A 55,381-nucleotide genomic window follows, 5' to 3' on the forward strand; every position below is an offset into this window, starting at 1 on the left:
CAGCATGTTGACCAGACCCAGCACCAACGCCGCGATCAGCGCTGAACCGAAACTGGCCACGACGATGCCGGGCAAGAGGTAGGCGACGGCCAGCAGGGCCACCGCGTTCAGGATCCAGACGAGTATCAATGCCACCATGTTCGAACTCCTGTGTTGACGCGCCGCGGCCTGGTTTTAACTGGGTGAAAACCAGGTTCGCCCGCGGCTCGGAAACCCGCGCCAACATGGCGCGGCATTTCCTATTGTGCTTTCAACCTATCAATAACGGTAGTGCTCGGGCTTGAAGGGGCCTTCGACCGGCACGTTGATGTAGTCGGCCTGATCCTTGCGCAGCGTCGTCAGCTTCACACCCAGCTTCTTCAGGTGCAGGCGGGCAACCTTTTCGTCCAGGTGCTTGGGCAGCACATAGACTTCGCCCGACTTGTAGGCGTCGTTGCGCGTGAACAGTTCGATCTGGGCGATGGTCTGGTTGGCGAACGACGACGACATCACGAACGACGGGTGGCCGGTGGCGCAACCCAGGTTCACCAGGCGGCCTTGAGCCAGCAGGATGATGCGCTTGCCGTCCGGGAAGATCACGTGATCAACCTGCGGCTTGATTTCTTCCCACTGGCAATCGGCCAGGCCGGCGACGTCGATTTCGTTGTCGAAGTGGCCGATGTTGCAGACGATCGCCTGGTCCTTCATGGCGTTCATGTGCTCGCGCGTGATGACGTGGTAGTTGCCGGTGGCGGTAACGAAGATGTCGCCATGGGCGGCGGCCTCTTCCATCGTCACGACCTTGAAGCCTTCCATCGCGGCTTGCAGGGCGCAGATCGGGTCGATTTCGGTAACCCAGACTTGCGCGCGCAAGGCGACCAGCGCCTGCGCGCAGCCCTTGCCCACGTCGCCGTAGCCGGCCACGACGGCGATCTTGCCGGCCACCATCACGTCGGTGGCGCGCTTGATGCCGTCCACCAGCGATTCGCGGCAGCCGTACAGATTGTCGAACTTGGACTTGGTGACCGAGTCGTTGACGTTGATGGCGGCAAAGGCCAGCTCGCCCTTTTGCGACATCTGGTACAGGCGATGCACGCCGGTCGTGGTTTCTTCCGTCACGCCCTTGATCTGCGCCAGGCGGGTGGAATACCACTTCGGATCGCGCTTGAGCGTTTCCTTGATGGCGGCGAACAGGATGCGCTCTTCGTCGCTGCCCGGGTTGGCCAGCACCGAGATGTCTTTCTCGGCCTTGGTGCCCAGGTGCAGCATCAACGTGGCGTCGCCGCCGTCGTCGAGGATCATGTTGGCGTGCTGGCCATTGGGCCATTCGAAAATCTTGTGGGTGTACTGCCAGTACTCTTCCAGCGTTTCGCCCTTGACGGCGAAGACCGGCGTGCCGGACGCGGCGATGGCGGCGGCGGCGTGGTCTTGCGTGGAGAAGATGTTGCACGAGGCCCAGCGCACTTCGGCGCCCAGGGCCACCAGCGTTTCGATCAGCACGCCGGTCTGGATGGTCATGTGCAGGCTGCCGGCAATGCGCGCGCCCTTGAGCGGCTGCGCGGCGGCGAATTCTTCGCGGATGGCCATCAGGCCGGGCATTTCGGTTTCGGCAATGGCCAGTTCGCGACGGCCCCAGCCAGCCAGCGACAGATCGGCAACCAGGTAGTCGGAGAAGGATTTATCAGTAACAGCGTTCATGGTGTGTAGGCTCCACGTGAATTTCGAACGGCGCACGATATGGCCGGACAACGCGAATACACCACGACAGTCGAGTGCTCGCCTTTCCCGCCATATGCGACAAAGGTGAGCGCCGTTGCTGTAGCGACGCGCAAGGCGCGGCGCTTGAACAAGGATTCCTGAGCCTGGCGAGCCGGGTTCCGCGTGCTGTTGCACATTGCGTTGCACGTTACCGTGCAAGGCGGGAACCGCTGGGTCGTCGCAACGCTCCTCAGGATTGCCGGGCATTGTACCGGTTCGGCACGGTGCGCGGAATTCCGTCCCTGAAAAAAACCAGGGAAAGATCAGTTCATCATCCCGCCCGCACCGGCGCGGTCCGGGAAGGGGATGCCGGCGCTTGCGGCGGCACGGCCACCAGCGGCACCAGCGCATCCAGCAAGCTCGTCGCCACCGAGTCCCAGCTACGGGTCAGCGCATGCGCCCGCACCGCTTCACGGTCCAGCGGCAGCGCGGCGCGGCAGGCTTGGGCCAGATCGTCGTCCAGGCACCCAGTGACGCCCTGGTTCACCACCGCCAGCGGCGCCTCGCTGCGAAAAGCCGCCACCGGCGTGCCGCAAGCCATCGCCTCCAGCATCACCAGGCCGAACGTGTCGGTCAGGCTGGGAAACACGAACACATCGGCCGCGGCGTAGAACGATGGCAGCGCGTCATCCTGCTGCATGCCCAGGAAGACCGCATCGGGAAAGCGCTTTTTCAAGCGCGCCTCGTCCGGGCCCGCGCCCACCACCACCTTGCTGCCCGGCAGGTCCAGCGACAGAAAGGCATCCAGGTTCTTTTCGCGCGCCACGCGGCCCACACTCAGGAAAACGGGACGCGGCAGCTGCGCGAATGCCTGACTTCGCGCCGGCTGGAATTTGCGCGGGTCCACCCCACGCGACCAGACCTGCAAGTTGCCCAGGCCACGGCGCACCAGCACGTCGCGCACCGTGGGCGTGGGCACCAGCACGCATTGCGAAGGCCGGTGGAACCAACGCAGGTAGCGCCACGGCAAGGCGGCGGGAATGCCCATCCGCGCTTGCAGGTAGTCGGGGAACATGGTGTGAAATGACGTCGTGAATTGCCAGCCGCGCGACAGCGCCATGCGGCGCGCCGCCAGCCCCAGCGGGCCTTCGGTGGCAATGTGTAGGGCGTCGGGAATGGTGTCGCCCAGGATGCGGCGCAATTGCCGCCCGGGCTGCAGGCACAGACGCAGATCGGGTTCGGACGGCGCCGGCACGGTTCGGCTGCCCTCCGGGCTGACCACGATCAGCTCGTGGCCCCATTCATTCAAAATTTGCCGCATGGTCGTCCAGGTGCGGACGACGCCATTGACTTGCGGATGCCAGGCATCCGTAACCAGGACGATGCGCATGATAGGGCCGGAAGTGGGCAATACTGCGATTTAGCCCGTGCCATGTGACAAGGCCAAGACCGCGCCCGGCTCAGTTGTTGCGCCGGGGATACCCTTGCGCCTTGATGCGCACCCAGACGTCGCGCTTTTCCTCTTCCGACATGAACACCCAGTTCGCGACTTCCATGGCCGTGCGACCGCAGCCACGGCAGATGTCGTCGAACAGGGTCGAGCACACGGCCACGCAGGGGGAGTCGGTTGCCTTGAAGACGCGCTGGGCGTCTTCAGGGTCGGGCAGTTCGGAAAGATCAGCGAAGTAACGATTCATGGGCCGAAGGTTACCACCAGGGTTGTGTCCCTTTATGGATAGCCCTATCGCCCGCGAAGGCTAGCTTGACGGCCGCCGTTCAGCGCCATCCGAAGAACGCGCCGGCCTCTTGCAGCAAGGCATCCGGGCATTCTTCGGCCAGGTAATGCGCCCCCGGCAAGGGCCCGCCCGAGACCTCGTCGGCAATCGCCCGCCATAGCGCCAGCACATCGAAATTCTTGCCCACCGCCCCGCGCTCGCCCCAAAGCGCCCGCACCGGCATGCGCAGCCGCTCGCCCGAGGCGCGGCCGGTGCGGTCGTGGTCCAGGTCTATCGTGGCCGACGCGCGATAGTCTTCGCACAAGCCCGTGGCCCACCCGGGCAAGCGCGCCGCGCGTTCGTATTCGGCCATCGCCTCGGCCGAAAAATGCGCCAGGCCGCCGGGCCGTCCACCCATGACCGAACGCAGGTAGAAAACGGGGTCGTGCTCGATCATGGTTTCCGGGCCGGGCGCGGGCTGGATCAGCCAGAACCAGTGGAAGTAGGCCTGGGCGAAGGCGCGCGTAGTGCCTTCGTACATGTCCAGCGTCGGTGCGATATCCAGCAGCATCATGCGCGACACGGCGCCGGCATGGTCCAGCGCCAGCCGATGCGCCACGCGCGCGCCACGGTCATGCGCCAGCACCTCGAAACGCTCGTGGCCCAGCGCGCGCATCAGCCCAAGCATGTCGGCGGCCATTTCGCGCTTGGAATGCGCGGCGTGGTCCGGCGAGGCCGCGGGCTTGGTGCTGTCGCCATAGCCGCGCAGGTCGGCCGCCACGCAGGTGCGATGCCGGGTCAGCTCCGGCCACACGCGGTGCCAGATGGCGCTGGTTTGAGGATGGCCGTGTAGCAGCAGCAAAGGCGGGCCCGACCCGTCGATGCGCGCGGCGATCTCAATGCCATTGGCCGGGATGCGGCGCACGGGCAGGTCGAAAAATGCGGTCATGGGGGGGGTCTCCTTGTGCGTTTATTGTCGGGCGGAATCCAGGCGGTCGCGTACCGTGCGGGCCACATCCTTCATCCACGGATGCCGCGCCCAGTGGGCGGCCTCGAAGCGCTCCACATCAGGCAATTGCAAGAGCGACGCGCCCACCAGGTCCTGCCCTTGGGCGAACATGCGGCGATGCCGCTCCGGCAAGCTAAAGCCCGCCGTCCAGCCATCGGCGGCGCGCACCTGGCCCGCCATCACGTCGATAGCCAGGCGGTTGTTCCCGGATGCCTTCTCTTGCGTATTGGACACCCGCGCAAGCAAGGCGTCGACATCAGCGGGCGGCAGGCTGACCAGCAGCAGACCGTTGTTGACCGCATTGAAGTAGAAGATTTCACCAAAGCTGGGCGCAATCACGGCGCGGATGCCGAACTGCTGCAAGCCCCACACCGCGTGTTCGCGGCTGGACCCGCAGCCGAAGTTCGGGCCGGCCACCAGCACGGACGTGCCCGCGTAGGCGTCCTGATTCAGCACAAAGTCCGCGCGCGGCGCGCCATGCTCGTCAAAGCGCAGGTCATACAGCAGGCCTCGGTCCAGCCCCGCCTTGTCGATGATGCGCAAGAACTGCTTGGGCATGATCTGGTCGGTGTCCAGGTTGGAGAAAGGCAGCGGCGCGGCAATGCCTTCGATCAGCGGATTCATTGGGTTTGGCTCCAGTCACGGACGTCAACGATGCGGCCGGCCAGCGCGGCGGCGGCGGCCATCGCCGGGCTCATCAGGTGCGTGCGCCCTGCCCGCCCCTGGCGTCCTTCGAAATTTCGGTTGGTGGTGGACGCGCAACGCTCGCCCGGGCGCAGCACGTCGTCGTTCATCGCCAGGCACATCGAACAGCCCGGTTGGCGCCATTCGAAACCCGCCGCGATCAACTGCGCCGCCAGGCCTTCGGCTTCGGCCTGCGCGCGCACCGCGCCAGAGCCCGGCACGACCATCGCGCGCACGCCCGCCGCCACCTTTCTGCCGCGCACCAGGCCGGCCACCACGCGCAAGTCTTCAATACGCCCGTTGGTACAGGACCCAATGAACACGCGGTCCACCGGCACACCGGCTATCGGCGCGCCGGCTGCCAGGCCGATGTAGTCCATGGCCTTTTCCAGCGCCAGTCGGGCCAGTTGATCGGGTTCGGCTTGCGGGTCGGGCACACAGCCCGTGACCGGCACCGCCTGATCGGGGCTTGTGCCCCAGGTGACGAAAGGCGCAATGTCAGCGGCATGGAACACGTATTCGGCATCAAACACCGCGTCGGCATCCGTGCGCAGCGTGGCCCAGTACGCGCGCGCCTGTGTCAGCATGTCGCCCTGCAATTGCGGCGCGTGCGCGGTGACGTAGGCATCGGTCGTGGCGTCCGGCGCGATCAGCGCGGCGCGCGCACCGGCTTCCACCGTCATGTTGCACAGGGTCATGCGGGCTTCGGCCGACAAGGCGTCGATGGCCTTGCCGCAGAACTCCACCGCATGGCCGCGCGCGCCTTGCGCGCCGATGCGATGCACCAGGTAGATCACCAGGTCCTTGGCGGACACGCCCGTGCCCAGCACCCCGTCAACCCGCACACGCATGTTGCGCGCCACGCGGTACACCAGCGTCTGCGTGGCCAGAATGTGTTCGACTTCCGACGTGCCAATGCCAAAGCCCAACGCGCCCAAGGCGCCGTACGTGGTGGTGTGGCTGTCGCCGCACAGCACCACCATGCCGGGCAGAATCATGCCGTGCTCGGGCGCGATCACGTGCTCAATGCCCTGCAACGGGTCGGTCGTGTCGAACAACGCGATGTGCTGCGCGTCGCAATTGCGCTTCAGGTTCACGGCCTGGCGCGACGATGCCTCATCGGCAATCACGCGCAGCGCCGACGGCACCGGATGCGTGGGAATGATGTGGTCCACCACCGCCATCTGCTGCCCCGGCCGCAGCACGCCACGGCCGCGCGCGGCGAGTCCGCTGAAGGCTTGCGGGCTGGTGTATTCGTTCATGATGTGCAGATCCACGTACAGCAGAATGTGCTCGTCGTCGATGCGGGCCACCTCATGGCTGGCCACCAGTTTGTCGTACAGCGTCATGCGGGGCATGTCTTGCTTCCTTGAATTTGAGCGCCCGCGGCGGGCGCGGGCGCGTCTTGCAATGGCTTCAATCAGGCGTTCAGTTGGCCCGAACGGAATTGGCCCGAACGTCAGTTGGCCTGAATACCGGCGTCCTTCACCACCTTGGCCCAGCGCGCCATCTCGGCGGCCACCATGTCGTCTGTCTTCGCGGGCGACGACACCAGCGGCTCGAAACCCTCTTTCTGCATGCGCGTGCTGAGCTCCTGCGATTGCAGGGCTTCGGCCAGCTTGGCGTTCAGCGTGTCGATCACCGCTTGCGGCGTGCCTGCCGGTGCGCTGACGACAAACCAGGTGTTGAATTCGTAGCCCGGCAGGCCGGACTCGGCGATGGTCGGCACGTCGGGCAGCAGCGGCGAACGCGTCGTGCCGGTCACGCCCAGGGCGCGCAGCTTCTTGCCGTCCACCTGGGGCTTGGCGGCGGACAGCACCGGAAAACTCATCTGCACCTGGCCACTGATGGTGTCCACCATGGCCGGACCGCCGCCCTTGTACGGCACATGCAGGATCTGCGTCTTGGACACGGACTTGAACAATTCCGCCGCCATGTGGAAGGTGCTGCCGGTGCCGGCGGAACCAAAGCTCAGTTCATTCGCGGGCCGCGCACGCACATAGGCCAGCAGTTCGCTGACGTTGGCCACGGGCAAGGCGTTCGTCACCGTCAGCACATGCTGCGACGTGCCCACGGTGCCCACCGAGCGCAGGTCTTTACGGGTGTCGAACGGCATGGTCTTGAACAGCGCCGGGTTGATGGCCAGCGACATGGTGTTGATGCCCAGCGTGTAGCCATTGGGCTGGGCGCGCGCCACGGCGGACATGCCGATGTTGCCGGACGCGCCGGCCCGGTTTTCGATGATCACGCTCTGCCCCAGCGCGCGGCCCCAGGCATCCGAGATCAAGCGCGCGGCGATATCCACGCTGCCGCCCGGCGCAAACGGCACAATCAGCGTGATCGCCCGATCAGGAAAAGCGTCGGCGGCGGCGGCCGGCGTCGTCCAACAGGCTGCAACGGCAAGGGCCGCGCACAAGGCGCGGGCAACGGGTTTGATGGTCATGCGGAAGTCTCCTCGGTTGGCCGCGTGGTGGCGCAGTGGCGTTGCGGCTCTATAGTGGAGCGGCCAGTTTATAGGCCGCCTGGGTCTTTATAATTCGCAGCAAAACTAAATCTTTATTAGATTTAATTTATAAATGGCCACCGCCTTGGGGGACTGCCATGGACGCCCTTTCCGATCTTGCTTTCTTTTCGCTGGTGGTCAAACACGGCAACCTGTCCGCCACGGCGCGCGAACTGGGCCTGACGCCGCCCGCCATCAGCGCCAGGCTGGCCCGGTTGGAGCAGCGCCTGGGCGTGCGGCTGCTGAACCGCACCACCCGGCGCGTCAGCGTTACCCAGGAAGGCGAGCTTTATCTCGCCGAAGGCGGGCGCATCCTGGCTGACCTCGAAGCGCTGGAGCGCTCGGTGTCCAGCGCCCGTGCACAACCCCAGGGGCTGCTGCGGCTGAACGCCACGTTCGGCTTCGGCCGCGCGCACATCGTGCCGGCCGTGTCGGATTTCGCGCGCCAGTATCCCGACGTCGAAGTGCAGATGCGGCTGACGGACAGGCCGCTGAACCTGATCGAAGAAGGCTTCGACGTGGCCGTGCGTTTTGGCGACCTGCCCGACGCCCGCCTGACGGCCCGCAAGATCGCGTCAAACCGGCGGCTGCTATGCGCGTCGCCCCGCTACCTGGACACCTATGGCGAACCCCGCACCCCGGGCGAACTGCAACGCCATCGCTGCATCGTGGTGCGCGAAAACGAGGTCGCCTACGGCACCTGGCGGCTGGAATCCGGCCAACGCGCCGAAACCGTGAAAGTGCGCGGCCCGGTCAGTTCCAACGACGGCCAAAGCGCGCTGGAATGGGCGCTGGACGGCCACGGCATCGTCATGCGCTCGGAATGGGAAACCGCCGCCTACCTGCGCGACGGCCGGCTGCGCGAAGTGCTGACCGACTGGCGCACGCCCGCCGCCGACATTCATGCGCTTTACCCCGAACGCCTGAACCTGCCGGCCAAGACGGTGGCATTCGTGGATTTTCTGACCCAGCGCTTCGCGCGGTATTTGAAAGGGCCGGGTGGTGGAAACGCGGGCTGGTGATTGATCTGTGCTGTAGCCTTGGGGCTACAAAATAGCTAGAATTAACCAATTCTGATGCCCAGGGGCTACAAAATGACCACACTTGGCGATGTCGCGGAAATGTTGCGTTCGGCCCGCAAGGAAAGCGGCTTGTCGCAAGAGGAAATGGCCCGGCGCGCGGATGTCGCCCGAACCACGCTGACGCGCATGGAAAACCTGGCACGCAACGACATGAGCGTATCAGCGCTGGTTCGGTTGCTGGACGCTGCCGGCTACGACCTTAAAGTTGTCAAAGCTGGCCACCAGCGGACCTTGGAAGACATTTTGGCCGAACAACGGCGCGGGGAATAAGCCATGAAACTGGACGTCCACCACCCGCGAGTACGTTCCTTCGGCATCGCTGCGTGCGCAAAACCTGCACTTTGCTTGGCATATGCTTACGAACTACGTGGTTCGCAACGCGGATTGCCATGCCAAGAACATCGCCTTGTATTACACCTCGCGCGCCGACGTCGCGTACACGCCCGTTTACGACATCGTCACAACCCAGGCCTACCCCGAATTCAGCAACAGTGCGCCCGCCCTGTCCGTTGACGGACGCAAGACATGGGTTCCCGGCAGCACGCTGGCCAAGTTCATGCTGGCCAGGCTTGGCATCAATTCAAAGCAGTATCAGGCGATGGTCGAACAGCTATGCGAATCGGCAGTCGAAGTGGGACGCGAGGTGATCGAGGCAGCGAAGAACGAACCGCAGTGGCGCTGGATTGCCAAGCAAATGGTGCATGCCTGGAACGACGGCATGTGCGGGCTGCGGAGTTCGAAACTCGATGCTCGGTACCGTAGCCTGGACGCCGCGATTTCCGAGGCAGGCTACGAAGCCGCCGACGCACCCTTGGACACATCCCGCGTCATCGGACGGTCCGAAGGGTTGGCCACGCGTTAGCCAGCCGAGCCTAAGCCGGCCGCGCCTGGCCGGCCGCGCCTAGCCGGCCGCGCCCAAGCACGCATAGCCGCGTCGATCCACAGCTAGCCCTCGTGCGTTAAATCTCATCAATCGCCGTACTCGCCGCCGTGCCCGCCGGCGCGTCGCCCGCGCCGATGGCGTAGCGGTCGCGCGTGGTGACGTAGAAGCTGGCGCCGAACCTGCCCACCGGGAAGTAATCCTGCAAGCGCACGCGCCAGGTTTCCGTGTCGATCAGGCCGTCGCGCGCGTGCAGCCAGCGCACTTGGCCGATGAAGATCTGGCGGCTGGCGGTTTCCATGGTTTCGTAGAGCGTGCATTCGAACGCCACGGGGGCCTGCACGATGCGCGGCGGCTTGACGTGGTGGCTGGGCGCGGCGTCCAGGCCCGCGTGGGCCAGTTCGCTGACGTCGGCGGGCAGGCGGTCGCCGCAGCGGTGCATTTTTTCGGCCATGGCTTCGTCGGTCAGGTGCACCACGAATTCCTTGTCGCGGGCGATGTTGCGCGCCGTGTCCTTCAAGCCGCCGTCTTCCAGGCGGTTGATGCTGACCATGACAATGGGCGGGTCTTCGCCCAGCATGTTGAACATGCTGAACGGCGCCGCGTTGACCACGCCGGCTTCGGACAAGGTGGTGATCAGAGCGATGGGCCGGGGCACGATCAGGCTGGCCATCAGCTTGTAGCGCTGGTATTCGGTGATTGCGTCGAAGTCGATTTCCATATCAGGCCAGTCCCAGCATCTGGGCAAGGGTTTGCGCGGGCTGCGGGCGCTCAAGGCTGATGCGCCGCTCCAGGTCCGCCAAGTGGTTGTCATTGATCTTCACGGCCTGGGCCACGTCGCCGCGTTCCATCAGGTCCACGATCAGCACGTGTTCGTCGTGTTCGCACGCGGCGTTGCCGGGCGGTTCGTACAGCGCCACGATGAGCGAGCAGCGCGACACCAGTTCGGCCAGATAGCCGTACAGGATGGCGTTGCCGGAAAGCTCGCCCAGCCGTACGTGAAACGCGCTGGCCTGGCGCGCCCACGCGGGCTGGCCGGCGCGATGCAGCAAGGCGTGCTCGTCGCGCAGCTGTTTGCGCAGCGACGCATAGTCGGCCTTGGTGGCGCGCGCCACGGCCAGGGGCAGCAGCGCGGCTTCCAGTGCGCGGCGCGCCTGGAAGATCTGGCGCGTGTCTTCGGGCGTGGGTTCGGCCACCACGGCGCCCCGGTTGTGGTGCAGGTCCACCACATGCTCATGCGCCAGGCGCTGCAAGGCTTTGCGCGCCACCGAGCGCGACACGCCGAAGAGCTCGCAGATCGCGGCCTCGGGCAGCTTCGTGCCGGGCGTCAGACGCTGGCTCATCACGCTTTCATATACCGCTTCGCAGATGCGGCGTTCCATGTCGCTGTCGGGCGAGGCTTCGCCCGCGCTGGCGGCGCCCGCCACGGCCGGTTCGACGGCAATCGGTTTGCGGGCAGCGGGCTTGGCGCGGGGTGTTGCGGGGTTTCGGGTTGGCATGCGGGACTCGGGGATAAACGTGCAAGACGGGCATTACGGGCATCGGCGCGGTTCGGACTGGCGGCTTGACCCGTCAGAGCGCGGCAATCACGCCGGGTGGCAGGCTGTCCACATGGCGGCAGATTTCGCCGGGCGTGGTGAACCAGATCTCGCCCCGGTCGCGCGCGGCGGCTAGTGGCGCCAGCGCGCGGCGCAGATGCCGCAGGCGATACGGTTGCCCAACAATATAGGGATGCAGCGCGATGCCCATGACCAGCGGCTGGCGCAGCGCCTGCGCGCGCATCTCCTCGAACTGGTCAAGAATCATATCGGCAAAGTCACGCGCGTCCATCTTGCGGCCCATGATCATCGGGATGTCGTTGAGCTCCTGCGGGTACGGGATGGCCCATAGCTCGCCTGCGCGGGTGCGCATGCGCATGGGCTGGTCGTCGTGGCACCAGTTCAGCGTGTAGCGGTAGCCGGCTTCGGCCAGCAGGTCGGGCGTGGCGCGGCTTTCCGATATCCAGGGCGACAGCCAGCCCGCGGGCGCCTGGCCGGCGTGCTGGGCAATGCGGTCGCGGCAATGCGCCAGCAGCGCGCTTTCCTCGGCTTCGGGCAAGCCCCCCTGCCGATGGGCGTTGCTGTAGCCGTGGCCGATCAGTTCGTCGCCGCGCGCCAGGAAGGCATCGACCAGGTCGGGGCAATGGTCATACAGGGCGGTATTGATCAGCACGCCGGCGGGCAAGCGCAGTTCGTCAAACAATTCCAGGCAGCGCCACGCGCCCACGCGGTTGCCGTATTCGCGCCAGGCGTAATTCAGCACGTCGGGATGCGGCGAGGCCGGCCCCAGTTCCGCCCCCAGCCCTTCGCCAAACGCGAAATGCTCAATATTGAAGCCCAGGTACACGGCCAGCCGCGCCCCGTTCGGCCAGGTGTAGTCCGGCCGTCCGGCAATCGATTGATAGGCGAAGCGGCCGTGGCAAGCCAGGGCGTCGGGGGTCCAGGCAGCGGCGTCGTCACGCCCCGGATTAGTGCCTGCAAGCAAGGTTGGGTTCATTTTGGTGCAAATCCTGATGCATGATTGTTAACAAAATTCCTGAATCTTTGGAAACAAAACTGCGTTATGACGCATACAAACCACGCCCAAAGACGCCACATCTCCCCTCGTGGCAGCGCGATCCTGGCATTCAGCGCCCCGATGGACGCAGGTGGCATGGATCTTGCATGGGGTAGGGAAGCAGCACTTATCCCCATGCAAGATCCGTTCCACTTTTTTCAGGAGTGCCTCGATGGTCCCGACCCGCCGTTCCTTCATGCTTCGCGCCACCGCCGCCGCCCTCTTCACGGCCGGCCTCGCCCTGCAACCGGCGCTTGCCGCCGACCCCATCAAGATCGGCCTGATCACCGCGCTGTCGGGTGAATCCGCCCGCGCGGGCGAAGCGCTGACGCGCGGCATGACCATCGCCATCGACGAGATCAACGCCAAGGGTGGCCTGCTGGGCGGCCGCAAGATCGAGCTGGTGCGCCGCGACGACGAAGGCAACCCCGCCAAGGGCATGGCCGCCGCGCGCGAGCTGATCTTCAAAGAGAAAGTGACGGTGCTGTTCGGCGGGCTGGACACCCCGGTGTCGATGGCCATCGTGCCCATCGTGAACCAGGAGAAAGTGCCGTTCATGGGTCCCTGGGCCGCCGGCACGGCCATCACGCACAACAAGGGCAACCCCAACTTCGTGTTCCGCGTGTCGGCCATGGACGAGATCGTCGACAGCGCCATGCTGCAGTACGCGCAAAAGACGTTTCAAACGACCAAGCCCGGGCTGATCCTGGTGAACAACCCCTGGGGCGAATCCAACGAAAAAGGGCTGAACGCGGCGATGGCCGCCGCCAAGGTCACGGCGGCCGGCACCGAAAAATTCCAGGCCAACGACCTGGACGTGGTGCCGCAACTGAGCCGGCTGAAGGCCGCGGGCGCGGACACGCTGTTCATGGTGGGCAACGTGGGCCCGTCGGCGCAAGTGGTGAAGTCGCTGGACCGCATGGGCTGGAAGGTGCCGATCGTGTCGCACTGGGGTCCTGCAGGCGGGCGCTTTACCGAATTGGCCGGCCCCAACGCCAAGAACGTGCACTTCGTGCAGACCTACAGCTTCTTCGGCAAGCAAGGGCCAGTGGGCGAAAAGGTATTGCAGGCGCTGAAGACCAAGTATTCCGACATCAAGGGCCCGCAAGACATCACGCCGGCAGTGGGCGTGGCCAACGCCTATGACGGCATGCAACTTGCCGCGCTGGCCATCGCGCAAGCCGGCTCGACCGATGGCGACGCCGTGCGCCAGGGCTTCTACAAGATCGGCAAGTACGACGGCCTGATCAAAACCTACGAACAGCCTTTCAGCCCCACGTCGCACGACGCGCTGCGCGAAGACGACTACGTGTGGACGCACTTCGTCGACAACCGCATCCTGCCCGTCAAGGGCGCGCAATAAGCCGATTGCATCACGCGGGAGACGCGCATGTTGTTGATGTCCGCCATTGTCAGCGGCCTGGGTCTGGGAAGCATGTACGGGCTGATGGCCCTGGGCTTTTATCTGACCTACGCCGTGTCGGGAACGGTGAATTTCGCCCAGGGCAGTTCCATGATGCTGGGCGCCGTACTGACCTATACGTTCGCCCAGACCCTGGGCTGGCCGCTGGCGCCCGCGCTGTTGGTGGCGCTGGCTCTCTGCGCCCTGTATGGGCTGGTGGTTGAGCGGCTGGCGGTGCGGCCGTTCGCCAGCCGGGGCTCCAACGCCTGGCTGATGTCGACGGTGGCGCTGGGCATCGTGCTGGACAACGTGGTGATGTTCACCTTCGGCAAGGAACCGCGCAGCCTGCCTTCGCCCTTGGCGCAAGCCCCGCTTGAAATCGGCGGCCTGGGGCTGGGCGTCTACCCGCTGCAACTGCTGATTCCGCTGGTTGGGCTGACGCTGGCCGCCGCGCTGCACACGCTGTCGCGCCGCACGCGCTGGGGCGTGGCGCTGCTGGCCGTGGTGCAGAACCCGAACGCCGCGCGGCTCATGGGCATCCCCGTGCGCCGCGCCATCATGGCCGCCTTCGCCGTGTCCACGCTGTTTGCGGGCGTGGCGGGCGCGCTGGTGGCGCCGCTGTTCAACGTGCAGGCGGACATGGGCACGCTGTTCGGCTTGAAGGCTTATGTGGTGGCCATTCTGGGCGGCATCACCAGCGCCTGGGGCGTGATGATCGCGGGCCTGCTGTTTGGCGTGGTCGAAGCGCTGATCACCGTGAACCTGGGCTCCGGGTACACCCACATCATCAGCTTCACGCTGGTGATCGTCATGTTGGCCGTGCGTCCGAACGGATTGTTCGGCCGCGCCGATGTCAGGAAGGTCTGATGAATAAGCGACTTGCATCGCGCCGGCTGTGGCTGGCGCTCTACGCGCTGCTGGCCGTGGCCGCCCTGGTTCTGGCGGCTACCGTCAACGGCTATTACGTGTTCGTGCTGGGCAACGTGGCGCTGCTGGCGTTGGCCGGCATCGGTTTGAACGTGCTGCTGGGGCTGACCGGGCAGATGTCGTTCGGCCACGCGGGCTTCTACGCCATCGGCGCGTACACCGTGGCCATCCTGACCGGCCAGGCGGGTTGGAGCTTCTGGCTGGCTTGGCCCGCGGCGGCCTTGATGGCGGGCGCCTTCGGCCTGCTGCTGGCCTTGCCCGCACTGCGCGTGAAGGGGCCGTACCTGGCGATGATCACCATCGCCTTTGGCTTCATCGTGGAGCACGCGCTGATCGAAGGCGGCGACGTCACGGGCGGGCAGAACGGCATCATGGGGATCGCACAGCCCTCGCTGGGCGGCATCGGCGGCGACCGGGGCGTGGCGATGCTGGCGATCGTGGCCGTGTTCGTGGCGCTGGCGGCATACGCGCTGCTGTCACGCGGCACCTGGGGCGCGGCCATGCGCGCGGTGAAAGACAGCGAAACCGCCAGCGAATCCATCGGCATCAACCCCTTGATGGTCAAGACGGTGGCGTTCATGGTGTCGGCGGCGGTGGTGGGTTTGGCGGGCGGGCTCTACGCGCCGCAGACCGGCATGATCACGCCGCACAACTTCAATTTCATGCAGTCGATTCTGTTCGTGCTGGCGGTGACGCTGGGCGGCGCGGGGTCCCTGGCCGGCCCCTTGCTGGGCGCGGTGGTGGTGGGGCTGCTGCCCGAACTGCTGTCCAGCCTGGAGGAATACCGCCTGCTGTTCTTCGGCGCGTTCCTGCTGGTGGTGTTGTGGGCGGCGCCGGATGGGGTGGCGGGCTTGCTGTCTCGCTGGCATCGCAACGCGGCGGGCCAATTGCTTGCCCCGCGTCATGGCGGCGGCATGTCGATGGGCGGACGCGCCGGACGCGTGCTGCGCGCCGATGCGCTGACCATGACGTTTGGCGGCGTGCGCGCCGTGCAGTCCGTATCGTTCAACGTGCCGCCCGCCGCCGTCACGGCGCTGATCGGCCCCAATGGCGCGGGCAAGTCCACCGTCATCAATATGCTTAGCGGCTACTACCAGCCGACCAGCGGCGCGGTATCGCTGGGTGACACCGCGCTTGCCGCCCTGCCCGCCTACCGCGTGGCGCGTAATGGCATTGCCCGCACCTATCAGACCTCGCAGTTGTTCGACACCTTGACCGTGGAAGACAACGTGGCGCTGGGCATGGTGCGTGGCCGCCTGGGCGGGCTGTTGGGGTCGCGCCGCTACCAGGCGCCGGACGTGCGCGAGCGTGCGCGTGCCCTGCTGGCGTTCTGCGGCTACGAAGGCGCGTTGAACGTTCCCGCCGCCGACCTGCCGCACGTGGACCGGCGGCTGGTGGAAATTGCCCGCGCGCTGGCCACCGATGCCGACATCCTGCTGATGGACGAACCGGCCGCCGGCCTGTCGCGTGAAGACAAGACCCGCCTGGCCGGCCTGTTGCGGCGCATTGCCGAAGCGGGCGCGGGCGTGCTGCTGGTCGAGCACGACATGGCGCTGGTGATGGGTGTATCGGATCACGTCGTGGCCATCGACGCGGGCCGCGAACTGGCCAAGGGCAACCCGGCCGAAATCCAGCAGTCGCCCGCAGTGCGCCAGGCGTATCTGGGCGACGACAGCGCACGGCGCGCGCCGGCCGCGCGGCAACGTCCGGCGGGCGCGCCCGAGGTGCTGGGCGTGGGCAATCTGGTGACGGGCTACGGGGCGAACCCCGTGCTGCACGGCATCGACCTGCAAGTGCGCCAGGGCGAGATGGTGGCGCTGTTGGGGGCCAATGGCGCGGGCAAGTCGACCTTGATGCGCACGCTGGCGGGGCTGCATCGGCCCGCGCAAGGCGGCATGCATTTGCAGGGGATGGAACTGAACAACCTGGCCGCCGACCGCATCGTGGCGCGCGGCCTGGTGCTGGTGCCCGAAGGCCGGCAGGTGTTTCCCGGCTTGAGCGTGCTGGACAACATCCGGCTGGGCGCCTTCCTGCATCCGCAAGACCGCGAGGCCCGCGTCGAGGAAATGCTGACGCGCTTTCCGCGCCTGCGTGAACGCCTGCATCAGCGCGCCGGCCTCTTGTCGGGCGGCGAACAGCAGATGCTGGCGATTGCGCGCGGGCTGATGTCCAAGCCGGTGATCCTGCTGCTGGACGAGCCGTCGCTGGGCCTGGCGCCCAAGATCATCGATGAACTGTTCGAGGCCCTGGACCGCCTGCGTGCGGAATCCATGACGATTCTTCTGGTGGACCAGATGGCGGCGTTGGCGCTGTCGTTGGCGGACCGGGCCTATGTGCTGGAGTCCGGACGCGTGGCTGCGCAGGGGTCGGCGGCAGAGATTGCGCAAGACGGCGCGTTGGCTCGGGCGTATCTGGGCGCATGAAGGGAGGCCCCCGTCGAGGTAACAACCGCCAAGCGATTCCTGGCAACTAAGCCCGCCCCGCAGCCATGGCTGCGGGCGGGCCGGCCTTGGGCGCTAGGCCGCGTCCGCTTCCAGGCGCGCCCCCGCGCGCACGATGCCGCAACGCTTGTGCGCGCGCATCACCACGCCGACTTCGCTGTTGAGCACACCGTCCAGCTCACCCAGCCTGCGCGTCACCACTTCCCATAGATGCAGGCTGTCGCGGCACAGCACGTGCCAGAACAGTTGCGATGCGCCGCTGGTGCCGAACAGGCAGCGGGTATGCGGATCCAGCGCCAGATGCGCGGCCAGCGCGTCAACCGCCTGCGGGCGCACCTGTACGGAGATCACCGCTTCCACCGGAAAACCCACCAATGCGGGTTCAACTTCCACCCGAAAGCTCAGCGCGCGACGCTCAACCATATGTTGCAGCAAGCGCTGCGCGGTGGGCTCGCTGACACCGGCGTGTTCGGCCAGTTCAGCCAGGCTGGCGCGCCCGTCACGCATCAGATGCACCATCATGCGCTGCTCGGGCTCGCTCAGCGCAACGGGCGGCTGCGCGGGCGGGGCCTCGGCGGTAGTCGCGGCGGGCTGCGCCTGGATGCGCCACTGGCCCGCGCGCCTGAACGGGCGCAGCACCAAGCGTGCTTCCACATGTTCGACACCGTCAATGGACGGCAACACCCGCGTCACCACGTCCGGCAGATCCGCCGCGTCGGCCAAGGTCAGTTCGGCCATGAGGTCGGCGGTGCCGGCAACCGTCACCACCAGTTGGCTGATGTCCAGCCGCGCCAGTTGCTCCGCCACTTCCGGCACCCGGCCCGATCGACAGCGCACCCAGGCATGCAGCACCACGCCCTGGCCCATGGCCAGCGGATCGGGCTCGGCAATGACGCGCAGCGCATCGGCGTCCATCAGGCGGCGGATGCGGCGCGCCACGGTCCGTTCGGCAATGCCGGTGGCGGCACCCAGCTCGCGCCAGGACGCACGGGGGTCTGCCTGCAACGCGATCAGGCAGGCCAGGTCGGTGTCATCCAGCACTGGCATTAAGGGCTTACCCTTACTTGACGTGACTATATTCATTAATCTAACGTTCGCGCATTGATAAAAACATAAATTTAAACGGTCTTTTTGACCAAAAATAAATTCTTATTCTGAGGACGTCATGAGCAGCCCATCCGCGACCTTGCGCAGCAAGCAAGGGGCAAGCGCCGCGCCCGCCAACGCGGCGCCCGTATCCCGCGCCCGCACCATCCTGGCCGGTAGTGTAGGCAATGCGGTCGAGTGGTTCGATTGGACCATCTACGCCTCGTTCGCCATCTTCTTTTCCAGCCAGTTCTTTCCGGAAGGCAATGAAACGACGGCGCTGCTCGCCACCTTCGGCATCTTCGCCGTGGGCTTCTTCATGCGCCCCGTGGGCGGCTGGGTGCTGGGCATCTTTTCCGACCGCTACGGCCGCAAAGCCGCGCTGGGCCTGACGATTCTGATGATGGCGGGCGGTTCCCTCATCATCGCCGTCACCCCCACTTACGCCACCATCGGCCTGGCCGCCCCCTTGCTGCTGACCGCCGCGCGCCTCTTGCAAGGTTTGTCGCTAGGCGGAGAGTATGCCTCGGCCACGACCTTTCTGGCTGAAATGGCGCCGCCGGAAAAGCGCGGCTTCTATTCCAGCTTTGTGTTCTTCAGCGCCGCGGTGGGCATCCTGGCCGCGTCGGCCGTGGGTTGGATCCTGACGTCCACCCTGACCAAGGCCGACATGGCCGCGTGGGGCTGGCGCATTCCGTTCTTGCTGGGCGCGTTCGGCGGCTTGGCGGGCATGTGGATCCGCCGTTCGATTCCCGAAACCGAAGCGTTTTCGCACGCCAAGCAAGCCGGCATCGAAAAGCAGCCGTTGCGCACGCTGCTGCGCGACCACCCGCGCGAAGTGCTGCGCATCGTGGGTTTTTCGGTGCTGACGACGTTTGCGTTCTACATCTTCGTGGCCTACGTGCCCACCTACGCCATCCGCCAGGTGGGCGCCGACCCCAAGACCGCGTTCGCGGCCAACACCGTGGCCTTGATTGTGTTCATGCTGGTGCAGCCGCTGTTCGGCATGCTGTCCGACCGCATCGGCCGCAAGCCGCAATTGATCTTCTTCGCGGCCGGCTACCTGGTGTTCTTCTATCCGCTGATGACCACGCTGGGCCCGTCATTTGGATCGATCCTGGCCGTGGAACTGTTCGGCCTGGTGCTGTACGCCATGTACACGGCCATTGCGCCGGCCATCATGTCGGAACAATTTCCCACCAGCGTGCGCGCCGTCGGTATCGGCACGCCGTATAACCTGGTGGTTGCGCTGCTGGGCGGCACCACGCCCTACCTGCTGACCTGGCTGCAAAGCAAGGGCATGGAACGCTGGTTCTTCTATTACGTGCTGGCCGGCGCCGTGATCACGTTGCTCACCTTCATCCGCATGCCCGAAACGCGCGGGCAGACGCTGAAGTAGCCACTGAAGGCATCATTGACGTTGCTGCTGAAGTCGCCGCCGAAAGCCATCTCTGAAATCGCTCCAGCGCGCGCCGTCTAAACGCTTTCCGGTCCCGTCGGGGCCGGAAGGCTTTTCCTTTTCTTGAAGAGAGCCATGCCAGCACAAGACCCCACCGACCTGCATTTTCGAGACGCCCGCGAACTGGCTCGCGCCATCCGTGACCGTGAACTGAGCTCGCGCCAGGTCACCGCCCACTTCCTGGACCGCATTGAACGCGCCGCGCCGCTAGCCGCCTTCAGCGAGGTCACCGCCGACCGCGCGCTGGCTCAGGCCGACGCGGCCGACCGGCTGCTAGATGCGGGCATGCTGCTGGGGCCCTTGCATGGCGTGCCGGTAGCCGTGAAGGACAGCATCCAGTGGCAGGGCACGCCCACCACCGGCGGCTCGCAGGCGCGGCGTGGCGTGATCAGCGACGAAACCTCGGCGGCGGTGCGCGCGCTGGCGGCGGGGGGCATGGTGATCTTGGGCAAGACGCGCATGACGGAATTCGCGTTTGGGCTGTCGGGCCAGAACCCCACCCAAGGCACGGCGCGCAATCCGTGGGACGCCAAGATCGCACGTGCACCCGGCGGATCGTCAAGCGGCGCGGGCGTGGCGGTGGCGGCCGGCCTGACGCCCATCGCGCTGGGTGGCGACACGGGCGGTTCCGTGCGCGCGCCCGCGGCGCTCAACGGCGTGGTGGGTTACAAGCCCTCATCCGGCCTGATCAGCCGCGCGGGCTGCCTGCCGCTGTCGGACACGCTGGATGTGCTGGGCCCCATAGCTCGCAGCGTGGCGGACGCCCGGCTGCTGGCGCAAGTGCTGGCCGGCCCCGACGTGGACGACGCCGCCACCTTGGCGCTGCCCGCGTCCTGCGTCACCGCGCTGCGCCATCCCATGGCGCGCCGAGTCGCCGCGGCATCTTCCTCCACCTCCGTTGCCACTGCCGCCGACGCCGTCGCCGCCAACGATGCCATCTCTATCGCCGTCTTGCCGCCGCAGGCGTGGCCCGCGCCCCTGTCCGACGCCGCCCTGCAGGTCTGGCATCAGACGCAAGAGCGCCTTGCACAAACCGGTCTGACGCCCACCGTCTGGCATCCGCCCGCGTCTTTGTCGTTTGCGCGCCTGGCGGACGACAACTCGCTGGTGCTGGCCTACGAAGCCTATCGCTATTTCGGCACACTGGCCGAAGACCCTGCCGCGCCCTTGTGGGAAGTGGTGCGCGCGCGCATCGCGGCGGGCGGCCGGATCGCGCAGGCGGATTACGAAGCCGCGCTGAACCGGAGGCAGGCCGACATGACGGCATTCGCCAGCGCCATGCAAGGGCTGGACGCCCTGCTGATGCCCGCCTGCGACCAGGCCGCGCAGCCGCTGGACGCCGAAGACGTGCGCCATGTGGGCCTGGGCAAGCTGCTGCGCCCCGCCAATTTCCTGGGCGCCGCCGCCATCGCGCTACCCGCGGGTTTCGACGCCGAAGGCATGCCCATCGGCGTGCAACTGCTGGCCCCCGCAGGCCACGACGCCCCGCTGCTGGACTGCGCCGCAGCGCTGGAACGCGTGCTGGCGCCAACAATACAGACGCCCGATATGTCACCGTGGGCCCTGTAGGATGGGTGCAGCGCGCAACGCAGGCCATTAGAAAACCGACAAAGTTCGCGCGAAACCCATCAAGCAACGGTGGAATTTTGAAGAGCGGCGGCAAGAACCCAAGGGTTCTGTAGCCGGGGCGTCGATAACGCGTTGGCTTTTAACCATTGCGGCGTCATGCCATCGGCGGGTGATGGGTTGCGCGCGATCGGCGGTGGCGCAGTGGTGGAGAGTTTTGCGCGCTTCACCCATCCTACGTGCTTCATGGAGAGCGCTGGATTTCATAAAAAACGCCCCTGCCGTTATTCACGGCAGGGGCGTTCTTCATGAAGATTCGCTGTTTTACAGCGCCTTCTTCAGTTCCTGAACCTTGTCCGTGGCTTCCCACGAGAATTCCGGCTCGGAACGGCCAAAGTGGCCGTAGGCGGCGGTTTTCGCGTAGATCGGGCGCAGCAGGTCCAGCATGTTCACGATGCCCTTCGGACGCAGGTCGAAGTGCTCGCGCACCAGCTTGGCGATCTGGTCGTCGGGAATGACGCCCGTGCCTTCGGTGTAGACCGTGATGTTGATCGGTTCGGCCACGCCGATGGCGTAGCTGACCTGCACCTGGCACTGGCGCGCCAGGCCGGCGGCCACGATGTTCTTGGCCACGTAGCGGGCCGCGTAAGCAGCCGAACGGTCAACCTTGGACGGATCCTTGCCCGAGAACGCGCCGCCGCCGTGGGGGCATGCGCCGCCGTAGGTGTCGACGATGATCTTGCGACCGGTCAGGCCGCAATCGCCTTGCGGGCCGCCGATGACAAAGCGGCCGGTCGGGTTGACCAGGAACTTCGTTTGCGGCGTGATCAGGCCTTCGGGGAAGCTCGGCTTGATGATGTCTTCGATCACCGCTTCGCGGATGGTCTCTTGCGTGACTTCCGGCGCGTGCTGGGTCGACAGCACCACGGTATCAACTTCCGCCGGGCGGCCGTCGATGTAGCGGAAGGTCACTTGCGACTTGGCGTCCGGGCGCAGCCACGGCAGGCGGCCATCCTTGCGCAGTTCGCTCTGGCGCTGCACCAGGCGGTGCGCGTACCAGATCGGGGCGGGCATCAGGTCGGGCGTTTCGTCGCAGGCGTAGCCGAACATCAGGCCTTGGTCGCCCGCACCCTGGTTCAGATAGTCTTCCGAGCTGCGGTCGACGCCTTGGGCGATGTCCGGCGATTGCTTGTCGTAAGCAACCAGCACCGCGCAGCCCTTGTAGTCGATGCCGTATTCGGTGTTGTCGTAGCCGATGCGGCGGATGGTGTCCCGCGCAACCTGGATGTAATCCACGTTGGCGGTGGTGGTGATTTCACCCGCCAGCACGACCAGGCCCGTGTTGCACAGCGTTTCGGCTGCAACGCGCGCGTTGGGATCTTGCGTGAAGATGGCGTCCAGGATCGAATCGGAGATCTGGTCGGCAACCTTATCAGGGTGCCCTTCGGAGACAGATTCGGAAGTGAAGAGAAAATCGTTATTGGCCACAGATGCGTCCTTAGTGTCCGGCCTGGCCGGCGCGTAGGTTCACGAGGCGCGTTGCACCCCGGACTGCATGACATACGCTATCTGGGCGCGACGCTTTAGCGGATTTGGCAAAGGCCGCGCAAAACGCTTTACCCTTGCCGTCGCCCCGCAAGTTGTCGGTTAACTCGGCGACTGGACGGATTTTAAGCGAAAATGCCGTTCTTATGCTGGCGGCGGGGGTATGAACATATTCCCGAACACCGGCATAACCCTGCCCGTCCTCTTCTATTTGCCGCATGCTGCTAGCCCTGTTCCGACTTTTCGCCGCCCTGCCGCTACCCGTTGCGCACGCCCTTGGCCGCGCGGCGGGCCTGGCCGTGTACGCCTGGCCCGGCAAGTATCGGCGGCGCCTTCAGGCCAATGCCGCACAAGCCGGCTACCCGGGCGCGGCCTTCGCGCGCCAGGCCGCGGCCGAAACCGGCGCCATGATTCTTGAGAACCCGCGCGTCTGGTTCAAGAACGAGCAAAGCCTGGCCCAAGTGGTGTCGGACGATAACGCAGTGGTCGACAAGGCCCGGGCCGAGGGCCGGGGCATCCTGTTCCTGACGCCGCACCTGGGCTGCTTTGAAATCACCGCCCGCTATCTGGCCCGCCAGATGCCCATGACGGTCATGTTCCGCCCCCCGCGCAAAGACGTGCTGGCCCCCTTGCTGGAGACGGCGCGCAACAGTTCCGCCGTCAACGCCGTGCCAGCCACCATGCAAGGCGTACGCGAATTCGTGCGCGCGCTGCGGCGCGGCGAATCCGTGGGCATGCTGCCCGACCAGGCGCCCAGCGTAGGCGATGGCGTGTGGGTTCCGTTCTTTGGCCGGCTGGCCTACACCATGACGCTGCCCGGCAAGCTGGCCACGCAAACCAACGTCCCCATCATCCTGACCGCGGGCGAACGCCTGCCGCGCGGCAAAGGCTGGCGCATCCACTACGTGCGCGTGCCTGAACCGCTGCCGGCCGAGCCCGAAGCCCAGGCGGCGCTCATCAACGCCGCGATGGAAACGCTGATCCGCCGCTGCCCCCAGCAGTACCTCTGGAGCTACAACCGCTACAAGACGCCGCGCGGGGCGCCCCCGGCCCCTGATGCCAACGCCGATTCCAACGTCGCCCCGGGTGCCGACAACGATGACGACACCATTCGGCAGCCCCGCTGACCGTTCCCGCCCAGCCCTTTCCCCAAAACAATGACAAATTCAAAGACGCGTACGCTGGTTACCCTGTTGAAGTGGTTCGGCCGCATCAAGCCATCAACCCGACTGCGCATCGGCGCCGTGCTGGGCTGGCTTGCGCCCCGGCTGGCAAGGTCCCGAGCGCACATCGTGCGGCGCAATCTTGAATTGTGCTTTCCCGACCAGCCGGAATCCGTGCGCGAGCAATGGGTGGCGGACCACTTCCGGGCCTTGGCACAGTCCATCGTGGACCGGGGCGTGCTCTGGTACGGCACCCCCGAGGCCGTCAAGGACATGGTCACGCAGACCGGCGCCGAACGCATCAACGAACTCACCGCCCAGGGCCGCTCCGTGATTTTGCTGGCGCCCCACTTCATTGCGATGGACGCCGCCGGCTCCCGCCTGACCATGGAAGTGCCCAGCGCCGCTTGCATGTACACGCCGCAAAGCGACCCCCACATCGACGCGGTCGTGGCCGCCGGCCGGGCCCGCTTCAACGAGGTGTTTCTGGTCAGCCGCAAGGACGGCGTGCGCGACCTGATCCGTCACCTGCGCGCGCCGCGCCCGGTCTATTACCTGCCCGACATGGACTTCGGCCCCCAGGGGTCCGTGTTCGTGCCCTTTTTCGGCGTGCTGGCCGCCACGCTGCTGGCCACCGCCCAGCTTGCCCAGAAATGGAACGCGGCCGTACTGCCCATCGTGGGCTTCTGGAACCCCGAGACCGGCCGCTATCACATAGACGTCCTGCCTCCGCTTGAGGATTTCCCCGGCGCGGCGTCCCTGGAAGACGCCACCGCCCGCCTGAACCGCGAGCTGGAATCCTGGGTGCGCCGCTGCCCCAGCCAGTACTACTGGGTCCACCGCCGCTTCAAGACCCGCCCGCCAGGCGAAGCCAAGCTCTATTGAGTCCGCTCTGGCTTCTCTCGCGCCCGAATAATGGGCGATAATCCAGCGATGAACTGGAACTTCACCAAAATGCATGGCGCGGGCAATGATTTCGTCGTGCTCGACGGGGTCCGCCAGACCATCGACATGACGCCCGAGCGCGCCCGCGCACTGGGCGACCGGCACTTCGGCATCGGCGCCGACCAGATCCTCCTGGTTGAACGCGCCACCCGCCCGGACGCTGATTTCCGCTACCGCATTTTCAATTCCGACGGCAGCGAAGTCGAACACTGCGGCAACGGCGCGCGCTGCTTCGTGCGCTTCGTGCACGAACAAGGCCTGTCCGACCGCAACCCGCTGCGCGCCGAAATCGCCACCGGCATCCTCGTGCTGGATGAAGGCGACGACGAACAAATCACGGTCGACATGGGTAGCACCCGTTTCGAGCCCGAAGCCCTGCCCTTTGACACCACCGGCCTGGCCTCGCAACGCGAAGGCGAAGACACGCTCTGGGAGCTGGACATCGACGCGCCCGCCGGCGTGCCCAGCAAGGTGCTGCTGTCCACCGTGGCCATCTCCAATCCGCATGCGGTGCAGGTGGTGGACAACGTCGACACCGCCCCCGTCGCCATCCAAGGCCCGCTGATCGAAACCCATCCGCGCTTTGCGCGCCGCGTCAACGCCGGCTTCCTGCAAGTGATGGATCGCCACAACGTCCGCCTGCGCGTCTTCGAACGCGGCGCGGGCGAAACGCTGGCTTGCGGCACGGGCGCCTGCGCCGCCGTCGCGGCCGGCATCCGCCGCGGCCTGCTGGAATCGCCCGTGCGTGTGCAAACCCGTGGCGGCGTGCTGACCGTTGCCTGGAATGGCGACCAACTGCGCATGACCGGCCCCGCCGAATCCGTGTTCACGGGGCAAGTCGACATCGACAAGCTCGTCTTCTCCATGGCGCTGAACCGCTGACCCTATGACTGATACCGCTTTCACCGCCCAAGACATCGCCGCCTTCCTGCAAGACCACCCCGGCTTCTTTGACGAGCACGCCGACGTGTTCGCCACCATGCAGGTGCCGCACCCGCATGGCTCGCGCGCCATTTCGCTGGGCGAACGCCAAATCCTGACGCTGCGCGAACGCAACCGCGAACTGGAATGGCGCTTGAACGAACTGGTGCGCAACGCCACCTCCAACGAGAGCATCGGCTCGCATCTGGCCAAGTGGTGCAGCCGCCTGCTGTCGGAAAATGACGCGCAGCGCGTGCCCGGCGAAATCGCGCTGGGCCTGGCCGAACAGTTTGAACTGAACCACGTGGCGCTGCGCTTGTGGAACCTGTCCGACCTGGCGCCCGCGGGCTACGGCGAACCCACCTCGCAAGACGTGCGCACGTTCACCGACAGCCTGAAGACGCCTTACTGCGGCACCGACACCGGGTTTGAAGCGGTGGGCTGGCTGGACAGCAAACCCAAGTCGCTGGCATTGGTGCCGCTGCGGCTTGAAGCCGATGGCCCTGCCGTGGGCTTGCTGGTGCTGGGATCCGACGACCCCGAACGTTTCACGCCTGAAATGGGCACGACGTTCCTGGAATCCATCGGTCAACTGGCTTCGGCGGCCTTGCATCGCCTGAATCCCGCGTCGCCGAAGGTCTAGCGCAAACCAGGGCGGGCGCACAATGACCCAGACCACGCAAGATGCGCCCCCGCCCGCCCCTGTCCAGCCCGCGCCTGGCGCCGAGGCCTTGCCCGACCCGATGCGCGCCTGGTTGCGCCATCTGGAAACCAACCGCCGCTATTCGCCCCACACGCTGGACGCCTACCGTCGCGAACTGCATTTCCTGAATCAGCTTGCCGACCGTGCCCGGCTGCCGCTGGACAAGATCGCCAACGGCCATATCCGCCAGTTTGTGGCCCGCTTGCATGCCGAAGGGCGAGGCCCACGCAGCCTGGCCCGCACCTTGGCGGCCTGGCGCGGCTTCTACCAATGGTGGGCCCCCGCGATCGACCTTGCCGGCAACCCCGTGGCCGGCGTGCGCGCGCCCAAGGCCCCGCGCGGCCTGCCCAAGGCCTTGTCCGTGGAACAGACCCAAGCCCTGCTTGACCGGCCCACCGCCAAGGTCGCGAACGAACCCGCCGCGCTACGCGACCAGGCCATGTTCGAATTGCTGTATTCCAGCGGGCTGCGCCTGTCGGAACTGGTGGGCTTGGACCTGCGCTACACGCGCACGGCCGATTACGAATCGCGCGGCTGGTTGAAGCTGGACGAAGCCGAGGTCGAAGTGCTGGGCAAGGGCGGCAAGCGCCGTTCCGTGCCGGTAGGCCAGGCCGCCGTTGCCGCCTTGCAGAAATGGATAGCCGCGCGCCCGCAATTGGCGCCGCCCGCCCCACGGCCGGAAGATGCGGCCGCGTTATTCCTGGGCGCGCGCGGCAAGCGCATCTCGCCCCGGATCGTGCAGTTGCAATTGGCGCAGGTTGCCCAAGCGGCGGGTTTGCCCACGCATGTGCATCCGCACGTGCTGCGCCACAGCTTCGCCAGCCATGTGTTGCAGTCGGCGCAGGACTTGCGCGCCGTTCAGGAAATGCTGGGCCACGCCAATATCTCGACTACCCAGGTCTATACCCGGCTGGATTTCCAGCATCTGGCCAAAGCCTATGACCAGGCGCATCCCCGCGCGGGGCGCAAGTCCTGAAGCGGGCTAGCCGCCTCCGGCCACCATGCCGCCCAGCAGCATGACGCCCAGCAACAGCACCACCACCGCCGCAAGCGCTTCCACCCCGTAGCGCACGCGCGCCGCGCCCGTACTCGACAGGCGTTGGCCGATGCGCGTGGCCGCGCCGCCAGCAGCCACGGCCAGGCAAGCCAGCGCCGCCACCGTCAATCCGGTGCCCAAGCCCATCGCCAATGCCGACGCCACGCCAGCCAGGAAGAAGCCCTGCGACAAAGCGAACACCAGCACGATCAGCGCGCCGCTGCACGGACGCAGCCCCACCGCCAGAATCGCCGACACGGCACGCCGCCAGTTCAACTGGCCGGCAACCTGGTCAGGCGCTGGCACATGCGCATGGCCGCAGCCGCAATCATCGTGGTGGTGATGATGATGGGGGCCGGGCTGATGCACATCGGCAGCGGCATGCGGCGCGGGCGCCGGCGCATGCACGGCGATGGCACGCAGCGCAGCCGCGCCCTTCAACGCTGACGCATGGGCCGCATTGGCCACGGCCGCCGCAACTGGCTCACGCCGACGCCGCAGCAATGGCCTGACCGCCTTGATCCACACCAGCCACGCACCCAGCAGGGTCACCAAGCCATAGGACGCCAGTTCCAACCATCGCGTCGCCTGGTTCATCGTGGCGGCGGTCGCGTTGAACACCAGCGCCAACACTGCCACCATCGCAATCGCCACCAACGCTTGAATCAGCGCGGACGCCAATGCAAGCAGCGCCCCATTGCGCGCCGTCTGCCGATTGGCCACCACATAAGAAGAGATCACCGCCTTGCCATGCCCGGGGCCCAGCGCGTGAAACACGCCGTAGGCAAACGACAGTCCAATCAAGGTCCACGCCGCACCGCCATCGGCCTGCCAGGCGCGCACCGCACCCGTCAATTGGCGGTAGAAATGGCTTTGCCAGACGGCCACTTGCCCGAAGAAACTGGCCAGCCAGCCCGGTCCGCCCATACCCGTGCCGCTTTCCGGCACGCCAAACGGATGCGCGCCCTGGGCCATGGCCACGCCCATGCCGCCCAGCAGCGGCAACAGCAGCAACGCCGCCGCCATCCACACCCCAAAGCGCCAAGAAGACAGCGTTACGGGCATCGCACCTCGATGCGGTGCGTCAGCCCCTTGGTGATGGCGAAAAGTTCGTCCGGCAATGCGTCCGGGTCGGCCGGGATCGCGGCCAGTTGCTGCATGGTCTTCCAATCCAATTCCTTGGGCTTGCGGTAGGCAGACGTACACGCCGCGGCGTTCGGGCCGCCCAGCGACACCGCGCCTTTCTCGTCAAAAGCGTACGCAACAAAATAAGTAGGGTCGTAAATATCCACCTGCGCGCCGTCGGCCCCCACCGGCAGGGGCGTGGCCAAGGGCAAGGTGAACGACAGCGTCAGGCGCGTGGTCTTGGGGTTCCAGTCGACCTTGGCATCGCGCGGCGCGGCGAACGCGGCGGTCTTGCCGCCCACGGTGACGCGGGTGAAGTAGTGCGAAATCGGTTCGCCCAGCGCCTTCATCCAGTCGTCCGCCATGCCCTTCAAGGTGGCGGCGGGCAAGGAACCGCCCTTGCCTTTCGGCAGGCCCTGCGTGGCATAGGCGCCAAACATTTCATCGAACAACCAGACCTGGCGAACCGCCGTGATGCGCTGCTGCGCGTCGACATCGATGACCGCGCGGGCGTCGATCCACATGTGCGGGTGCGCGCTGGCGGACCCTGCCGCCAGCAGTGCCGTCGCGGCGGTCAGGGCTGCAAGGCCGCGGCGAGCTGACGTACGTTCCATTCAAACATTTCCAGATAGGTAGCGCCGGGCTGTCCGGGCTTGGACAGCGCATCGGAATAAAGCGTACCACCCACCTTGGCGCCGGTCTCGCGCGCAATCTGCTGGACCAGCTTGGGGCTGGAAATGTTCTCGACGAACACCGCCGGCACCTTGTCGCGCCTGACCTGTTCAATGATGCTGGCGATTTCACGGGCCGAAGGTTCGGCGTCCGTGGATACGCCCATCGCCGAAATGAACGACACGCCGTAGGCATCACCGAAATAGCCAAAGGCGTCGTGCGACGTCACGACCTTGCGGCGCGCTTCCGGAATGGCGGCGAACGTCTTCCTGGCGGAAGCATCCACCGCTTCCAGGCGCGCGATATAGGCGCTTGCGCGCTGGCGATAGGCGTCGGCGTGCGCCGGGTCGGCGGCGGCCAGGCCCTCGGCCACATTGCGCGCATAGATCACGCCATTGGCCAGGCTCTGCCAGGCGTGGGGATCCGAATCGCCATGATGGTGATGACCTTCCTTGTGGCCGTGGTCATGATCGTGGTCGTGGTCGTGGTCGTGATCGTGCTCATCGTGCTTGCCATCGCCACCCGCTTGCGCGAACTTGCGCGGCGTCACGCCCTTGCTGGCCACCACCGTCTGGCCGGCAAAGCCGGACGCCTTCGTCAGCTTGGGCAACCAGGTCTCGAAGTCCAGGCCGTTCACGAACAGCACTTTCGCGGCGGACAGTTTCTTGGCGTCCCCCGGCGTGGGTTCATATTCGTGGGCGTCGCCGTCCGGCCCGACCAACGTCGTCAGGCTGACATCGTCGCCGCCCACTTCCCGCACGATGTCGCCCAGGATGGAGAAGCTGGCCACGGCCTTCAGCGGTTCGGCGGCATGCGACGCCCCGAACACGGCCGACAGGCACAGCCCGGTCATTGCCAACAAGGCGCGGCGACGCAGCGGCAGAATGGAACGCATAACGAATCTCCTTATGAAGTCAGGCTTGGCGCATGCGGCGCGGCGCCCGCAGCAACCCGCCTTGCGGGCCGCCGACGATGGAAAACAGGTAACAGGCGCCCGCCGCCAGAATGATCGAGGGCGACGCGGGTACGTTGAAGTGGTAGGACACCAGCAGGCCGCTCGCCGAAGCCAGCACGCCGAAGCCAGCCGCCAGCGGAATCTGCCTGGCGGCGGAGCGCACCCAGAAGCGCGCGGCGGCGGCGGGCAGCATCATGATCCCGACGACCATCAAGGTGCCCAGCACCTGGAAGCCCGCCACCAGGTTGACCACCACCAGCACCAGAAACCCCATGTGAACCCAGCCCCCGCCGCCGCCGCTGGCCCGCAGGAAACCCGGGTCCAGGCATTCGGCGACCAGCAAGCGGTAAATGGCGGCCAGCACCAACAAGGTCACGCTGGCCGTGATGGTCACCAGCAGTAGCGCCGCGTCATCCAGACCCAGCACCGTGCCGAACAGCACATGCAGCAGATCCATGTTCGAACCGCGCAAGGACACGAGCAGCACGCCCAGCCCCAGCGATATCAAATAGAAAGCGGCGAAGCTGGCGTCTTCACGCAGCGGCGTCAGCCGCGCCACCACCCCAGCCAGCAAGGCGACCGCCAAGCCGGTGGCGATACCACCCAGCATCATGGCGCCCAGCGACAGCCCGGACAGCAGGAACCCCGCCGCCACCCCGGGCAAGATCGCGTGCGACATCGCGTCGCCCATCAAGCTCATGCGCCGCAGCACCAGAAACACGCCCAACGGCGACGCGCCCAGCGACAAGGCGCAAGCTCCGGCCAGCGCGCGACGCATGAAGCCGTAGTCCAGGAAGGGCGAAACGAACCATTGCGCCAGCGTCATGCGTAGGCCCTCGCGTGCCATTGCCGCGCCACCTGCAGATGCGCGTCGCTCAAGGCGCTGGCGGTATCGCCCCACGCCACGACCGAGCCCGACAGCAGCAGGCATTCGGGAAAGTGGTCGCGCACCAGATCCAGGTCATGCAGCACAGCGATCACCGTGCGACCCTGACCGTGCAGCCCGCACAGCAACGCCATCAAATCATCAGCGGTATGGGTGTCGACCGCGGCAAAGGGCTCGTCCAGCAGCAGCACCGGCGCGTCTTGCACCAGCATCCGCGCAAACAAGGTCCGCTGCATCTGCCCGCCCGACAAGGTGTCCACACCCCGCCCGGCAGCGTCGGCCAGGCCCACGGTTTCCAGCGCATGCATGCAGCGTTCAAGTTCGTCGTTGCGAAAGCGGCGCCAGCCACCAATGCGGCGCCAGGCGCCCATGGCCACCAGGTCCAGCACCGTGACCGGAAACGAACGGTCCAGTTCGGCTGCCTGCGGCAGCCAGGCCAATTCGGAACGCCCCGCGCCGCTGATACGCACGCTGCCCGCCATGGGGCGCAGCACGCCCATGATGCCTTTGATCAAGGTCGACTTGCCCGCCCCATTCGGCCCAACCACTGCCGTCATGCCGCCGGCCGCAAAACGGCCCGACACGGACTTCAGCGCAGGGTGGCCATGCCAGCCAAAGGACGCGTCGGCCAACTCGATGGTGACGGGCGCCTTGCTCATCGCGGCCACCAGTCCAGCGCCCACCCCGTCAGCGCCCACAGCATGGCGGCCGCCACCAAGGCGACGGCCATGCGGCGCCAGGCGGAAACCAGAAAAGCAGAGCGGGGTATGGTGCCTTGCCGAAGCGCGGCGCCGGGCCGCGGGGGCAAAAGCGTGAAGTGAGACATGGAAAGCGGGCAGGCTGAAGACTAAGGATGTAAGGGCGGACGGGGGTGGAATCACGCACCGGCCAATGGCGCTGCAGCGATTCCGAATCACGGAAACCGCCCGAACGTGGCGTGATTGATTTTTACAATGTTATATCATAACTAAACTGACTTGAATCTGGCCGGAGGTGCCCGCATATCTGAGTTTTCTGCTACTTTCCTGGCATCTCGCGCGCGTCGCGCGCGTCTTTCATTCAGATAAAGCCCGCCATGCCCGTTCCGCCCCGTTCCCCCCGCAGCGACACCGTCGGCGCCCAGCTCAGCGTCGCCGAGACGCTGTGCGAACAGCGCGGCCGCCGCCTGACACCCATCCGCCGCAAGGTGCTGGAACTGCTGCTGCGCCACGGGCGTAGCCTGAAGGCGTATGAATTACTGGACGCCATGCGCGAAGTGCATCCCGGCGCAGCGCCCCCCACCGTGTACCGCGCGCTGGACTTCCTGATGGACGAAGGTCTCATCCATCGGCTGGACGCGGTCAACGCCTGGAGCGCCTGCCATGACGCCGGCGGCGCCCCGCATGATTTGTTGGTGGTCTGTACCGGCTGCGGCGCGGTAGCCGAAGTGTCCGACCCCGCCATGAGCCGCCAATTGGCCGAACGGGTCGCCCAAACGGGCTACGCCCTGGCCACGCACGAGACCGAGATCCGCGCGCTCTGTCCCCAATGCCAGAAAAAGCAGCCGGCTGATGCAGCGCATCACCACCACCATCACTGAAACGGCATGTGGCCGGACGCCCGTCATTTCCTGGCGAAAACCGGCCTCACTTGAAATCCGGCAAACCGCCCCAAAATAGTGATATCGCCGGATACCTGCCGGCCTACAGACGCGATCCGGACGGCTTCGGCCCCTGGGTTGATCCGGGGTTTGCCCCCTGCCCCCGACTGTGCTGTAATCCTGCGTCCGGCCGCTGTTGGCGGCCCACGCAGCCTGTGGCAAACATCATCCTGCACAGGGCAAAACACCCTGTCAGGGCCTTGTTGAATGCCAGGGCTTCAGCTTCGACTTCACAGTCTTGACTTCACGCTAGCAGCTTCGCCATGAACACCCCGCGCAGTTTGGACAAAATGGTTCCCGTCACCATCCTCACCGGCTTTCTCGGTGCGGGCAAGACCACCCTGCTCAAACGCATCCTGACTGAATTCCACGGCCGCCGCGTTGCGGTCATCGAAAATGAATTCGGACCGGAAAGCATCGACAACGACCTGCTCGTGCAAGACAGCGATGAAGAAATCATCGAACTGTCCAACGGCTGCGTCTGCTGCACGGTGCGTGGCGACCTCATGCGTACCCTGTCCGAGCTGCGCGCCAAGCGCGAAGCCGGCGAACTGACTTTCGAACGCGTCATCCTGGAAACCACGGGCATGGCCAACCCCGGCCCCGTCTGCCAGACGTTCTTCATGGATGACGACATCGCCGAATACTACCGCCTGGATGCGGTGGTGACCGTGGTCGATGCCAAGCACGGCATGTCCACGCTGGACGAACAACCCGAAGCCCAGAAGCAAGTCGGTTTCGCCGACCGCATCCTGATCTCCAAGCGCGACCTGGTCAATGAAGTTGACTACGAAGCGCTGCGCCACCGCCTGGTTCACATGAACCCGCGCGCGCCGATCACGCCGGTCAATTTTGGCGAAGTCGACCTGAAGTCCATCATCGACATCAGTGGCTTCAACCTGAATTCCATTCTGGACATCGACCCGGAGTTCCTGGCCGATGAGCACCCCGACGCCGCCCACAACCACGCCCACGACCATGGGCATGACCACGGGCACGATCATGGCCACGACCACGATCATGAGCACGAAGGCGAATGCGGGGCGCATTGTGATCACGCCCACCATCACCATCACCACCAGCACGACGACGAAATCGGTGCGTTCGTGTTCCGTTCCAACAAGCCGTTCGATCCCGCGCGCCTTGAAGAATTCCTGGGCGGTGTGGTGCAGGTTTATGGTCCCGACCTGATGCGCTACAAGGGCATCCTGTACATGAAGGGCATCAACCGCCGCATGTTGTTCCAGGGTGTGCACATGATGATGGGCGCCGAACCCGGCAAGCCGTGGACCGCGGCCGAGAAACCGTCCACCAAGATGGTATTCATCGGACGTAAGCTGCCCCAGGAAATTTTCACCCGGGGCTTGGAGCAGTGCCTGGCGGGGTAATCCCCCTTCCCGACGTGACGCAATGCGACGAAGGCAGTACTGTGAGGTACGAACAGCGTAGGCAGCAAGCAACACGAACCGGGAAAGGACGCCCGCGCCAGGATCGATTCATAGTGGAGTGTTTTCATGGCTACCAAGGCAGCAACTAAAAAATCAAGCAAGTCGACGAGCGATACGGCGATTGATCTGCCCAGCGAGAAGGAATTGCTGGCCATGCCCGAGTCCGACTATATGAATGAACGCCAACTGGCTTTCTTCAAGGAACGGCTCAAACAACTCGAACAGGACATCCTGGCCAACGCCGGCGAGACCACTGAGCACCTGCGCGAAACGCAGTTCGTGCCCGACCCCGCCGACCGCGCCACCATCGAGGAAGAACACGCCCTGGAGCTGCGCACCCGTGACCGCGAGCGCAAGCTGCTGAAAAAGGTGCAACAGTCCATCGCCCGCATCGACAGCGGCGAATACGGCTGGTGTGAAGAAACCGGCGAACCCATTGGCGTACCCCGCCTGTTGGCGCGCCCCACGGCCACCTTGTCGCTGGAAGCGCAAGAACGCCGTGAAATGCGCCAAAAGCTGTACGGCGACTGATCCGTCCCGTTTTCACGTCATCCCCTGAAAGGCTATGCTGGTTTCCAGCATGGCCTTTTTTATTGGCCGTCGCGCACCGCGCTTGATTTCCTTGGAACCGCCCCCAGCTAGTCCTTTCAAAGGAAGGAACGCATGGAACAATTTCACGCCACCACCATCGTGTGTGTGCGCCGCGGCAACCGCGTCGCGCTCGGCGGCGATGGCCAGGTCACCCTGGGCAACATCGTCGTCAAGGGCACGGCCCGCAAGATCCGCCGCCTGTACCACGACAAGATCCTCGCTGGCTTTGCCGGCGCCACTGCCGACGCGTTCACGCTGCAGGAACGCTTCGAGGCCAAGCTGGAAAAGCACCAGGGCAACCTGATGCGCGCCGCCGTCGAGCTTACCCGCGACTGGCGCACCGACCGCGTTCTGCGCCGTCTTGAAGCCATGCTGATCGTGGCCGACACCGAGCACACGCTGGTCTTGACCGGCAACGGCGACGTGCTTGAACCCGAGCACGGCCTGGCGGCCATCGGCTCGGGCGGCGCCTACGCGCAGTCCGCCGCGCTGGCCTTGCTGCGCAACACCGAGCTGTCGCCTGAAGCGGTCGTCAAGCAATCGCTGGAAATCGCCGGCGACCTCTGCATCTACACCAACCAGAACCACGTCATCGAAACGCTGGGTGACTGACATCCGCCACGCGGCGCACGGGAAACCTCCCTGCGCCGCGGCCGCTTCCCCAGCCCGCCGCTCTAGCTTTTAGGATTCGCCCTCATGTCCGCATCCAACATGACGCCCGGAGAGATCGTCTCCGAACTCGACAAATACATCGTTGGCCAGAACCGCGCCAAGCGCGCCGTGGCCGTCGCCCTGCGCAACCGCTGGCGCCGCCAGCAGGTTGCCGAGCCCCTGCGCCATGAAATCCACCCCAAGAACATCCTGATGATCGGCCCCACCGGCGTGGGCAAGACGGAAATCGCCCGCCGTCTGGCCAAGCTGGCCAACGCGCCCTTCATCAAGATCGAAGCCACCAAGTTCACGGAAGTGGGCTACGTTGGCCGCGACGTCGACACCATCATCCGCGACCTGACCGAATATTCGATCAAGCAAACCCGCGAACTGGAAATGCGCCGCGTGCGCACCCAGGCCGAAGACGCCGCCGAAGACCGCATCCTGGATGCCCTGGTGCCGCCCGCCCGCGGCGCCTCGGGCGAGCCGGAACGCGGTGAAGACAACAGCGCCCGCCAGACCTTCCGTAAGCGCCTGCGCGAAGGCAAGATCGACGATCTGGAAATCGAGATCGAAGTGTCGCAGGCCGCGCCGCAGATGGACGTCATGACGCCCCCCGGCATGGAAGAAATGGCCGAGCAACTGCGCGGCATGTTCGCCGGCATGGCTCGCGACAAAAAGAAGCCCAAGAAGATGAAGGTGCGCGAAGCCTTCAAGCTGATCGTCGACGAAGAAGCCGCCAAGCGCGTCAACGAAGAAGACCTGCGCACGGTTGCCATCAACAACGTTGAACAAAACGGCATCGTCTTCCTGGACGAAATCGACAAGATCGCCGCGCGCCAGGAATCCGGCGGCGCCGACGTCTCGCGCCAGGGCGTGCAGCGCGACCTGCTGCCGCTGGTGGAAGGCACCACGGTCAACACGCGCTATGGCATGGTCCGCACCGACCACATCCTGTTCATTGCATCAGGCGCATTCCACTTGGCGCGCCCGTCGGATCTGATCCCGGAACTGCAAGGCCGCTTCCCGATCCGTGTCGAACTGGAATCGCTGACCGCCGAAGACTTCGTACGCATTTTGTCCGACACGGACGCGTCCCTGACCAAGCAGTACACGGCACTGATGGCCACCGAAGACGTGCAGTTGGAGTTCACGGACGAAGGCGTGCGCCGCCTGGCCGAGTTGGCTTTCGAGGTCAATGAAACCACCGAGAACATCGGCGCACGCCGCCTGTACACGGTTATGGAGAAGCTGCTGGACGAACTGTCCTTTGACGCCACCTCCAGCCTGGACAAGCACGTGAAGATCGACGCCGCCTACGTCAATTCGCAACTGGCCGAAGCCGCAAGCAGCCAGGATCTGGCTCGCTACGTGCTGTAAGCCGGTGAGTGCAAGGGTGCGACAAGGTCGCGGCCCTTGCACCTGCTTGCACTGCAAAAAAGCCGCTTACCGCGTGATTGCGATAAGCGGCTTTTTCATGCGCGCGGTCAGTTCGTGATCGCCGTCACTACGTATTTGCCATCCTTGCGGGTCGCCGTGAAACGCACCTTGTCGCCCGCCTTGATCTTGGCCAGCAGCGCCGGATCCGCGTCATAGACCAGCGTCATCGCTGGCAAATCCAGCGCCTTGATCTCGTCATGCTTGATCGTCACCTTGCCGGCGGCCGGGTCGACACGACGCACTTCGCCGCTGGCATCGGCCTGCTGCGCAAACGCCAGGGGCGTGGCCAGCGACACAACGGCCATCGCGGTGGCGACGGCCATGGGCATTGCATACTTGCGGTCAAAAGCCATACAGGCATCCTCCATTGACACCGAAAGCCGCCCGGGCAGCACCGCCCGGTCTGCTTTCCACAGTGCTAGGATACCGCCGTTATGAAACAGTTCCTGCGGCAGAACGCAACAATCCTGACGGTTGATTGCGAGAGCACTCCTTCAACGGGGCGCTGGCTTACCGCAAGACGCAAACTATTCCCCTTTATCCCGACTCAGGACCGTCTATGGCCAACCGCTTATCTGTCATTGCCACTCGCACGGGGGACGACGGCACCACCGGCCTGGGGGACGGAACCCGTATCCCCAAGGACGCACCACGGATCGCCGCCCTGGGCGACGTGGATGAGTTGAACAGCGTGATTGGCGTGCTATTGAGCGAAGCATTGCCAGAGGACGTAGCGGCGGACCTCTTGGCAATCCAGCACGATCTTTTCGACATGGGCGCCGAACTCTGCATCCCGGGCCATACCGCGCTCACCGACGAACAAGTGGCACGCCTGGACGCGCAGGTAGCCCATTACAACGCGACGCTGACACCGCTGCGCGAGTTCATACTGCCTGGTGGAACACGCGCGGCGGCGCAAGCGCACGTGGCGCGAACGGTATGCCGAAGGGCCGAACGGGCTGTCGTGGCGCTGGCGGAAACGGAAGCCGTGAACGCTCCGGTCCGGCAGTACCTGAACCGCTTATCGGATTTGATGTTTGTGCTGGCGCGGTGTATCAATCAGCGTGCGGGACAGCAAGATACGTTTTGGGCGGGCGCCCAGGCTCGCCAGTAAGGCGCGGCCGGAACATGCCGGAGGCTAACAGCCGAGGGTGCTAAATACATGAGCATTATTGTGACCGGCGGCGCCGGGTTCATCGGATCGAATTTTGTGCTGGATTGGCTCGCCCAAAGCGATGAGTCGGTGATCACACTGGATAAACTGACCTACGCCGGCAATCTGGACAATCTGGCGCCGCTGGCCGGCGACGCCCGCCATCGGTTCGTACACGGCGATATCGCCGACCAGGCAACCGTGCTCGGCCTGCTTCGCGCGCATCGCCCCCGTGCCCTGGTCAATTTTGCCGCTGAAACCCATGTCGACCGGTCTATAGCCGATCCGGGCGCTTTCATACAGGCCAATGTGCTGGGCACTTACCAGTTGTTGGAAGCCGCTCGCAGCTATTGGGCCGAGCTCGACACGCAAGACAAGGCCGATTTCCGCTTCCTGCATGTGTCGACTGACGAAGTGTATGGGTCTCTGGACGATGGCGGCGCGCCCTTCACCGAGCGCACCCCCTACGCCCCCAACAGCCCCTATTCCGCCAGCAAGGCCGCCAGCGACCATTTTGTTCGCGCGTATCACCAGACCTACGGCCTGCCGGTGCTGACGTCCAACTGCTCCAACAACTACGGTCCTCGGCAGTTCCCGGAAAAACTGATTCCGCTGGTCATTCACCAGGCCTTCGCCGGCAAGCCGCTGCCACTATATGGCGATGGCCAACAGCGGCGCGATTGGTTGTACGTTTCCGACCATTGCGACGCCATCCGCAGGATGCTGGAGGCAGGCGCGCCGGGGGCTACCTACAACGTGGGCGGTTGGAACGAAATTTCCAATCTTTCGCTTGTACGTGGTCTTTGTCAGCAACTGGACCGCCTGCGACCCCGCGCGGATGGCAAATCGTATGCGGAGCAAATCGTCCACGTTCCCGACCGGGCGGGACACGACCGTCGTTATGCCGTCGACGCCTCTCGATTGCAGCGCGAGCTTGGGTGGGTTCCCGCCCATACATTCGAAACAGGCATGCTGAAGACGATTCAGTGGTACTTGCACGAGACCCAGTGGGTGGCAAACGTCGCCAGTGGCGCGTATCGCGTGAACCCAGAGATTCCGCCGGAGCGCGCGTGAAGATCCTCTTATTGGGCAAAACCGGGCAGATTGGCCGCGAATTGCAGCGGACCATGCCTGCCTTGGGCGACGTGATATCTCTTGGCCGCGCAGACGTCGACCTGGGCGATCAGTCCGCGCTATGCGCAGCGCTGTCGGCTCATCAACCCGACGTCATCGTCAATGCGGCGGGCTACACCGCCGTCGACCTGGCAGAATCGCATCCGAAAGCGGCCACCCTGATCAATACGCACGCCGTCGCCACCCTGGCGCGGTACGCCAAGCGGTCACAGGCCTTGCTCGTTCAGTACTCCACCGATTATGTCTTCGACGGGTCAAATCCGTCGCCCTACACTGAAACGGATACGCCAAACCCGCTAAACGTCTACGGCGTCACCAAACTGGCCGGAGAAGCCGCGGTCCTGGACAGCGGCTGCGATGCCTTGATTCTGCGCTGCAGCTGGGTCTACGCGACACATGGCAATAACTTTCCTGCCACCATCCTGCGCTTGGCGCGGACACGCGAGACCCTGAGCGTCGTGGCGGACCAAATCGGCGCGCCCACCGCTGCGGCGCTGATCGCCGATGTCACCATGCAGGCCGTTGCGAAGCGCCGCCAGCAGGACATGGCTGGTGGCATTTATCATGTGGCGGCCAGCGGCGCCACAAGCTGGCATGCCTACGCGCAATATCTGATCGCGGGCGCCGCCAAGCGTGGCATGCCGCTAAGGCTCACGCCTGAACGCATTCAATGCGTCACGTCGGAAGACCATGGTGCCGCCGCCATGCGTCCTAGCAATTCCAGGCTAGACACCTCGCGGCTCGCCGCTGCGCTGGGGATTCGCTTTGCTGACTGGACACGCGACGTCGACGCTCTGTTGGACCAACTTGTAGCGCGCGGCGATCACCGCGGAGACCAACCATGACGCGCAAAGGCATCGTACTGGCCGGCGGGTCCGGCGCCCGGCTGCATCCGGCCACGCTGGCGATCAGCAAGCAGTTGCTTCCCGTCTTCGACAAACCAATGATCTACTACCCGCTCACCACGTTGATGCTGGCCGGGATACGCGACATTCTGGTCATCTCCACGCCCCAGGACATTCCCCGTTTTCAACAGTTGCTACAGGACGGCTCGCAATGGGGGCTCAACCTGGAATACGCCATTCAACCTTCGCCCGACGGTTTGGCGCAGGCCTTTTTAATCGGCGCGCCATTCATTGGCCACAGTGCGACAGCATTGGTGTTGGGCGACAACATTTTCTATGGCCATGAGCTGCCCAGATTGCTGCAGAACGCCAACCAACGCACGGCCGGCGCCACGGTTTTCGCTTATCACGTACAGGACCCGCAACGCTACGGCGTGGCCCAGTTCGACCAGCGCGGGCAGGTGCTGTCGATTGAAGAAAAGCCAGCCGTACCGCTATCCAGCTACGCGGTGACCGGTTTGTACTTCTACGACAACAACGTCATTGAGATTGCCCGCGGTATCAAGCCATCCGCGCGCGGCGAGCTAGAAATTACCGACATCAACCAACGCTATCTTGAGCGGGGCAAGCTTGCCGTGGAAATCATGGGCCGCGGCTATGCCTGGCTGGACACTGGCACGCATGAATCACTATTGGAAGCCAGCCAGTTCATTGCCACGCTAGAGCACCGGCAAGGTCTGAAGGTGGCGTGCCCGGAAGAAATCGCCTACCGCCAGAAGTGGATCACCGCCGAGGAACTGGAAAAGCTGGCAATGCCGTTGTCAAAAAGCGGCTACGGCAAATATCTGCATCGCGTGCTATCGGACACGGTGTTCTGATGAAAGCGCTACCGCAAACTTTGCCCGACGTGTTGCTACTGGAGCCACGCGTGTTCAACGACGCGCGCGGATTTTTCTTCGAAAGCTTCAACGAACGCGTCTTCCAAGCGGTCACGGGGCTACAACGGCATTTTGTACAAGACAATCACTCGTGTTCGGCCAAAGGCGTGCTGCGCGGCCTGCACTATCAGCTTGAACGTCCGCAGGGGAAACTCGTGCGCGTATGCGCAGGCGAAATCTTCGACGTGGCGGTGGACGTGCGCCGCGACTCACCCACGTTCGGGCAGTGGGTGGGCACGCGCTTGAGTGCGGCGAACAAGCTTCAGCTGTGGATTCCCGAAGGGTACGCACATGGCTTTCTGGCGTTATCGGATTCGGCCGAGGTGCTGTATCGGACCACGGACTATTACGCGCCAGACCTTGAGCGATGCATCCGCTGGGACGATCCCGATCTGTCTATCGCATGGCCCTGCAGTCAGGCGCCGGTACTGTCCGAAAAGGACAGCCTGGGCGCCTTCCTGAAAGACGCCCAACTGGGTTGATCAATTCACCCCAGCCGCATGCGCCTGTTCATCCGCGTGATACGAAGACCGCACCATCGCGCCCACCGCCGCATGCGAAAAGCCCATCGCATACGCTTCACGCTCAAACATCGCGAACGTATCCGGGTGCACATAACGCAGCACGGGCAAGTGGTGTTCAGACGGCTGCAGATACTGACCAATCGTCAGCATATCCACGTTGTGCTCGCGCATGTCGCGCATCACTTGCAGGATTTCTTCATCCGTTTCGCCCAGACCCAGCATCAGTCCTGACTTGGTGGGCACTTCGGGGTGCAGCTTCTTGAATTCAGCCAGCAGCTTCAACGAGTGCATGTAGTCCGAACCCGGACGTGCCTGCTTGTACAAGCGCGGCACGGTTTCCAGGTTGTGGTTCATGACGTCCGGGGGGCCGGCGTTCAGGATAGTCAGCGCGCGGTCCAGACGGCCGCGGAAGTCGGGGACCAGCACTTCAATGCGGGTGGTGGGCGACAGTTCGCGGATGTGCGTGATGCAGTCCACGAAGTGGCCCGCGCCGCCGTCGCGCAAGTCATCGCGGTCCACCGAGGTGATGACCACGTAAGACAGCTTCAGCGCGGCAATGGTGCGCGCCAGGTTCTCGGGTTCTTTGGTGTCCAGCGGATCGGGGCGGCCATGGCCCACATCACAGAACGGGCAGCGGCGGGTGCACTTGTCACCCATGATCATGAACGTGGCCGTGCCCTTGCCGAAGCACTCGCCGATATTCGGGCAGGAGGCTTCTTCGCAGACCGTGTGCAAATTGTGTTCGCGCAGGATGCGCTTGATGTCGTAGAAGCGCGAGCCGGGCGCGGCGGCTTTCACGCGGATCCATTCGGGCTTTTTCAGGCGTTCGGCCGGGACGATCTTGATGGGGATGCGTGCCGTCTTGGCTTGCGACTTCTGTTTTTGCGTCGGATCGTAGACGGCTTCCACGGGAGCGGAAGCAGCAGCGGATTCGTTCGGGGGAACAGCGGACTCGGCGAGCGTAGACATTGGGCACCTTCGCAACCGGCGCGCAGAATGGCCCGGTTAGAGACAAAAAAGGCATTTTACCCTCCGCCGCCCCGGTGCGCCGCAGAGGCGCGGACGCCCGCCTGCCCCAACGAATGAGACAAGAGCCGCCGATGCCTGGCGAGCCCCATGGCCGGCTGGGTTATCGTCTTGCCTGATAAATTTGCTGACTTCCTTGTTATGTCCCTCCTTCCCCCGCCACGCCTTGTCGCTTTGATCGCCCCCCGCCTGGATAACGGGCCCGCAAGCCGTGCCATGCAAGCGTGTGCGGAACGCCTGGCGCCCCAGGGCTACTTTCTGACGGCGGGCCCATGGCACGACCCGGCCATGCTGCCGCAACTTGCCGCGCTGCATCCGGCCGCGGCGCTAGTCATCGGCCCGCTGGACGAACCCGCGTTGCGCGCCGGCTTGGCGGCGCTGGAAATACCGGTGGTGGAAACCTGGAGCGCATCGGCGCACCCGCTGGACACCGCCGTGGTCATCGACAATGAAGAGGCCGGCCGAGCGGCGGCGCGTCATCTTGCCGAGAAGCGCCATGCGCTGGTGGCCTGCATCAGCGCCGACAATCCGTGGGAACGCGCGCGCCGCCAAGGTTTCATCAGCGCCGCGGCGGCGTTGGGACTGGATCGGGTGGCGGATATCGTGCAGCCGGAAGTGCTGCGGATGAACGACGGCCGCATGGCATTCTTGCGCTTGCTGGCCACCAACACGATTTTTGATGCGGTATTTTGCACGTCCGACCTGCTGGCCGCGGCGGCGGTGTCGGAAGCCCACAATCGCGACCTGCATGTACCGCAGGATCTGGCGGTATTGGGGTTTACGGACGACGGCAGCGCCGCGCAATGGGCGCAAGGCCTGACCACGTTGGGGATAGATGCCGAAGATTTGGGCCGTCGGGCTGCGCAGGTATTGCTGGACCGCCTACAAGGTGAGCTGGCGGCCGGCCAGCATCAAACGCTGGACGTCACGTTCGAACCCCGCCTAAGCACGTAGGATGGGTGCAGCGCGAAAGATCGGTCAAAAGAACTTCACCGTAGATCGCGCGAAACCCATCAGACGAACGTGGCGCTGTAGCGGAACGTCCCACAACAAGGACGTTACTCAATGCCGCCGCAGCCGAACCTGGCAGCGATTCTGGATTGCTTGATTGCCTTGTGGCGAAACTGGCCAGGACGCTGGCGGTGCTTGATGGGTTGCGCGCGATCAGTGGTGGGGTTCTTGTAGCGGGTTTCTCGCGCTTCACCCATCCTACGGTCCTACGTCCCGCGCTTCATACCTCGTATAGCGCAGGAAAGCCGCTGTCTTGCAACAGCGTATTCGCTTCTTTCAGGAATGCCGGCGTGGCGGTTTCTGGTACCTGGACCAGCCATTGGACTGCTTCCTCTTTCTTGCCGCGCAGCAGCAAGAGTCGGCCCAGATGGAACATGCCGCGAAAATCGCCGCCCTCGGCGCAACGCTGGTAGCAGTCGAAGGCGCGTTCCAGGTCTTGTTCGACCACCTCGCCCGCTTCGTAAAACCGGCCAACCACGCCGATGGATTTCACATGCCCGGCCTGTGCCGCCTGCTGGTAAAGCGCCAGTGCCGCGGCCTTGTTCTGCGTCACACCGCCCCGGCCTGCGCGCAGCATGTGCGCGTAGTTGTACATGCCCCAATCCAGTCCGTGGTCTGCGGCCAGCCTGAACCAATACGCCGCAACGGTATCGTCGGCCGGCACGCCCCAGCCATTTTCGTAGCAGCGCCCCACCATATTGATGGCCATCGGATGATCGGCATTGGCGGCGCGTTTGAACCAGACCAGCGCGGCGTCGGGCTGGCGCGCCACGCCCACGCCGTCCAGCAGCATCTGGCCGTAGATGGTCTGCGCTTCGACCAGCCCAAGCTCAGCCGCCGCCCCGATCCAGGCGGCGTAGGGTTCCGGTGGGCCTTCACGCAATTGGGCCAGTTGTTCTGGCGTGGTCGCGGCGACATCGGCGGCGGTGTAAGCGGTCTTCAAAACGGTCTTCAAATCTGTTTTCAAAGCGTGCTTCTTGCGCGGCGCCAGGCGTCCGCCAGATTCCGCGCCAGCGCGTCGCCCACGTCGGTGGGCAAGCGGCGCACGCCGCAGGCCGCCATGTCGACGGTGCGCAGCCCTTCGTAGCCGCAGGGGTTGATGCCCAGGAAAGGAGCCAGGTCCATATCCACATTGAGCGACACGCCATGATAGGCGCGCCCGTTGCGGATCTTGATGCCCAGCGCCGCGATCTTGGCGAGTTCGCCGCTGCCGGGGCCCAGATCGGGGTCCGGCACGTACACGCCCGGCGCGCCGGGCTTGCGACAGGCGCCATCCACGCCGTGCTGCGTCAGCGTGTCGATAACGGCGCCTTCCAGCAGCGTGACGTATTCCTTCACGTACATATCCACGCGACGCAGGTCGAACAGCGCATACGCCATGACCTGCCCTGGCCCGTGATACGTCACCTGGCCGCCGCGGTCGCAATGCACGATGGGGATGTTGCCGGGGTTCAGCACATGTTGCGGCAGGCCAGCCTGGCCCAAGGTGTAGACCGGCGCATGTTCGCAAAGCCAGATCTCGTCGGGCGTATCGGCGCCGCGCAGCGCGGTATACGCCTGCATGTCCTGCCAGACCGGCAGATAGTCCGCCGGCCGCGCGAGCCACTTGATCACGGCAATTCCGGTTTACAGAACGATGGACACCATCGGATGGCCGTGCAAGGCCTTGTACAGGTTGTCCAATTGCTCGCGCGAGGTGGCGCGCACGATGAACGTCAAGCCCATGTAGTTGCCGCCCTTGCTGGGGCGCATCTCGACCGTGGCGGCGTCAAAGCCGGGGTCGAACTGCAACACGACGTCAGTCAGCGTCTGGGCGAATTCGGGATGCTGCTTGCCCATGACCTTGATGGGAAAGTCGCTGGGATATTCGATAAGCGATTCTTCGGGCGGAATATGCATGAGAGTGACCTAGAGAGGTGGTTGCCCCTGAATGTTTTTATATGGGGGCAAGCTGCGCGCAGGCAAGGCCGGCCGGAAGGTCGGGCGGCTGTGGCAGCCGCCCGGTACTGCGGCTTACAGCGCGGCGATGCGGGCATCATAACCCGCTCGCAACTGCTCAAAAACAGGGCCGGGCTTGCCCGAACCCACCGGCTTTCCGTCCAGCGAAACAATCGCCAGCACTTCCTTGGTAGCCGAAGACAGCATCAGTTCGTCGGCGGATTCCACCTCTTGCTGGCTGATACGGCGCGACTCGAAGGGGATGCCCGCGGCTTCGGCCAATTCGCCCATCAGGCCGTAGCGGATGCCTTCCAGGATCAGGTTGTTCTTGGGCGGCGCCAGCAGCTTGCCACCCGACACGACCCAGATGTTGGTGGACGAGCCTTCGGTCAGGTAGCCATCGCGAAACTGCACGACTTCGTCGGCGTTCGCATCCACCGCCTGCTGCTTGGCCAGCACGTTACCCAACAGCGACACCGACTTGATCTCGCAATGCAGCCAGCGTTCGTCGGGAATGCTGATGGCGGTCAAGCCCTGCGTGCGCTGCGCGGCGGGCGGCGGGGACCACGCCGAAATCATGCCGAACACGGTGGGCGTGACGGGGGTGGCCGGAAACTGGTGGTCGCGCTTGGCCACGCCGCGCGTGACCTGCAAGTAGACAATGCAGGTGTCCAGATTGGTACGCGCCAGCAACTGCTCGATCAGGTCGACCCAGCCCGCGCGGTCCAGCGGCGGCGCGATACGCAAGGCTGCCAGGCTGCGATCCAGGCGGTTAAGGTGCTCCGCCATGCGGAATGCCTTGCCCTGGTACACGGGAACGACTTCGTAAATGCCGTCGCCAAAAATAAAACCGCGGTCCAGGACAGAGACTTTCGCCTCGTCGACACGCAGGAACTCGCCGTTGAGATACACCTGGCTTTCGCCCGGCACGCCCGGAATCATGGGGTACTCCTGAAGGATCAAACGTCGCGGACAAACCCGGTGGGCTTGCCTGAAAATAGAAAACGGGCGTTTCGCACGAAACGCCCGCTGCTAGCTTACACCCGCGCCCGCGCCCGTGGCGCGACGCGCTTACTGGAACCAGCGCTTTACGGTGTCGGCCATGCGGCCGAAGAAGCCCGCGCGTTCAACGGCGTCTTGCACCACCAACGGTTCAGTGCGCAGCACCTTGCCGTCCAGCGTGAACTGCAGCGTGCCCACCTGTTGGCCCTTGGTCAGTGGGGCGATCAGCGGATCGGTGCGCTGAGCCACCGGCTTCAAGTCACCGGCCTTGCCGCGCGGCACCGCGATCGACACCGGGTTCGGCGGACCCAGCTTGACGTTGTCCGCCGTGCCTTCCCACACGCGGGCGTCGATTCCGGGTTGGCTCTTGTCGAACAGCTTCACGGTATCGAAGTTCTGGAAGCTCCAGTTCAAGAGCTTCAGGCTTTCTTCGGCGCGCGTGGCTTCGCTGTCCGTACCCACCACCACCGTCAGGATGCGGCGGTCGCCCCGCACCGCGGTCGACACCAGGCAGTAGCCGGCCGAGTCGGTGTGGCCGGTCTTCATGCCGTCCACCGAGGGGTCGGCCCACAGAAGGCGGTTGCGGTTCGGCTGCGTGATCTTGTTGTACGTGTAGCTTTTCTGCTTGTAGTAGTGAAAGTAGTCGGGGTGATCGGTGATCAGGTGCGACGACAACGTGGCCAGGTCGCGCGTGGAGGTCACGTGCTGCGGATCCGGCAGGCCGGTTGCGTTCATGAAGTGGGTGTTCTTCATGCCCAGGCGTTCGGCTTCCTGGTTCATCAGCGCGGCAAACGCCGATTCGCTGCCGCCCACGGCTTCGGCCAGCGCCACGGAGGCGTCGTTGCCGGACTGCACGATCATGCCTTGATTCAGTTCGTCGACCGTCACCGGTTTGCGCGGTTCGATGAACATGCGCGACCCGCCCGTGCGCCAGGCGTGCTCGGACACGGGCACCGTCTGCTCCAGCGTCAGGCGCTTTTCTTCCAGCGCGTTGAACACCACGTAGGCCGTCATGATCTTGGTCAGCGATGCCGGCTCGACCTTCATGTCGGGGTTGGACGCGGCCAAGGTCTGACCGCTGTTCACGTCGATCACGATCCATGCCTTGGCGGCGATGGTGGGCGCCGGAACTGCCGACACATCACCCACCGGCACCGCGCCCGTGGCCGCTGGCGCGGGCGCCGCGGTGCCGCTAGCCGCCGGTGTGGCGGCGGGCGCCGGTTGCGACCAGGCCGGCATCGAGGCCGCGAGCATCGCCGACAACACAGCGCCTGTGATCAGGCGGCGGGTAAAGACAACGGGGGAGTGAACGGAATAAGGCAATTTCTTCATCGGCAACGTGGGTCCCAGGAAAGACGCCCGCCGGCGCGGGGCTGATGGCTGACAATTATAGGCAGGCGATTGGACCGGTCCGCTTCGCAGGGGGTTCCCGGTGCGTTTAAAACATGCAACCTGATGCAACCTGACGCCTGGCTGATGCAAGCGGACGCATGGCGCCAGCGTCAGTCCAGCGCGACCTTCAAGCGCGCCTGCACCAACTGGCGCAGCACCAGCAGCTTGCCATGGAAGAAGTGCGATGCGCCCGGCACCACCACCACGGGAATCGAGCGCGGCCGCGCCCAGTCCATCGCTTCGGACAGCGGCACCACTTCGTCTTCTTCGCCGTGGACCATCAACGTGTCGTCCGGTACCTGCACTTCGTGCGACTGAAAGCGGTTGACCGCCGGCCCCATCAACATCAGCGCGGACGGCAAGGCAGCATCGCCCGCTTCAGCCAGCGCCGCGTAGGTTTGCGCGGCGACGGCGGTGCCAAATGAAAAGCCCGCCAGCACCCAGGGCGCATCGGCCAGTTCAGGATGCAGTTCGCGCATTTGCGCCACCACCGCCAGCATGTCCTGCGTTTCGCCCACCGACTTGTCGAACACGCCTTCCGACTGTCCCACGCCACGGAAGTTGGGGCGCACCGCCACCAGGCCATGCTGCACGCAGGCGCGCGACACGGTCGTGACGACCTTGTTTTCGCGCGCACCGCCTTGCAGGGGATGCGGATGCAGGACCAGGGCCCAGCCTCGCGGCGTGCCGGCAGGCCAATCGACGGCGCAATCGATGCGGCCGGCGGGGCCGGTGAAGGCGTGGGTATCAGTGCGTGCGGACATGGTTGAACTCAACGTGAAAAGCGGAAAAACGAAAAAACGAAAACGATGTTAACCGCCCGCTTTTGCCGCGGGCGTCATCGTGGCGGGGGCCATGGTGTTGGCCAGCCATTGCGCCAACTGGTCGGCCGCCTGGTCGGTGGCTTGCCGCAAGGCGGCCACGCCACCCGCGGCGTCCTGCGTGGGCGCGGGCGCCTGCACCAGGATGCGCGTTTGATCGACGACCGCGCGGCCATTGACCAAAACCGCTTGCAGCAAGATGCGCCCCTGGCTGGTCTGGCCGTCTTCAGAGAACACCTGTTCGAACTGCGACAGGGAAACCTGCAATTGCGGCGTCTGAAGATTGACGCGGTCAGCCAGAACGGGACCCTGACGCGACAGGCGGTCGGCAATACGCTGGCGCACCAGCTCGGACGGCGCCGACGCCCAGCGGTAGGTGGCATAGGCCTTGGGTGCGGCGCTGTCGCCCACCCGCCAGATCATGCCGGTATCCGACAACGTCGGCGAGGCCTGGAAGCTCAGCGCAATGGGCGCGCGTGCTGGCAAGGCGGGGGCTGGCTGGGCGTCCAGCCCCAGGTCAAAGACGGACGGCGGTGCGGGCACGCGGCCAATGCCGCAACCGGCAAGCGCCAGGGTCAAAGACAGGATCAACGTTCGGGTCGCCATCGAAACGGCACTACGCATCTTCAGCTTCTTCATTTGGACTGCCTCCCGAAACCGGCGAACCCGGCTTCGCCAGGCCCGGGCGCAATGGGCGCCGGGCCGAACAAGAACGATTGCGGCGTGCTGTCGACACGGCGCAGGGTCACGGCCGCCCCGCGCGCGGCCGCACTGACGTTGGTGGCCATATTGGTGACGGCAGGCAAGGTCTCGCCATCCAGCCGGGCGGCGGCCAGGGCAATATCGTTCAGGCTGCGCGTGGCCACCGACAAGGGGCCGTCGGGCGCATTCAGGCGTGCCACCGCCAGGCGAGCCTGCTGGGCCAGATCGGCAATTTCGCGCGCCGCGCGATCCGCCTGGCGCGAGGTATTGCCCAGCGAATCCAGCAGCGGGCCCAGCTTGGCCATGGTGGGCGCCAGGTCGCGGCTGGCTTGCCGCAATGATTGCGTGATGTCGGTGGCGTTCTGCAGGCTGGCCGTCAGCGCTTGCACGTTTTGTTCGCTAAGCACGCGGCGCAGTTGCTCGGTGGCTTCTTCCACATTGGAAATCAGCTTGCCGCCGCGCTGCTCGATGCGGTCAAGAAAGCCCGGGCGCAGCGGAATGGCGGCGGGATGTTCCGCCGTGGACGTCAGGCGCGTGAGCGACGAGCCGTCGTCGCGCAGCTCGACGTTGGCCATGCCCGTCACGCCCTGCACGCCCAGTTCGGCCCAGGTCGATTCGGTGATCGGCGTGTTCGGGGCCACGCCGATGCGGATGCGCACCTGCCCCGGCTTGTTGGGGTTCAGCGCCAGCGACTGCACCTTGCCCACCGGCACGCCCTGATAGCGCACGGCCGATTGCGGGTTCAGGCCGCTGACGGCCGTGGCCGAGATGATTTCGTATGTTTGCAGCTGGGTCCGGTCCCGACCGATCCAGACGGCCACCAGCACGGCGGCGGCCAGCAGGACCAGCGTGAAGATGCCGGCCATGAGCGCATGACTACGGTTTTCCATGATGCAATCCCTTCGGCGCCAGGTCCCCAAGCGCGCGCAAGCCGCGTTCGCCCAGGAAGAACGTGTGAATGAAGGGGTGATCGACCTTCAGTACTTCCGGCACCGTGTCGCACACGATCACCCGCTTGTCCGCCAGCACGGCCACACGGGTGGCCAACGCCAGCAGCGTGTCCAGATCGTGCGTCACCATGACGACGGTAAATCCCAACTGCCGATGCAGGCTGCGCACCAGATCCACGAATTCGTCCGAACGCAGCGGGTCCAGGCCGGCCGTGGGTTCGTCCAGGAACAGCAATTCCGGGTCCAGCGACAACGCACGCGCCAGCGCCACGCGCTTGACCATGCCGCCAGACAGGTCCGACGGCCGCTTGTCGGCATCATTGGCCGTCAACCCCACCATGGCCAGCCGGCACATGACGACGTCGCGCACCAGGTCTTCGGGCACCGTGCGCAGTTCGCGCAGCGGCAAGGCCACGTTGTCGAACACGGACAAGGCCGAGAACAGCGCCCCCGCCTGAAACAACATGCCCCATCGGTACGACAGCCGTCGGCGCTCGCCGGGCGACAGGTCGAACAGCGAATGCCCCAGCACCTTCACGCTGCCGGCGGTGGGCTGGTCCAGGCCGATGATCTGGCGCAGCAACACCGTCTTGCCCGTGCCCGAGCCGCCCACCAGCACCAGGATTTCGCCCGGGAAGACGGTCAGGTCAAGGTTGTCGTGAACCACATGGTCGCCAAAGGCCGTGCGCAGGCCGCGCACCGTGATGACGGGTTCAACCGTGATGCTGTCATCGGTGAACAGGCGGTGTTGCAGGACGCTGTTCATCAGATGCCCACCGAACTGAAAATAATGGCGTAAAGCGCATCCAGCAGAATCACGCCTGTAATCGACGTAACCACGGATGTGGTGGTACCGCGCCCCAGACTTTCCGTATTGGGCTGGATGCGCAGGCCGAAGTGGCAGGCGATCAACGCGATCAGAATGCCGAAGGTCACGCCCTTCAGGATGCCGATCCAGTAATTGGTCAATGAAATGGCGTCAGGCAGCGACGTCAAAAACCACTGCGCCGACACGCCCAACTGCACTTGCGCGGCCAGCATGCCGCCCAGGATCGCCATCGCACTCGTCCACAGGGTCAGCAGGGGCATGGTTACCGCCAACGCCAGCACGCGCGGCAGGATCAGCCTTTGGCCGTGCGAAATGCCCATGACGCGCATGGCGTCCAGTTCCTGGGTGACCCGCATCACGCCGATCTGGGCGGTGATGGCCGAGCCCGACCGGCCCGCCACCAGAATGGCGGCCAGCACCGGCCCAAGCTCGCGCACGATGGACACGCCCAGCAGCCGCACGATGAAGCGGTCGGCGCCGATCATCTGCAACTGTTGCGCCGACAGATACGACAGCACCACGCCAATCAGGAACCCCACCAGCGCCGTGATGCCCAGCGCCTGCGCGCCGGTTCGATACACCTGCGCCGAGATCTCGCGCCATGGGCCCAAACGCGGACGGCGCAGCATGCTGCCCAGGTCCAGCATCAATTGGCCCAGCATGATGAGCAGCGCCCGGCCGTTTTCGGCGGCCTGGAAGATGGCGCCGCCGAGCGCGCGGACCCAAGTCCAGGATTCGGGCTTGGACGGCGCCGCCTGGACCCCGCCCTTGTTCATGGCCAGCGCGTTGAACACATCCTGCTGGCCGGCCGACCAGCGCACGCGCTCGGGCAGCTTTTCACCCCAGGCCTGCCAGATGAGCAAGGCGCCGATGGTGTCCAGCCGGCTGATGCCATGCAGGTCCCAACGCACGCCATCTTCGGCGGCACGAGCCATTGCCGTGCGCCGGCGTTCGACTTCGCCGGTCTGGGCCAGGGCCAGGACGCTCCAGTCGCCCGCCACATGGCAAACTTTCCCGTCCTGACGGAAAGGCGCGGCGGCGGACGCGGATGAAGCGGAATGCGGCATGTAGGCGGGGCACCGATGCAAAATGTATCGCCAATGATAAACGCTTGAGGGCTGAATGGCCGCTAGGGCCGGCCGCGTGCCCTACAATCGCCGCCATGCCCGATCACGTCCGCCCAATCGACCTGCCCGCGCCGGAAGCCCTGGCCCGGGAGCTAGGCTCGCGCCTGCCCGCATTCCAAGACATCGCCTGGACCGGCGACACCGGGTCAACCAACGCCGACCTGCTGGCGCGCGCGCGCTCGGGCGCCGGGGCTGGTAAACCCTGGCTGCTGGGCAGCCACCTGCAGAACGCCGGCCGTGGCCGAGCGGGGCGCCCGTGGCAAAACCAGTCTGGCGCCACCTTGATGTTTTCCTGCGCTTACGACGTCCATCTGCCTGCCGCGCAATTGCCCGCGCTGTCTCCCTTGGCCGGCGTGGCCGCCTGCGAGGCACTGCGCGCGGTAGCCGGCCCGCGTGCGCGCGGCCTGTGCATGAAGTGGCCGAACGATGTGCAGTGGCACGACGCCAAGCTGGCGGGCGTGCTGGTGGAAACCACCCGCAACCCGGGCGGCCGCGAAGCCGGCTACACCGTCGTCATCGGCATGGGCGTCAATTTGACCGACGCGAGCGAACTGTCTCGCGCATTGGGCCGCGAGGTGGCCGACTGGACCCAGGTGCAGGCCGAAGCAGACCGCGTGGCCACCGCCGCCGACCTGGTCTGCGCCAGCGCCACCGCCTGGCTGGAAGCCGTCCAGACCCTGGAACGCGAAGGTTTCGCCGCGTTCCGCCAGCGTTTCAACCAGGTCGACGCCTTGGCGGGCAGGCCGGTGAACGTGCTGGAGAAAGGCGATATCCTACTTAGCGGCACCGCCTGTGGCGTAGACGAACACGGGCGCCTGCTGGTGCAAACGCCCGAGGGCGCCACCCCGATCTCGATCGGTGAAATTTCGATTCGACGCCAAGCATGATTATTCTCATCGACTCCGGCAACAGCCGTCTCAAGGTGGGTTGGCTGGACGCCAGCAACCCCGACATGCCCCGCGAACCGGCGGCTGTCGCCTTCGACGGCCTGGACCTGGATGCGCTGGACGGCTGGCTGGCCGCGCTGCCGCGCCCCCCCCTGCGCGCGCTGGGCGTGAACGTGGCGGGCGACGCACGCGGCACGGCCATCGCCGCGATCCTGCAAAAGCACGGCTGCGCGGTGACCTGGTCGCCGTCGCAGGCGGCCACGCTGGGGCTGGTCAACAATTACCGGGTGCCGACGCAATTGGGCGCCGACCGCTGGGCCTCGCTGCTGGGCGTGCTGTCGCGCCTGCCGGGCGCGCATCCGCCTTTCGTGCTGGCCAGCTTCGGCACCGCCACCACCATCGACACCGTCGGCCCTGACAACGTTTTCGCGGGCGGCCTGATCCTGCCGGGTCCGGCCATGATGCGCAACGCGCTGGCCCATGGCACCGCCAACCTGCCCATCGCCAACGGCCAGGTCGTGGCCTACCCCGTTGATACGCACGAAGCCATCGCCTCGGGCATCGCCGCGGCCCAAGCCGGCGCGGTGGTGCGCCAATGGCTGGCGGGCCGTCAGCGCTATGGCCAAACCCCGCAGATCTACGCAGCTGGCGGCGGCTGGCCCGAAGTGCATCAAGAGATAGAACGCCTGCTGGCGGATGCCGGCGGCGCGTTCGGCGCGGCCCCCGTGCCGGTGTACCTGGATCACCCCGTCCTGGATGGCCTGGCCGCGGTCGCGCGCGCCACCCTGGACACCCACGCCTGAGCAAGGTCCGCCGACATGCGAGTGCTCTTCATCCTGATAGTGCTGGCGAATTTATGGGTGCTGGCGCTGGGCCAGGGCTGGATCGGCGTGCGCCCGGAAGATGAGGGGCGGGAAACGCGAAAGTTCAGCCAGGAATTGAACGTGGATGCGGTAAAGCTGGTGGGGCGGGCGACGCAAACGTCGCGCTAAGCGTTTTATCGCCCTGGCGGCGTAATGCTGCTTGATGCTTACCCCAGCCAGGGCGCCAGCGCATCCATGGTCCGCCACGTTGCCCCCGCATGCAGCTCAAACCAGGCACGAGCGGCATGGCTCGCGTCTTGGCGCTGTGCGTCATCCTTCAGCATGGCCAACGCCGCATCGACAGCCTGAGCAGGGTCAGCCTTGCGCATCACCGCTCCGGCTGCAATGGCATCTTCCGCCGCCTGCTGAAAATTGAACGTGTGCGGTCCCACGATGACCGGCACACCCGCTGCACACGCCTCGATCAGGTTCTGACCGCCCAGCGGCGCAAAGCTGCCCGCCACAACGGCCACGTCCGAGGCGGCGTAATAGAAGGCCATTTCACCCAGGCTATCGCCAAGCAGCACCCGGGTTTCTGGCGCCGGATCGCCGCCAGCGCTGCGCCGGACATACGACACGCCCGCCTCGCTCAGCAGGCGCGCAGCGTCGTCAAAGCGTTGCGGGTGGCGCGGGATCAGCAGAAACAGCGGCGCGTCGATGGGGATGCCTGCGGCGTTGTTGGCGGAGCCACTGGCGGGATGGCTAGAACCCTTGCCGACACGCTTGATGGCGTCGATGAAAGGCGCGTCCTCGCCTTCGCGGGTGCTTGCGATGGCGATGACCTGGCGGCCGATACGCGCGCGCCATTCCCGGCCGGCCTGGACCTGCGCCGCCGGCAGCACCAAGTCGAATTTCAGGTTGCCCGTCACGATGGGTGCAGGAGCGCCCGCCTGCTCCAGTCGAGCGGCATCTTCAGCCGTCTGCGCCAGCACGAGATCCAGGCTGCCCAAGGCTTCGCGCATCACGCTGCCCATCCGAGTCGCCTGGCGCAGCGACGATGCCGAGTACCGCGCGCTGACCAGCGCCATCGGCACCCCTGCTTGCCGCGCGGCCGCCAGCAGGTTGGGCCAGATCTCGCGTTCAATCAGCAGGCCACAGCGAGGCCGGTAGCCGCGCATGAAGCGCCGGGTCGCCCCGGGAAAGTCATAAGGAAGCCAGGCTTGCCGCAACTGGCCCCGGGAAAGGGCATCGGCAAACAGCCGCTGGCCTTCGGCGCGGCCGGTCGCGGTCATGTGCGTCAACAGCACCGGCAGACCACGGTCCAGCAAGGCCTGCACCAACGGTTGCGCGGCACGGGTCTCGCCCAGGCTGACGGCGTGCATCCACACCGGCGCCGTCCAACTGAAATCGTGGGGGGCTACCGCCGGCCCAATCGCATGGCCGAAACGCTCGCGGGAAAACACCTGCCATTGGCCGCCAGCGCGTTTGGCGCGCCGGGCCATCCACAACCAGAGCAGCGGAGCGAGCGCCCGCAGTGCCAGCGTGTAGACGCA

General features: G+C 65.3%; 58 protein-coding genes and 1 riboswitch (2 of these 59 running past the window's edge). Of the genes, 27 read left to right on the top strand and 31 right to left on the bottom strand.

The genetic code is table 11. The features are described from left to right. The 8 genes from ELS24_RS29455 to ELS24_RS29490 all read right to left on the bottom strand — a co-directional run. Positions 1-135: the 5' portion of a phage holin family protein gene (locus ELS24_RS29455; protein ID WP_050446250.1), read on the bottom strand. Its footprint begins 201 nt before the window's first position; the window shows 135 of its 336 coding nt (coding positions 1-135); it begins with the start codon at positions 133-135; the stop codon falls past the left edge of the window. Between the two features lie 123 nt (positions 136-258). Then, positions 259-1,677 (bottom strand): adenosylhomocysteinase, encoded by a 1,419-nt coding sequence (ahcY, locus tag ELS24_RS29460; protein ID WP_050446172.1) that lies wholly within the window; start codon positions 1,675-1,677, stop codon positions 259-261. A 100-nt stretch (positions 1,678-1,777) separates the two neighbouring features. Continuing rightward, a riboswitch (S-adenosyl-L-homocysteine riboswitch) is annotated at positions 1,778-1,935 on the bottom strand. Positions 1,936-2,008: 73 nt separating this feature from the next. After that, positions 2,009-3,067 carry a glycosyltransferase family 4 protein gene (locus ELS24_RS29465; RefSeq protein ID WP_127186087.1) on the bottom strand — a complete coding sequence of 353 codons (1,059 nt, stop codon included), beginning with the start codon at positions 3,065-3,067 and terminating at the stop codon, positions 2,009-2,011. Positions 3,068-3,137: 70 nt separating this feature from the next. Next, positions 3,138-3,374, bottom strand: a complete 237-nt coding sequence (locus tag ELS24_RS29470; RefSeq protein ID WP_050446170.1) for a DUF1289 domain-containing protein — start codon at positions 3,372-3,374, stop codon at positions 3,138-3,140. A 79-nt stretch (positions 3,375-3,453) separates the two neighbouring features. Then, the gene (locus ELS24_RS29475) at positions 3,454-4,341 is read right to left on the bottom strand and encodes an alpha/beta fold hydrolase (RefSeq protein ID WP_127186088.1); all 888 of its coding nucleotides are present in this window, start codon (positions 4,339-4,341) and stop codon (positions 3,454-3,456) included. 21 nt (positions 4,342-4,362) lie between these two features. Further along, a complete protein-coding gene (gene leuD, locus ELS24_RS29480) occupies positions 4,363-5,025 on the bottom strand; it encodes a 3-isopropylmalate dehydratase small subunit (RefSeq protein WP_127186089.1) in 663 nt (220 codons plus the stop codon). Continuing rightward, a complete protein-coding gene (gene leuC, locus ELS24_RS29485) occupies positions 5,022-6,443 on the bottom strand; it encodes a 3-isopropylmalate dehydratase large subunit (protein WP_127186090.1) in 1,422 nt (473 codons plus the stop codon). The genes leuD and leuC overlap by 4 nt, the downstream gene beginning before the upstream one ends. Before the next feature lie 101 nt (positions 6,444-6,544). Next, the gene (locus ELS24_RS29490; RefSeq protein ID WP_050446166.1) at positions 6,545-7,528 is read right to left on the bottom strand and encodes a tripartite tricarboxylate transporter substrate binding protein; all 984 of its coding nucleotides are present in this window, start codon (positions 7,526-7,528) and stop codon (positions 6,545-6,547) included. 158 nt (positions 7,529-7,686) lie between these two features. Between ELS24_RS29490 and ELS24_RS29495 the strand changes: the two genes are divergently transcribed. The 3 genes from ELS24_RS29495 (at position 7,687) to ELS24_RS29505 (ending at position 9,532) form a co-directional block, all read left to right on the top strand. Then, the gene (locus ELS24_RS29495) at positions 7,687-8,610 is read left to right on the top strand and encodes a LysR family transcriptional regulator (RefSeq protein WP_050446165.1); all 924 of its coding nucleotides are present in this window, start codon (positions 7,687-7,689) and stop codon (positions 8,608-8,610) included. Positions 8,611-8,682: 72 nt separating this feature from the next. Further along, the gene (locus tag ELS24_RS29500; RefSeq protein WP_050446164.1) at positions 8,683-8,940 is read left to right on the top strand and encodes a helix-turn-helix domain-containing protein; all 258 of its coding nucleotides are present in this window, start codon (positions 8,683-8,685) and stop codon (positions 8,938-8,940) included. 64 nt (positions 8,941-9,004) lie between these two features. Further along, positions 9,005-9,532: a HipA domain-containing protein gene (locus ELS24_RS29505; protein ID WP_342672820.1), complete on the top strand. Its 528-nt coding sequence runs from the start codon at positions 9,005-9,007 to the stop codon at positions 9,530-9,532. 97 nt (positions 9,533-9,629) lie between these two features. On the opposite strand, the gene ELS24_RS29510 is transcribed toward ELS24_RS29505, so the two are convergent. The 3 genes from ELS24_RS29510 to ELS24_RS29520 form a co-directional block, all read right to left on the bottom strand. Further along, complete coding sequence (locus ELS24_RS29510; protein ID WP_127186091.1) at positions 9,630-10,271, bottom strand: flavin reductase family protein; 642 nt, start codon at positions 10,269-10,271, stop codon at positions 9,630-9,632. Between the two features lies 1 nt (position 10,272). Beyond that, a complete protein-coding gene (locus tag ELS24_RS29515) occupies positions 10,273-11,049 on the bottom strand; it encodes a GntR family transcriptional regulator (RefSeq protein ID WP_127186092.1) in 777 nt (258 codons plus the stop codon). A gap of 73 nt (positions 11,050-11,122) precedes the next feature. Further along, the gene (locus ELS24_RS29520; RefSeq protein ID WP_205736944.1) at positions 11,123-12,085 is read right to left on the bottom strand and encodes a polysaccharide deacetylase family protein; all 963 of its coding nucleotides are present in this window, start codon (positions 12,083-12,085) and stop codon (positions 11,123-11,125) included. Positions 12,086-12,317: 232 nt separating this feature from the next. Here ELS24_RS29520 and ELS24_RS29525 point away from each other — a divergent pair, with 232 nt between their 5' ends. The 3 genes from ELS24_RS29525 to ELS24_RS29535 are packed head-to-tail and all read left to right on the top strand — an operon-like array spanning position 12,318 to position 16,897. Then, positions 12,318-13,508: an ABC transporter substrate-binding protein gene (locus ELS24_RS29525; protein ID WP_127186093.1), complete on the top strand. Its 1,191-nt coding sequence runs from the start codon at positions 12,318-12,320 to the stop codon at positions 13,506-13,508. 27 nt (positions 13,509-13,535) lie between these two features. After that, positions 13,536-14,414, top strand: a complete 879-nt coding sequence (locus tag ELS24_RS29530; RefSeq protein ID WP_127186094.1) for a branched-chain amino acid ABC transporter permease — start codon at positions 13,536-13,538, stop codon at positions 14,412-14,414. Then, positions 14,414-16,897, top strand: a complete 2,484-nt coding sequence (locus ELS24_RS29535; protein ID WP_127186095.1) for a branched-chain amino acid ABC transporter ATP-binding protein/permease — start codon at positions 14,414-14,416, stop codon at positions 16,895-16,897. Before ELS24_RS29530 ends, ELS24_RS29535 begins: the two co-directional genes overlap by 1 nt. 93 nt (positions 16,898-16,990) lie before the next feature. Here the strand turns inward: ELS24_RS29535 and ELS24_RS29540 are convergent, their stop codons facing one another. After that, on the bottom strand, positions 16,991-17,998 hold the full coding sequence (locus ELS24_RS29540) for an Lrp/AsnC family transcriptional regulator (RefSeq protein WP_127186096.1): 1,008 nt from the start codon (positions 17,996-17,998) through the stop codon (positions 16,991-16,993). A gap of 82 nt (positions 17,999-18,080) precedes the next feature. Here ELS24_RS29540 and ELS24_RS29545 point away from each other — a divergent pair, with 82 nt between their 5' ends. Together ELS24_RS29545 and ELS24_RS29550 are read left to right on the top strand one after the other, a co-directional pair. Then, positions 18,081-19,400: an MFS transporter gene (locus tag ELS24_RS29545; RefSeq protein ID WP_127186097.1), complete on the top strand. Its 1,320-nt coding sequence runs from the start codon at positions 18,081-18,083 to the stop codon at positions 19,398-19,400. Between the two features lie 135 nt (positions 19,401-19,535). Next, positions 19,536-21,029 (top strand): amidase, encoded by a 1,494-nt coding sequence (locus tag ELS24_RS29550; RefSeq protein WP_127186098.1) that lies wholly within the window; start codon positions 19,536-19,538, stop codon positions 21,027-21,029. A gap of 321 nt (positions 21,030-21,350) precedes the next feature. Here the strand turns inward: ELS24_RS29550 and metK are convergent, their stop codons facing one another. Beyond that, positions 21,351-22,514: a methionine adenosyltransferase gene (metK, locus tag ELS24_RS29555; protein WP_046802994.1), complete on the bottom strand. Its 1,164-nt coding sequence runs from the start codon at positions 22,512-22,514 to the stop codon at positions 21,351-21,353. Between the two features lie 275 nt (positions 22,515-22,789). Here metK and ELS24_RS29560 point away from each other — a divergent pair, with 275 nt between their 5' ends. Genes ELS24_RS29560 through xerC form a run of 5 tightly spaced genes read left to right on the top strand, consistent with a single transcriptional unit; the run spans position 22,790 to position 27,279 of the window. Beyond that, entirely contained in the window at positions 22,790-23,698 is a 909-nt protein-coding gene (locus ELS24_RS29560) for a lysophospholipid acyltransferase family protein (protein ID WP_050446153.1), read from the top strand. 30 nt (positions 23,699-23,728) lie between these two features. Next, positions 23,729-24,619, top strand: a complete 891-nt coding sequence (locus tag ELS24_RS29565; protein WP_050446152.1) for a lysophospholipid acyltransferase family protein — start codon at positions 23,729-23,731, stop codon at positions 24,617-24,619. 30 nt (positions 24,620-24,649) lie between these two features. Beyond that, on the top strand, positions 24,650-25,561 hold the full coding sequence (gene dapF, locus ELS24_RS29570; protein WP_127186099.1) for a diaminopimelate epimerase: 912 nt from the start codon (positions 24,650-24,652) through the stop codon (positions 25,559-25,561). A 4-nt stretch (positions 25,562-25,565) separates the two neighbouring features. After that, on the top strand, positions 25,566-26,243 hold the full coding sequence (locus tag ELS24_RS29575; protein ID WP_127186100.1) for a DUF484 family protein: 678 nt from the start codon (positions 25,566-25,568) through the stop codon (positions 26,241-26,243). A 22-nt stretch (positions 26,244-26,265) separates the two neighbouring features. Further along, positions 26,266-27,279 (top strand): tyrosine recombinase XerC, encoded by a 1,014-nt coding sequence (gene xerC / locus ELS24_RS29580; protein ID WP_127186101.1) that lies wholly within the window; start codon positions 26,266-26,268, stop codon positions 27,277-27,279. A 6-nt stretch (positions 27,280-27,285) separates the two neighbouring features. Here the strand turns inward: xerC and ELS24_RS29585 are convergent, their stop codons facing one another. The 5 genes from ELS24_RS29585 to ELS24_RS29605 are packed head-to-tail and all read right to left on the bottom strand — an operon-like array spanning position 27,286 to position 31,636. Further along, positions 27,286-28,404, bottom strand: coding sequence for a nickel/cobalt transporter (locus tag ELS24_RS29585; RefSeq protein ID WP_050446149.1), 1,119 nt, complete (start codon positions 28,402-28,404; stop codon positions 27,286-27,288). Then, a complete protein-coding gene (locus ELS24_RS29590) occupies positions 28,395-29,078 on the bottom strand; it encodes a DUF1007 family protein (RefSeq protein ID WP_127186102.1) in 684 nt (227 codons plus the stop codon). The genes ELS24_RS29585 and ELS24_RS29590 overlap by 10 nt, the downstream gene beginning before the upstream one ends. After that, entirely contained in the window at positions 29,039-30,031 is a 993-nt protein-coding gene (locus ELS24_RS29595; RefSeq protein WP_127186103.1) for a metal ABC transporter substrate-binding protein, read from the bottom strand. The genes ELS24_RS29590 and ELS24_RS29595 overlap by 40 nt, the downstream gene beginning before the upstream one ends. Positions 30,032-30,050: 19 nt before the next feature. Then, positions 30,051-30,917, bottom strand: coding sequence for a metal ABC transporter permease (locus ELS24_RS29600; RefSeq protein ID WP_127186498.1), 867 nt, complete (start codon positions 30,915-30,917; stop codon positions 30,051-30,053). Continuing rightward, complete coding sequence (locus ELS24_RS29605; protein ID WP_127186104.1) at positions 30,914-31,636, bottom strand: metal ABC transporter ATP-binding protein; 723 nt, start codon at positions 31,634-31,636, stop codon at positions 30,914-30,916. Before ELS24_RS29605 ends, ELS24_RS29600 begins: the two co-directional genes overlap by 4 nt. A 416-nt stretch (positions 31,637-32,052) precedes the next feature. On the opposite strand from ELS24_RS29605, the gene ELS24_RS29610 reads away from it, so the two are divergent. From ELS24_RS29610 to hslU, 5 genes are all read left to right on the top strand, one after another. Beyond that, the gene (locus tag ELS24_RS29610; protein WP_050446145.1) at positions 32,053-32,556 is read left to right on the top strand and encodes a Fur family transcriptional regulator; all 504 of its coding nucleotides are present in this window, start codon (positions 32,053-32,055) and stop codon (positions 32,554-32,556) included. Positions 32,557-32,879: 323 nt separating this feature from the next. Beyond that, a complete protein-coding gene (locus ELS24_RS29615) occupies positions 32,880-34,004 on the top strand; it encodes a CobW family GTP-binding protein (protein ID WP_127186105.1) in 1,125 nt (374 codons plus the stop codon). Positions 34,005-34,130: 126 nt separating this feature from the next. Next, on the top strand, positions 34,131-34,595 hold the full coding sequence (gene dksA, locus ELS24_RS29620; protein WP_006216410.1) for an RNA polymerase-binding protein DksA: 465 nt from the start codon (positions 34,131-34,133) through the stop codon (positions 34,593-34,595). Positions 34,596-34,727: 132 nt separating this feature from the next. Continuing rightward, a complete protein-coding gene (hslV, locus tag ELS24_RS29625) occupies positions 34,728-35,267 on the top strand; it encodes an ATP-dependent protease subunit HslV (protein ID WP_006216412.1) in 540 nt (179 codons plus the stop codon). 84 nt (positions 35,268-35,351) lie between these two features. After that, positions 35,352-36,686: an ATP-dependent protease ATPase subunit HslU gene (gene hslU, locus ELS24_RS29630; RefSeq protein ID WP_127186106.1), complete on the top strand. Its 1,335-nt coding sequence runs from the start codon at positions 35,352-35,354 to the stop codon at positions 36,684-36,686. Between the two features lie 107 nt (positions 36,687-36,793). Here hslU and ELS24_RS29635 read toward each other — a convergent pair whose 3' ends face one another. Then, positions 36,794-37,099, bottom strand: coding sequence for a copper-binding protein (locus ELS24_RS29635; protein ID WP_006216414.1), 306 nt, complete (start codon positions 37,097-37,099; stop codon positions 36,794-36,796). A gap of 206 nt (positions 37,100-37,305) precedes the next feature. Here ELS24_RS29635 and ELS24_RS29640 point away from each other — a divergent pair, with 206 nt between their 5' ends. The 5 genes from ELS24_RS29640 to rfbC are packed head-to-tail and all read left to right on the top strand — an operon-like array spanning position 37,306 to position 41,298. Then, positions 37,306-37,860 (top strand): cob(I)yrinic acid a,c-diamide adenosyltransferase, encoded by a 555-nt coding sequence (locus ELS24_RS29640; protein ID WP_127186107.1) that lies wholly within the window; start codon positions 37,306-37,308, stop codon positions 37,858-37,860. Between the two features lie 48 nt (positions 37,861-37,908). After that, complete coding sequence (rfbB, locus tag ELS24_RS29645) at positions 37,909-38,973, top strand: dTDP-glucose 4,6-dehydratase (protein WP_127186108.1); 1,065 nt, start codon at positions 37,909-37,911, stop codon at positions 38,971-38,973. Beyond that, the gene (rfbD, locus tag ELS24_RS29650) at positions 38,970-39,878 is read left to right on the top strand and encodes a dTDP-4-dehydrorhamnose reductase (protein ID WP_127186109.1); all 909 of its coding nucleotides are present in this window, start codon (positions 38,970-38,972) and stop codon (positions 39,876-39,878) included. The genes rfbB and rfbD overlap by 4 nt, the downstream gene beginning before the upstream one ends. After that, on the top strand, positions 39,875-40,756 hold the full coding sequence (gene rfbA, locus ELS24_RS29655; RefSeq protein ID WP_127186110.1) for a glucose-1-phosphate thymidylyltransferase RfbA: 882 nt from the start codon (positions 39,875-39,877) through the stop codon (positions 40,754-40,756). Before rfbD ends, rfbA begins: the two co-directional genes overlap by 4 nt. After that, on the top strand, positions 40,756-41,298 hold the full coding sequence (gene rfbC, locus ELS24_RS29660; RefSeq protein WP_127186111.1) for a dTDP-4-dehydrorhamnose 3,5-epimerase: 543 nt from the start codon (positions 40,756-40,758) through the stop codon (positions 41,296-41,298). The genes rfbA and rfbC overlap by 1 nt, the downstream gene beginning before the upstream one ends. On the opposite strand, the gene lipA is transcribed toward rfbC, so the two are convergent. Continuing rightward, complete coding sequence (lipA, locus tag ELS24_RS29665) at positions 41,299-42,309, bottom strand: lipoyl synthase (protein ID WP_127186112.1); 1,011 nt, start codon at positions 42,307-42,309, stop codon at positions 41,299-41,301. A 198-nt stretch (positions 42,310-42,507) separates the two neighbouring features. Here lipA and ELS24_RS29670 point away from each other — a divergent pair, with 198 nt between their 5' ends. Further along, a complete protein-coding gene (locus ELS24_RS29670; protein ID WP_127186113.1) occupies positions 42,508-43,320 on the top strand; it encodes a substrate-binding domain-containing protein in 813 nt (270 codons plus the stop codon). 277 nt (positions 43,321-43,597) lie between these two features. Here the strand turns inward: ELS24_RS29670 and ELS24_RS29675 are convergent, their stop codons facing one another. The 10 genes from ELS24_RS29675 to ELS24_RS29720 all read right to left on the bottom strand — a co-directional run bounded on the left by ELS24_RS29675 (position 43,598) and on the right by ELS24_RS29720 (position 52,078). Continuing rightward, on the bottom strand, positions 43,598-44,320 hold the full coding sequence (locus ELS24_RS29675; protein WP_050446246.1) for a tetratricopeptide repeat protein: 723 nt from the start codon (positions 44,318-44,320) through the stop codon (positions 43,598-43,600). A gap of 20 nt (positions 44,321-44,340) precedes the next feature. Next, entirely contained in the window at positions 44,341-44,991 is a 651-nt protein-coding gene (gene lipB / locus ELS24_RS29680; protein ID WP_050446136.1) for a lipoyl(octanoyl) transferase LipB, read from the bottom strand. Between the two features lie 12 nt (positions 44,992-45,003). Then, entirely contained in the window at positions 45,004-45,276 is a 273-nt protein-coding gene (locus ELS24_RS29685; protein ID WP_006216435.1) for a YbeD family protein, read from the bottom strand. 114 nt (positions 45,277-45,390) lie between these two features. After that, the gene (locus ELS24_RS29690) at positions 45,391-46,257 is read right to left on the bottom strand and encodes a D-amino acid aminotransferase (protein ID WP_164741320.1); all 867 of its coding nucleotides are present in this window, start codon (positions 46,255-46,257) and stop codon (positions 45,391-45,393) included. A 129-nt stretch (positions 46,258-46,386) separates the two neighbouring features. Next, entirely contained in the window at positions 46,387-47,649 is a 1,263-nt protein-coding gene (locus tag ELS24_RS29695) for a D-alanyl-D-alanine carboxypeptidase family protein (RefSeq protein ID WP_127186115.1), read from the bottom strand. Positions 47,650-47,819: 170 nt separating this feature from the next. Beyond that, complete coding sequence (locus ELS24_RS29700; protein WP_050446133.1) at positions 47,820-48,473, bottom strand: alpha/beta hydrolase; 654 nt, start codon at positions 48,471-48,473, stop codon at positions 47,820-47,822. A 48-nt stretch (positions 48,474-48,521) separates the two neighbouring features. Then, a complete protein-coding gene (locus tag ELS24_RS29705; protein WP_370641204.1) occupies positions 48,522-49,169 on the bottom strand; it encodes an ABC-type transport auxiliary lipoprotein family protein in 648 nt (215 codons plus the stop codon). Further along, entirely contained in the window at positions 49,166-50,122 is a 957-nt protein-coding gene (locus ELS24_RS29710; RefSeq protein ID WP_050446132.1) for an MlaD family protein, read from the bottom strand. Before ELS24_RS29710 ends, ELS24_RS29705 begins: the two co-directional genes overlap by 4 nt. Continuing rightward, on the bottom strand, positions 50,109-50,948 hold the full coding sequence (locus tag ELS24_RS29715) for an ABC transporter ATP-binding protein (protein ID WP_050446131.1): 840 nt from the start codon (positions 50,946-50,948) through the stop codon (positions 50,109-50,111). The genes ELS24_RS29710 and ELS24_RS29715 overlap by 14 nt, the downstream gene beginning before the upstream one ends. Beyond that, positions 50,948-52,078 carry an MlaE family ABC transporter permease gene (locus tag ELS24_RS29720; RefSeq protein ID WP_050446130.1) on the bottom strand — a complete coding sequence of 377 codons (1,131 nt, stop codon included), beginning with the start codon at positions 52,076-52,078 and terminating at the stop codon, positions 50,948-50,950. Before ELS24_RS29720 ends, ELS24_RS29715 begins: the two co-directional genes overlap by 1 nt. Before the next feature lie 95 nt (positions 52,079-52,173). Here ELS24_RS29720 and ELS24_RS29725 point away from each other — a divergent pair, with 95 nt between their 5' ends. Genes ELS24_RS29725 through ELS24_RS31030 form a run of 3 tightly spaced genes read left to right on the top strand, consistent with a single transcriptional unit; the run spans position 52,174 to position 54,017 of the window. Continuing rightward, positions 52,174-53,025, top strand: a complete 852-nt coding sequence (locus ELS24_RS29725) for a biotin--[acetyl-CoA-carboxylase] ligase (protein WP_127186116.1) — start codon at positions 52,174-52,176, stop codon at positions 53,023-53,025. Next, complete coding sequence (locus ELS24_RS29730) at positions 53,022-53,828, top strand: type III pantothenate kinase (RefSeq protein WP_050446128.1); 807 nt, start codon at positions 53,022-53,024, stop codon at positions 53,826-53,828. Before ELS24_RS29725 ends, ELS24_RS29730 begins: the two co-directional genes overlap by 4 nt. Positions 53,829-53,843: 15 nt before the next feature. After that, positions 53,844-54,017, top strand: a complete 174-nt coding sequence (locus tag ELS24_RS31030) for a hypothetical protein (protein ID WP_164741321.1) — start codon at positions 53,844-53,846, stop codon at positions 54,015-54,017. A 38-nt stretch (positions 54,018-54,055) separates the two neighbouring features. Here ELS24_RS31030 and ELS24_RS29735 read toward each other — a convergent pair whose 3' ends face one another. Continuing rightward, a protein-coding gene (locus tag ELS24_RS29735; RefSeq protein WP_127186117.1) for a 3-deoxy-D-manno-octulosonic acid transferase crosses the window boundary here: on the bottom strand, positions 54,056-55,381 show its 3' portion. Its footprint extends 9 nt past the window's final position; the window shows 1,326 of its 1,335 coding nt (coding positions 10-1,335); its start codon lies beyond the right edge, outside the window; its stop codon occupies positions 54,056-54,058.

This window comes from Achromobacter spanius (genome assembly GCF_003994415.1).
GTDB classification, from domain to species: Bacteria; Pseudomonadota; Gammaproteobacteria; order Burkholderiales; family Burkholderiaceae_B; genus Achromobacter; species Achromobacter spanius_C.

Coding starts and splice junctions, on each gene's coding strand:
- ahcY (WP_050446172.1), bottom strand. CDS start 1,677: ATGAACGCTGTTACTGATAAATCCTTCTCCGACTACCTGGTTGCCGAT.
- ELS24_RS29465 (WP_127186087.1), bottom strand. CDS start 3,067: ATGCGCATCGTCCTGGTTACGGATGCCTGGCATCCGCAAGTCAATGGC.
- ELS24_RS29470 (WP_050446170.1), bottom strand. CDS start 3,374: ATGAATCGTTACTTCGCTGATCTTTCCGAACTGCCCGACCCTGAAGAC.
- ELS24_RS29475 (WP_127186088.1), bottom strand. CDS start 4,341: ATGACCGCATTTTTCGACCTGCCCGTGCGCCGCATCCCGGCCAATGGC.
- leuD (WP_127186089.1), bottom strand. CDS start 5,025: ATGAATCCGCTGATCGAAGGCATTGCCGCGCCGCTGCCTTTCTCCAAC.
- leuC (WP_127186090.1), bottom strand. CDS start 6,443: ATGCCCCGCATGACGCTGTACGACAAACTGGTGGCCAGCCATGAGGTG.
- ELS24_RS29490 (WP_050446166.1), bottom strand. CDS start 7,528: ATGACCATCAAACCCGTTGCCCGCGCCTTGTGCGCGGCCCTTGCCGTT.
- ELS24_RS29495 (WP_050446165.1), top strand. CDS start 7,687: ATGGACGCCCTTTCCGATCTTGCTTTCTTTTCGCTGGTGGTCAAACAC.
- ELS24_RS29500 (WP_050446164.1), top strand. CDS start 8,683: ATGACCACACTTGGCGATGTCGCGGAAATGTTGCGTTCGGCCCGCAAG.
- ELS24_RS29510 (WP_127186091.1), bottom strand. CDS start 10,271: ATGGAAATCGACTTCGACGCAATCACCGAATACCAGCGCTACAAGCTG.
- ELS24_RS29515 (WP_127186092.1), bottom strand. CDS start 11,049: ATGCCAACCCGAAACCCCGCAACACCCCGCGCCAAGCCCGCTGCCCGC.
- ELS24_RS29520 (WP_205736944.1), bottom strand. CDS start 12,085: ATGAACCCAACCTTGCTTGCAGGCACTAATCCGGGGCGTGACGACGCC.
- ELS24_RS29525 (WP_127186093.1), top strand. CDS start 12,318: ATGGTCCCGACCCGCCGTTCCTTCATGCTTCGCGCCACCGCCGCCGCC.
- ELS24_RS29530 (WP_127186094.1), top strand. CDS start 13,536: ATGTTGTTGATGTCCGCCATTGTCAGCGGCCTGGGTCTGGGAAGCATG.
- ELS24_RS29535 (WP_127186095.1), top strand. CDS start 14,414: ATGAATAAGCGACTTGCATCGCGCCGGCTGTGGCTGGCGCTCTACGCG.
- ELS24_RS29540 (WP_127186096.1), bottom strand. CDS start 17,998: ATGAATATAGTCACGTCAAGTAAGGGTAAGCCCTTAATGCCAGTGCTG.
- ELS24_RS29545 (WP_127186097.1), top strand. CDS start 18,081: ATGAGCAGCCCATCCGCGACCTTGCGCAGCAAGCAAGGGGCAAGCGCC.
- ELS24_RS29550 (WP_127186098.1), top strand. CDS start 19,536: ATGCCAGCACAAGACCCCACCGACCTGCATTTTCGAGACGCCCGCGAA.
- ELS24_RS29560 (WP_050446153.1), top strand. CDS start 22,790: ATGCTGCTAGCCCTGTTCCGACTTTTCGCCGCCCTGCCGCTACCCGTT.
- ELS24_RS29565 (WP_050446152.1), top strand. CDS start 23,729: ATGACAAATTCAAAGACGCGTACGCTGGTTACCCTGTTGAAGTGGTTC.
- dapF (WP_127186099.1), top strand. CDS start 24,650: ATGGGCGATAATCCAGCGATGAACTGGAACTTCACCAAAATGCATGGC.
- ELS24_RS29575 (WP_127186100.1), top strand. CDS start 25,566: ATGACTGATACCGCTTTCACCGCCCAAGACATCGCCGCCTTCCTGCAA.
- xerC (WP_127186101.1), top strand. CDS start 26,266: ATGACCCAGACCACGCAAGATGCGCCCCCGCCCGCCCCTGTCCAGCCC.
- ELS24_RS29585 (WP_050446149.1), bottom strand. CDS start 28,404: ATGCCCGTAACGCTGTCTTCTTGGCGCTTTGGGGTGTGGATGGCGGCG.
- ELS24_RS29590 (WP_127186102.1), bottom strand. CDS start 29,078: ATGGAACGTACGTCAGCTCGCCGCGGCCTTGCAGCCCTGACCGCCGCG.
- ELS24_RS29595 (WP_127186103.1), bottom strand. CDS start 30,031: ATGCGTTCCATTCTGCCGCTGCGTCGCCGCGCCTTGTTGGCAATGACC.
- ELS24_RS29600 (WP_127186498.1), bottom strand. CDS start 30,917: ATGACGCTGGCGCAATGGTTCGTTTCGCCCTTCCTGGACTACGGCTTC.
- ELS24_RS29605 (WP_127186104.1), bottom strand. CDS start 31,636: ATGAGCAAGGCGCCCGTCACCATCGAGTTGGCCGACGCGTCCTTTGGC.
- ELS24_RS29610 (WP_050446145.1), top strand. CDS start 32,053: ATGCCCGTTCCGCCCCGTTCCCCCCGCAGCGACACCGTCGGCGCCCAG.
- ELS24_RS29615 (WP_127186105.1), top strand. CDS start 32,880: ATGAACACCCCGCGCAGTTTGGACAAAATGGTTCCCGTCACCATCCTC.
- dksA (WP_006216410.1), top strand. CDS start 34,131: ATGGCTACCAAGGCAGCAACTAAAAAATCAAGCAAGTCGACGAGCGAT.
- hslV (WP_006216412.1), top strand. CDS start 34,728: ATGGAACAATTTCACGCCACCACCATCGTGTGTGTGCGCCGCGGCAAC.
- hslU (WP_127186106.1), top strand. CDS start 35,352: ATGTCCGCATCCAACATGACGCCCGGAGAGATCGTCTCCGAACTCGAC.
- ELS24_RS29635 (WP_006216414.1), bottom strand. CDS start 37,099: ATGGCTTTTGACCGCAAGTATGCAATGCCCATGGCCGTCGCCACCGCG.
- ELS24_RS29640 (WP_127186107.1), top strand. CDS start 37,306: ATGGCCAACCGCTTATCTGTCATTGCCACTCGCACGGGGGACGACGGC.
- rfbB (WP_127186108.1), top strand. CDS start 37,909: ATGAGCATTATTGTGACCGGCGGCGCCGGGTTCATCGGATCGAATTTT.
- rfbA (WP_127186110.1), top strand. CDS start 39,875: ATGACGCGCAAAGGCATCGTACTGGCCGGCGGGTCCGGCGCCCGGCTG.
- rfbC (WP_127186111.1), top strand. CDS start 40,756: ATGAAAGCGCTACCGCAAACTTTGCCCGACGTGTTGCTACTGGAGCCA.
- lipA (WP_127186112.1), bottom strand. CDS start 42,309: ATGTCTACGCTCGCCGAGTCCGCTGTTCCCCCGAACGAATCCGCTGCT.
- ELS24_RS29670 (WP_127186113.1), top strand. CDS start 42,508: ATGTCCCTCCTTCCCCCGCCACGCCTTGTCGCTTTGATCGCCCCCCGC.
- ELS24_RS29685 (WP_006216435.1), bottom strand. CDS start 45,276: ATGCATATTCCGCCCGAAGAATCGCTTATCGAATATCCCAGCGACTTT.
- ELS24_RS29690 (WP_164741320.1), bottom strand. CDS start 46,257: ATGATTCCGGGCGTGCCGGGCGAAAGCCAGGTGTATCTCAACGGCGAG.
- ELS24_RS29695 (WP_127186115.1), bottom strand. CDS start 47,649: ATGAAGAAATTGCCTTATTCCGTTCACTCCCCCGTTGTCTTTACCCGC.
- ELS24_RS29700 (WP_050446133.1), bottom strand. CDS start 48,473: ATGTCCGCACGCACTGATACCCACGCCTTCACCGGCCCCGCCGGCCGC.
- ELS24_RS29705 (WP_370641204.1), bottom strand. CDS start 49,169: ATGAAGAAGCTGAAGATGCGTAGTGCCGTTTCGATGGCGACCCGAACG.
- ELS24_RS29710 (WP_050446132.1), bottom strand. CDS start 50,122: ATGGAAAACCGTAGTCATGCGCTCATGGCCGGCATCTTCACGCTGGTC.
- ELS24_RS29715 (WP_050446131.1), bottom strand. CDS start 50,948: ATGAACAGCGTCCTGCAACACCGCCTGTTCACCGATGACAGCATCACG.
- ELS24_RS29720 (WP_050446130.1), bottom strand. CDS start 52,078: ATGCCGCATTCCGCTTCATCCGCGTCCGCCGCCGCGCCTTTCCGTCAG.
- ELS24_RS29725 (WP_127186116.1), top strand. CDS start 52,174: ATGCCCGATCACGTCCGCCCAATCGACCTGCCCGCGCCGGAAGCCCTG.
- ELS24_RS29730 (WP_050446128.1), top strand. CDS start 53,022: ATGATTATTCTCATCGACTCCGGCAACAGCCGTCTCAAGGTGGGTTGG.
- ELS24_RS31030 (WP_164741321.1), top strand. CDS start 53,844: ATGCGAGTGCTCTTCATCCTGATAGTGCTGGCGAATTTATGGGTGCTG.